The sequence below is a fragment of the Streptomyces sp. B6B3 genome (genome assembly GCF_039871525.1).
GTDB lineage: Bacteria > Actinomycetota > Actinomycetes > Streptomycetales > Streptomycetaceae > Streptomyces.
Window position 1 is genome coordinate 1 of sequence record NZ_JBDPLU010000040.1, and the last position, 41273, is coordinate 41273.

Sequence of the window (41273 nt, forward strand, 5' to 3'; positions counted from 1 at the left end):
CCAGGTCCCCAGCATCAGCGTCCAGACCGCCGTCATGATCCTCGCGCTCCTCCCCGTCGCCATCCTCTCCCCCTTCGTCCAACGCCACTTCAAGAAGGGCATGCTCATCGGCGCCATCAAGGGCTGACCCGGCCCGACCCACCCCAGCCGTTCCGAGAATCCGAGGAGGAGACGAGTCCGATGGCCGGCCTGAACGACGCGACGCGTGGGCGACTGCTCTTCGGCGGCGACTACAACCCCGAGCAGTGGCCGCCGGAGGTGTGGCAGGAGGACGTCCGGCTGATGCGGGACGCCGGCGTCACCCTCGCCACCGTCGGCGTGTTCTCCTGGGCGACCCTGGAACCCAGCCCGGGCGCACGTGACTTCGGCTGGCTCGACGACGTGCTGGGCCGGCTGGACGAGGCCGGCATCGGGGTCTGCCTCGCCACCCCCACCGCCTCGCCGCCGCCCTGGCTCGGCGCCCGGCATCCCGAGACCCTGCCGCGCGACGAGCACGGCACGGTCGTCTGGTACGGCTCGCGCAACCAGTTCTGCGCCTCCTCGCCGGTCTACCGGGAACACGCCGCCCGGATCACCGAGGACCTCGCGCGCCGCTACGGCCGCCACCCGGCGCTGCGCCTGTGGCACGTCAACAACGAGTACGGCACCGCCTGCTACTGCGACGAGACGGCCCGGCACTTCCGCTCCTGGCTGCGCGACCGCTACGGCACCCTGCAGGCGCTCAACGAGGCGTGGGGCACGGCGTTCTGGAGCCAGCGCTACGGCACCTGGGACGAGATCATCCCGCCCCGCCGGGCCCAGTACCTGATCAACCCCACCCAGGTGCTGGACTTCCGCCGCTTCACCAGCGACGCGCTCCTGGAGTGCTTCGTCGCCGAACGGGACATCGTCGCCGCGCACAGCCCCGACGTGCCGGTCACCACCAACTTCATGCCGCTCTTCGCCGGCCAGGACGGCTGGCGCTGGGCCGCCGAGGAGGACGTCGTCTCCGTCGACCTCTACCCCGACCCGGCCGCCGCCCACGACGACGCGACCGGCCCCGCCCACGGCGCGCTGGTGCAGGACCTCACCCGTTCGCAGGCCGGCGGCCCGTGGATGCTGATGGAGCAGGCCGCCTCCGCCGTGAACTGGCGCCCGGTGAACCGGCCCAAGCCCGAGGGCCTGATGCGGCAGTGGTCGCTCCAGGCGGTGGCGCGCGGCGCCGACGCCATCTGCTTCTTCCAGTGGCGGCAGTCCCGGCAGGGCAGCGAGAAGTTCCACTCCGCGATGCTGCCGCACGCCGGTGAGCACTCCCGCACCTTCGACCAGGTGCGGGCCCTCGGCGAGGAACTCGCCGGCCTGACCGACGTCGTCGGCACCACCGTGACCGCCTCCGTCGCCGTGCTGCACGAATGGTCCGCCTGGTGGGCCAGCGGCCAACCGGGCCGCCCGTCCGCCGCGCTGGACTATCCGGCGGTCCTCGCCACCTGGCACCAGGCGCTGTGGGAGCAGAACCTCACCACCGACTTCGCCCATCCCGAGGCCGACCTGACCGGCTACCGGCTCGTCGTCGTCCCCCAGCTGTACCTGCTGTCCGACGCCGCCCTGGACAACCTGACCCGGTACGTGCGCGGCGGCGGCACCCTCGTCTGCGGCTTCTTCACCGGGGTCGCCGACGTGGACGACCGGATCCGCGAGGGCGGCGTGGACGAGCGGCTGCGGCGGCTGCTGGGCATCGCCCGGGTGCACGAGTGGTGGCCGCTGGCCGAGGAGGAGCGGGTCGGCCTCTCCGACGGCTCGCACGGCACCGTGTGGAGCGAGGACCTCGAACTCGCCGACGCCGCAGACGACTCCGAGGACGCCGGCCGGGCGGAGGTCATCGCCGCCTACGCCACCGGACCGCTGGCCGGCCGCCCCGCCGTCACCCGGGCCACGGCAGCCGGCGACGTCGGCGCCGCCTGGTACGTCTCCACGCTTCCGGAACGCCCGGCGCTGCGCGCGCTCCTCGCCGAGGCCGCCCGGACCGCCGGCGCCACCCCCGTGCTGCCCGACGCGCCCGCCGGCTGCGAGGCGGTGCGCCGCGGCGAACTGCTGTTCCTCCTCAACCACCTCCCTGAGCAGATCACCGTCCCCCTGCAAGACCCCCACACCGATCTGCTCTCCGGCCAGGCCCACCCGACCGAGGTCACCCTCGGCCGGCACGGCGTGGCCGTTCTCACCCCCACACCGAAAGGGAGCCGCGCATGAAACGGCGTAGGCGCACCATCACACTGATCCTCGCTCCGGTGATCGCCCTGCTGACGGCCGTCGGCTACACGGCGAGCACGGCCCAGGCCGCGGTCTGGGAGTCCTGCGACCAGTGGGGCAACTGGACGTCGCCCGAGGGCTACATCGTCTACAACAACATCTGGGGCTCCGGGGCGGGCTCCCAGTGCATCTCCGCCGAGTCCGGCCAGGAGTTCACCGTCAGCGCCGACCACCCGAACACCGGCGGCATCAAGTCCTACCCGAACTCCAAGTACATCGTCGGCCAGCCGATCAACGCCATCGACTCGTTCACCACGAGCTACGACGTGACGGTCCCGCAGTCGGGCGCGTACAACACCGCGTACGACATCTGGGACGAGAACTACGACCACGAGATCATGCTCTGGCTGAACTGGTACGGCCCGGTCGGCCCGCTCGGCTCGCAGGTGGGCACGGCGGAACTGGGCGGCCACACCTGGGACATCTACAACGGCAGCAACGGCGCCAACAACGTCTACTCCTTCCTGCGCCAGGGCAACTCCTCGCAGGGCGAGATCGACGTGGTGCCGGTCCTCGACTACATCGTCGACCAGGGGTGGATGAGCGAGTCCACGGTCATCGGTGACTCCCAGCTCGGCTTCGAGATCACCTCCTCGGCGGGCGGACTGGACTTCACCGTGAACAACTACGCTGTGAGCGCCAACTGAGATGAATGAATCCGCCCGGCGGCGGCAACCTCCTGCCAGTGGGCGGCGACCCTAGACGTGTGGCTCCGGCGAAGGCGAGCGCCGGAGCCACACTCATCCTTGCCGGATGCTTCACACGGAGGCCCGGTTGTGGGCCCCACAACCGGGCCTCCGGCTCGGCGCTGGCCGCCGGCGAGACCGCAGGGCGGTCATGGCCGGACCTCCCCGGTGCCCGGGACACCCCGACGCCGCGGGCGCGCGCTCCTCGGCTGCCCTACCGGCGCTGACCACGAACACCCGCCCCGCTGGCGCCGTCAGACGGGGTACGGCCCCCGGGGTCCGGAAACGCCCACACAGCAACCCGCCCCGCCGGCACGGCCGGGCTGGGTATGGCCCTCCGGGGTCCGGGAACGCTCGCGGTCACCCGTCAGCCCTGGCCCGCTGGTGTAGCGGGGCGAGGTGTGGCCCTCCGGGGTCCGGGGACGCTCGCGCTCGCGGTCACCCGTCAGCCCTGGCCCGCTGGTGTAGCGGGGCGAGGTGTGGCCCTCCGGGGTCCGGGAACGCTCGCGCTCGCGGTCACCCGTCAGCCCTGGCCCGCTGGTGTAGCCGGGCGAGGTGTGGCCCTCCGGGGTCCGGGAACGCTCGCGGGCACCCGTCAACCCGCCCCGCCGGCACGGCCGGGCGGGGTACGGCCCTCCGGGTCCGGGGGCGGAGCCCCCTGGGCTGGGGAACGGCCGCATTCGTGGGTGGACGCCAGCCCTCGCCCTCCCGGGGCTCCGTGGGGCGAAAGCCCCAGGCAGCGGCGGCGTGGGCGAGCTCCGCGCAGCGGGACCGCAGCGGGACCTCAGCCCGCCACCGGCAGCGACGCCCCGTCCCGCAGGAAGAGCGGAATCCGCTCCAACGGCGCGTCCACGGTGACCGTGGACCCGCCCTCGTACGACGCGCCCGTCCAGGCGTCGGCCCACCGCGCGCCCGCCGGCAGGTACACCTCGCGCCGCCGCGCCCCCGCCTCCAGCACGGGCGCCACCAGCAGGTCGGGCCCCAGCAGGTACGCGTCCGCGACGTCCCACGCCCGCGCGTCCCCGGGGAACTCCAGGAAGAGCGGCCGCATCGGCGGCAGCCCTTCGTCCCGCGCCGCCCGCATCTGCGCCAGCAGATAGGGCCGCAGCCGCTCCCGCAGCCGCAGGTAGACCGCCAGGATGGGCTCCGCGTCCGGACCGTAGGACCACACCTCGTTGGGCCCGCCGGTCATCGCGGGCCCGAGCGGCATGCCCGGGTCGCGGAAGCCGTGCAGCCGCATCAGCGGCGACAGCGCGCCGAACTGGAACCACCGCACCAGCACCTCGCGGTACGCCGGGTCGTCCGGATCGCCGCCGTGGAAGCCGCCGATGTCCGTGTGCCACCACGGGATGCCGGACAGCGCGACGTTCAGTCCCGCCGCGATCTGCCGGCGCAGCGTGGCGAAGTCGGTGCCGATGTCGCCCGACCAGACCGCGGCGCCGTAGCGCTGGCTGCCGGCCCACGCCGAGCGGTTGAGGGTGATCACCTCGTCCTCGCCGCGGCCCGCGGCCCGCAGGCCCTCGTAGAACGTCCGCGCGTTCTCCCGCGGGTAGAGGTTGCCCACCTCCAGGCCGGGGCCGGCGTGGTAGCGCAGGTTCGCCGGGAAGCCGGGCTTCAGCTCCGGTTCGCAGGCGTCCAGCCAGTACTCCGAGATGCCGTACGGGTCGAGGTAGTTCTCCTGGATCCGGGAGAAGACGAAGTCCCGGGCGTCGGGGTTGGTGGCGTCGTAGAACGCCACCTGCACCGTCTCGGCGACCTCCTTGTCCGGCCAGTCGGCGTGCGCCATCGGGCCGTACTCGGTGCCGATGAAGTAGCCGCGCTGCTCCATCACCGGGTGGTTCTCGCTGAGCGGCGAGACCGACGGCCACACCGAGACCATCAGCCGGATGCCGAGCTCGTCGAGCTCCCGCACCATGGCGGCCGGGTCGGGCCACTCCGCCGGGTCGAACCGCCACTCGCCGAGGTGCGTCCAGTGGAAGAAGTCGCAGACGATCACCGAGATCGGCAGGCCGCGCCGCTTGTACTCGCGGGCCACCGACAGCAGTTCCTCCTGGGTGCGGTAGCGCAGCTTGCACTGCCAGAAACCGGCCGCCCATTCCGGCAGCATCGGCGTCCGGCCGGTCGCCGCCGTGTACCGGCGCTGCGTCTGGGCGGGCGTGCCCGCGGCGATCCAGTAGTCGAGCTGCCGGGCGCTGTCGGCCACCCACCGGGTGCCGTTCTCGGCCAGCTCGACGCGCCCGACGGCCGGGTTGTTCCACAGCAGGGTGTAGCCCCGGCTGGAGGTCAGCACCGGGATGCTGACCTCGGCGTTGCGCTGCACCAGGTCGACGACCGCACCCTTCTGGTCGAACAGGCCGTGCTGGTGCTGGCCGAGTCCGTAGAGCCGCTCGCCGTGGTAGGCGGCGAACCGCTGCTCCAGGCGGTGGTAGCCGTTCCCGGTGGCGGTGTACAGCCGCGGCCCCGGCCACCAGAAGTGCGCCCGCTCCTCGGCCAGCAGCTCGTCGCCGGTGTCGGTGCGCAGGAACCGGATCATGCCCTCGGCGTTCACCTCGGCGGTGATGGCGCCGCAGGTGAGGGTGGCCGTGCCGTCCTTGACCTTGACCGCCACCGGGCCGGCCGGCGGCGCCTCGTCGAGCAGCGCGCCGGGCAGGTCGGGCAGCAGCGGTCCGCCGAGCCGCGCCCGCACCCGGATGGCGTCCGGGCCCCACGGCTCCAGGCGCAGCGTCTCCTGTCTGCCGCGCCATTCCAGGCCGCCGGCGTGCTCGGAGAACGTCCCGATGGTGGGGGAGGACTGGGCGAGCGATACGGATTCGGTCACGTCGGTCCCCATCAGTGCGCGGTGGCGGGCGAGCGGGAGGGCGCCGGGCCGCTGCTGGCCCGGATGGTGAGGCGGGGCGGCAGCAGTTTCACGCTGGTCTCGGCGGCGGTGCGCGGGAGCCTCGCCAGGGCGGCGCCGCCCGCGCCGCCGCGCTCGACCTTGGCCATGATCAGTTCGACCGCGCGCCGGCCCATCTCCTGGGCCGGGATCGCGACCGAGGTGACCGCCACCGACTGCTGGGTGGCGACCTGCTCCGGGCAGATCGCGACCACCGACATGTCCTCGGGCACGGCCCGGCCCTGCTGGCGCAGCAGCCCGAGCAGCGGGCCGATGGCGGCCTCGTTCTGCACGATGAGCCCGGTGGTGTCGGGGCGCTCGTCGACGATCCGGGCCAGGGTGCCGGCCACCGACTCGTAGGAGCCCTCGCAGGGCCGGTGCAGCAGCCGCACGCCGAGTTCGCCGGCGCGCTCCCGCACGCCGTCCAGGGTCCGCTCCGCGAAGCCGGTGTGCCGCTCGTAGACGGCGGCGGCCTCGCCGATCACGGCCACGTCGCGGTGGCCGAGGTCCGCGAGATGCTCGATGCACAGCCGCCCGGTGGCGGCGAAGTCCAGGTCCACGCAGGTCAACGCGGTGGCGTCGGTGGGCAGCCCGATCAGCACGGCGGGCCGGGGCGACTCGCGCACCAGCGGCAGCCGCTCGTCCTCCAGTTCGACGTCCATGAGGATCATGGCGTCGGCCAGCCCGCTGCCGACCACCCGGCGTACCGCCTCCGGGCCCTCCTGGCCGGTGAGCAGCAGCACGTCGTGGTGGCGCTCGCGGGCGGTGGTGGCCACGGCGATGGCGATCTCCATCATTACCGGGACGTACATGTCGGTGCGCAGTGGCATCATCAGCGCGATGATGTTGGACCTGCTGCTGGCCAGGGCGCGGGCGCCGGCGTTCGGGTGGTAGCCGAGCTCCCTGATGCTGCGCTCGACGCGCTCCCTGGTCTGGCTGGAGATGGTCCGCTTGCCGCTCAGCACGTAACTCACCGTGCTGGCTGAGACGCCGGCGTGTCGGGCGACCTCGGCGAGGGTGACCATGTGCTCTCCCAGAGGGCCGTGGACGGTGTGGGGTGAAGCGCTTCGATGCCGCTCTCGCATGGTGGCGGCAAAGTACCGTTGGGGTAACCGGGATGACCTTAGACCGCACTCTCCCGGGGTGTCCATAGGTATGTCGAAGCGCTTCAACAACGGGGCGTGCTCGGCGCGCGCGAACCGGTACGCGTCGCTCATCATCGGGTATACGGATCAGTAGAACCCATGAGTAGGCGAGGTGAGTGTCGATGACCACCGAATCCGCCGAATCCACCGGCCGGACCGCCGCGGGCGGACACGCCTCCGAGGCCGAGGCCCGCCGCGTCGCCGAGGCAGCCAGGGAACAGCACTGGACCAAGCCCAGCTTCGCCAGGGAGCTCTTCCTCGGGCGGCTGCGCCTGAACCTGATCCACCCGCGTCCCCGGCCCGACGAGGAGCGCGCCCTGGCCGGCGAGGAGTTCCTCGCCAGGCTCCGCGAGTTCTGCCGCACCGACGTCGACGGCGCGCGCATCGAGCGCGAGGCCAGGATCCCCGACGAGACCGTCAGCGGACTGCGCGCGCTCGGCGCGTTCGGCATGAAGATCGACGCGGCCTACGGCGGCCTCGGCCTGAGCCACGTCCACTACAACCGGGCGCTGGCCATGGTCGGTTCGGTCAGCCCGGCGCTGAGCGCGCTGCTCTCGGCCCACCAGTCGATCGGCGTGCCGCAGCCGTTGAAGCTCTTCGGCACCGAGGAGCAGCGGCGGGAGTTCCTGCCGCGCTGCGCCCGCGGCGCGATCTCGGCCTTCCTGCTCACCGAGCCCGACGTCGGCTCCGATCCGGCGCGGCTGGCCGCCACCGCGGTCCCGGACGGCGACGACCACTACCTGCTGGACGGCGTCAAGCTGTGGACCACCAACGGCGTGGTCGCCGAACTGCTCGTCGTCATGGCGCAGGTGCCGCGGCGCGGCATCACCGCGTTCGTCGTCGAGGCCGACTCACCGGGCATCACCGTCGAACACCGCAACGGCTTCATGGGCCTGCGCGGCATCGAGAACGGCGTCACCCGCTTCCACCGGGTCCGGGTGCCGGCGGCCAACCGCATCGGCGCGGAGGGCGCGGGCCTGAAGATCGCGCTGACCACGCTCAACACCGGCCGGCTGTCGCTGCCCGCGCTCTGCGTCGGCGCCGGCAAGTGGTGCCTGAAGATCGCCAGGGAGTGGAGCGAGGCCCGCGTCCAGTGGGGCCGGCCGATCGCGAAGCACGAGGCGGTCGGCGCCCGGATCTCGTTTATCGCCGCCACCACCTTCGCCCTGGAGGCGGTGCTGGAGCTCTCCGGCGAGCTGGCCGACGCCGACCGGCACGACATCCGCATCGAGGCGGCGCTGGCCAAGCTGTACGGCAGCGAGATGGCCTGCCGGATGGCCGACGAGCTCGTGCAGATCCGAGGCGGCCGCGGATTCGAGACCGCCGAGTCGCTCGCCGCCCGCGGCGAGCGCGGCGTGCCGGCCGAACAGGTGCTCCGGGACCTGCGGATCAACCGGATCTTCGAGGGCTCCTCGGAGATCATGCGGCTGCTCATCGCGCGGGAGGCGGTCGACGCCCACCTGAAGGTGGCCGGCGACCTCGTCGCCCGCGACGCCACCCTCTCCGACAAGCGCCGGGCGGCCGTCGCGGCCACCGCCTTCTACGCCCGCTGGCTGCCCCGGCTGACCACCGGGCGTGGCCAGCTCCCGCTGTCCTACGGCGACTTCCACGTGCCGGGGCCGCATCCGGACCTGGCGCACCACCTGCGCTTCGTCGAGCGCACCGCCCGGAAGCTGGCCCGTTCCACGTTCTACGCCATGGCCCGCTGGCAGGGGCGCCTGGAGACCAGACAGGGCTTCCTGGGCCGGATCGTGGACATCGGCGCCGAACTGTTCGCCATGACCGCGGCCTGCGTGCACGCCGAACGCCTCCGCCGGGCCGGCGAGTCGGGGCGCGAGGCGTACGAGCTCGCGGACGCGTTCTGCCAGCAGGCCAGAATCCGGATCACCGACCTCTTCCATCATCTGTGGCACAACACCGACGACACCGACCGGGCCGTGGTGCGGCAGGTGCTGGCCGGCAAGTACGACTGGCTGGAGTCCGGCGTGCTCGACCCGTCCACCCCGGGCCCGTGGATCGCCGAGACCCCGCCCGGCCCCTCCGAGCGCCCCAACCTGCACCGCCCGATTCCCTGACCCCCGTTTCGTCTCTCGCGTCCCGGCGGCCTCCGTCCCCGGGCCGACCGCCACTCCTGTGGGGGACGAGGCCGGCGGCACCGACCGCCGGGGGAGGGGGGAGAATGGGGGGATGACGGAGCGCCCCACCCTGCTTGCCGATCCGCGTCTGCGCCCCTCCCAGGCGGGGAGACCGGCGGGAACACCGCCACAGGACGGGCCCCGGGAGGTGGTGATCCTCGGCTCGACGGGCTCGATCGGCACCCAGGCCGTCGACGTGGTGCTCCGCAACCCCGGCCGGTTCCGCGTCACCGGGCTGTCCGCCGGCGGCGAGCGGCTCGGGCTGCTGGCCGGACAGGCGCACCGGCTGCAGGTGCGGGCGGTGGCCGTCGCCCGGGAGGACAAGGCCACCGAGCTGCGCGAGGCGCTGCGGGCCCAGTACGGCGTGCGCGAGCCGATACCGGAGATCCTGGCCGGTCCGGACGCCGCCACCCACCTCGCCGGCAGCGAGTGCCACACGGTGCTCAACGGCATCACCGGGTCCATCGGCCTGGCCCCCACCCTCGCCGCGCTGCGGGCCGGACGGGTGCTGGCGCTGGCCAACAAGGAGTCGCTGATCGTCGGCGGGCCGCTGGTCACGGAGCTGGCCGGGCCCGGGCGGATCGTGCCGGTGGACTCCGAGCACTCGGCCCTCTTCCAGGCCCTGCTCGGCGGCCGCCACGACGAGGTCGAGAGGCTCGTGGTGACCGCGAGCGGCGGCCCGTTCCGGGGCCGGAGCCGGGCCGCGCTGGCCGACGTCACCCCCGCCGAGGCACTCGCCCACCCCACCTGGGACATGGGCCCGATGGTCACGATCAACTCCGCGACCCTGGTCAACAAGGGTCTGGAGGTCATCGAGGCGCACCTGCTGTTCGGCATACCGTTCGACCGCATCGACGTCGTCGTGCACCCGCAGTCCTACGTGCACTCCATGGTCCAGTTCTCCGACGGCTCGACGATCGCCCAGGCCAGCCCGCCGGACATGCGGATGCCCATCGCGCTCGGCCTCGGCTGGCCGGACCGGGTGCCGGGCGCGGCCCCGGCGTGCGACTGGACCCGGGCGCACACCTGGGAGTTCCTGCCGCTGGACACGGATGCCTTCCCCTCGGTGCCGCTCGCCCGCCGGGTGGGTAGCCTCGGCGGTACCGCGCCCGCGGTGTTCAACGCGGCCAACGAGGAGTGCGTGCACGCCTTCCTCGCCGGGCTGCTGCCGTTCACCGGGATCGTGGACACCGTCGCCAGGGTCGTCGAGGAACAGAGCATCGCCGGATCCGGAACCTCCCTGACCCTCCCGGACGTCCTCGAAGCGGAGACCCGGGCGCGGGCACGCGCCCGCCAGCTGGCCGGAACCGCCGGCCGGATCACGACGGAGGCGCACACCGCATGACCGGCCTGATGTTCCTCATCGGCATACTCGTCTTCGTCTTCGGGTTGCTGTTCTCCATCGCCTGGCACGAGCTCGGCCACTACTCCACGGCCCGGATGTTCGGCGTCCGGGTGCCCCAGTTCATGGTCGGCTTCGGGCCGACGATCTGGTCGCGGCACGGCAAGGAGACCGAGGTCGGGATCAAGGCCGTGCCGTTCGGCGGCTACATCCGGATGATCGGCATGTTCCCGCCCGGCGACGACGGCGCCGTCCGCAAGCGGTCCACCTCGCCGTTCCGCGGCATGATCGAGGACGCGCGGGCCGCCGCCTTCGAGGAGCTCAAGCCCGGGGACGAGAAGCGGCTGTTCTACACCCGCAAGCCGTGGAAGCGGGTCATCGTCATGTTCGCGGGCCCCGGGATGAACCTGATCCTCGCGGTCGGCATCTTCCTCGGCGTGCTGATGGGCTTCGGCATCAACACCCAGACCACCACCGTGGCCTCGGTGTCCGAATGCGTGATCCCGCAGAGCGAGGGCAGCAGGGACTGCCGGGCCGGCGACGAGCCCGCCCCGGCCAACGCGGCGGGGCTGCGCGCCGGCGACATCATCGTGGCCTTCGACGGCGAGCCCATCGACGAGTGGAGCACCCTCCAGCAGCGCATCAGGGAGACGACCGGCGAGGCGACGATCACCGTCGAACGGGACGGGCAGACCGTGGACCTGCACGCCAGCCTCATCCCGAACCAGGTCGCCAAGACCGACGGCGACGGCGGCTACGTCGAGGGCGAGTACGTCACCGCCGGCTTCCTCGGCTTCTCACCGGCCAGCGGCATCGTGAAGCAGGACTTCGGCCAGGCGGTCGAGCGGATGGGCGACATCATGTCCGACGGCGTCCAGGCGCTGATCGACATCCCGTCCGAGATCCCGGGCCTGTGGAACGCCGCCACGGGGAACGGCGAGCGCGAGCCGGACTCCCCGATGGGCGTCGTCGGGGCCGCCCGGGTCGGCGGCGAGATCTTCACCCTCGACATCCCGGCCAGCCAGCAGATCGCGACCGCGCTGTTCCTGGTCGCGGGCTTCAACCTGTCGCTCTTCCTGTTCAACATGCTGCCGCTGCTCCCGCTGGACGGCGGCCACATCGCGGGCGCGCTCTGGGAGTCGATGCGCCGCGGCGTCGCCCGGGTGCTCAGGCGCCCGGACCCGGGACCGTTCGACGTGGCCAAGCTGATGCCGGTCGCCTACGTGGTGGCCGCCGTGTTCGTCTGCTTCACGCTGCTGGTGCTGGCCGCCGACATCGTCAACCCGGTGTCGTTGACCGGATAGTTGACCGGACTGTACCGCCCGGGTGGGCGGGGCGGCCCTCAGGTGCCGTAGGCTCGACCACGAGGGGCCCGTCGCACCGGCGGCCCGGACCGCCATCCGCACCCTGGGGTTGCACGCATCCATGACCGCCATCTCGCTGGGAATGCCCTCCGTACCGATGAAGCTGGCCGAGCGTCGGACCAGCCGGCAGATCCAGGTCGGATCCGTCGCCGTGGGCGGTGACGCGCCGGTCTCGGTGCAGTCCATGACGACGACCCGCACCAGCGACGTCGGCGCCACGCTGCAGCAGATCGCCGAGCTGACCGCGTCCGGCTGCCAGATCGTGCGGGTGGCCTGCCCCACCCAGGATGACGCCGACGCGCTCGCCGTGATCGCCCGCAAGTCGCAGATCCCGGTGATCGCCGACATCCACTTCCAGCCGCGGTACGTCTTCGCGGCCATCGACGCCGGCTGCGCCGCGGTGCGGGTGAACCCGGGGAACATCAAGGAGTTCGACGACAAGGTCAGGGAGATCGCCAGGGCCGCCTCGGCCGCCCGGGTGCCGATCCGCATCGGCGTCAACGCCGGCTCGCTGGACAAGCGGCTGCTCGCCAAGTACGGCAAGGCCACCCCCGAGGCGCTGGTGGAGTCCGCGCTGTGGGAGTGCTCGCTCTTCGAGGAGCACGACTTCCGCGACATCAAGATCTCCGTCAAGCACAACGACCCGGTGGTCATGGTCAACGCGTACCGGCAGCTCGCCGAGCGCTGCGACTACCCGCTGCACCTCGGCGTCACCGAGGCCGGACCCGCCTTCCAGGGCACCATCAAGTCGGCCGTCGCGTTCGGCGCGCTGCTCAGCGAGGGCATCGGCGACACCATTCGCGTCTCGCTGTCCGCCCCGCCGGTCGAGGAGATCAAGGTCGGCATCCAGATCCTGGAGTCCCTCGGCCTGCGCGAGCGCTCCCTGGAGATCGTCTCCTGCCCGTCCTGCGGCCGCGCCCAGGTGGACGTCTACACCCTCGCCGAGGAGGTCACCGCGGGGCTGACCGGCATGGAGGTGCCGCTCCGGGTGGCCGTCATGGGCTGCGTGGTCAACGGCCCCGGCGAGGCCAGGGAGGCCGACCTCGGCGTCGCCTCGGGCAACGGCAAGGGGCAGATCTTCGTCAAGGGCGAGGTCATCAAGGTCGTGCCCGAGTCGAAGATCGTGGAGACCCTGATCGACGAGGCGATGCGGCTCGCGGAGGAGATGGAGCGGGACGGCGCCGCCTCCGGCACCCCCGAGGTCTCGGTCACCGGCTGACCAGCGCCGTCGACCGTCGGCGAGGCCGGCCGGGAATCCCCCCGGCCGGCGGACCCGCGGGGTACAGTGCGGGCACCGCACCGCCGCGCCCCGCGCACCCCCGCAGCTCCCGACTCTGCACCGCCCGACTCCGCCCCGTTCCGTCCCTTCCCGCAGACACCCACCAAGGCCCGTCCCCGTGCTGACCACACCCACCTTCCGGGTCCTCACCCCGGCCGAACTGCGCGACGCGCTGTCCGTGCTCGACCAGGACCCGGTGGCCAACGCGTTCGTCACCGCCCGGGTGCTCGACTCCGGCCTGGAGGCCCCGCAGCTGGGCGGCGAGATGTGGGGCTGGTACCCGGCCGGGCGGCTGGCGTCGCTGTGCTACTCCGGGTCCAACCTGGTGCCCGTCCGCGCCAGCCCGGCCGCCCTGCGCGCCTTCGCCCGGCGCGCGCTGCGGGACGGGCGACGCTGCTCCTCGCTGGTCGGCCCCGCCGACCAGGCGGCGACGCTGTGGTCCCATCTGGAGCCGCGCTGGGGCCCGGCCCGCGAGCTGCGCGCCCGCCAGCCGCTGATGGTCGCCGACACCGTCCCGGCCCACGTCACGCCCGATCCCCTGGTGCGGCCGATGCGCAAGGACGAGATGGACCTGGTGCTGCCGGCCGCGGTGGCGATGTTCCACGAGGAGGTCGGCTTCTCGCCGCTGGACGCCGAGGACGGCGGCCTGATCTACCAGGCGCGGGTCGCCGAGACCGTCGGCAACGGCCGCTGCTTCGCCCGGGTGGAGGGCGGTCGCGTCGTCTTCAAGGCCGAGATCGGCGCCGTCACCCCGCACACCTGCCAGCTGCAGGGCGTCTGGACGGCCCCCGACCGGCGCGGGCAGGGCCTGGCCACCGCCGGTCTGGCCACCGTGCTGCGGCACGCGCTCGGACCCGCCGGCGCCCCGGTGGTCAGCCTCTACGTGAACGATTTCAACGCACCCGCGTTGACCGTCTACCGCCGCCTGGGCTTCACCGAGGTCGGCACCCTGATGAGCGTGCTCTTCTGAGCCGGCCGTCCCGGCCGTCCCGGCCGTCCCGGGCGCGCCGTGCGCGCGGGCGTCACCGGCGCGCCGCGGCGAGGGTGCGGGGCGCCCGAGCCGGCCTCGACGCGACTTCCCCGGCCAGGCGCGTTAGCCTCCCGCACATGACACCTTCTGCCGGGGAGGCCGCCCCGGGCGCCCAGGACATCGCCATCGGACCACTCGACCTGGCGGCCTGGGTGGACGAGGCGCTGGCCGTGCAGGCGCAGGCGTTCGGCCTGAGCCAGGACGAGATCGGCGTGCGCCGTCACATCGTGCTGCGCCACCTCGCCAACCCCGACGCCCGCGCCCTCGGCGCCACCGTCGGCACGGGACGGCTGGTCGGCTTCGTCTACGGCATGCCGAACGACCGCGCCCAGTGGTGGTCCTCGGTCGTCGAGCCGTACCTGCGCCGCGAGGGCAACGACGCCTGGCTCGACGACTCCTTCACCATCACCGAGCTGCACGTGCTGCCCGCCTACCAGGGACAGGGCATAGGCCGCCGGCTGATCACCATGCTCACCGACTCCGTCGCCGAGCCGCGGTCGATACTGTCCGCCATCGACACCGAGAGCCGGGCCCGGGCGCTCTACCGCAAGCTGGGCTACCAGGACCTGGCCCGCCGCGTGCTCTTCCCCTCCGCGCCCTGCCCCTACGCCGTGATGGGCGCGCCCCTCCCGCTCCGTCGCTAGGTCCTTGCCGGCCGGGCCCCGATCGCCCGCCGCGACGCCGGCGGATGGGGCACCTCCCGGGCCCCTGGAGCCTGGGGAGACCTCGCGCGTCGCCGGGCGCGCCGAGATGCTCCCCCAGGTCCCCGAGGAACTGGGGGGAGCTGCGGGCTCATCCGACGCGATGTCGCGGTCACGCCCCAGGTGACTTACCGGCCGGCCGGGCCCTGGTCGTCCACGGCGCCAGCGGGTGGTGCCCCCGTCATGCGTACGAGGGCGACCCTCCGCCCTGCGATGCGCCGCATCATGAGGGAGCCGCGGGCTGATCCGACGCGACCTCGCGGACATGCCCTGGGCGTGTTGCCGGCCGGCCGGACCCCGCTGCCCACGGCGCCGGCGCGCGCGGTCGCCGCGTCGTCCGCCAAGCCGGAACCGGCCTTCGGGTCCCACGGGCCGTGGATGCCCGGGGGCGCCGCTCCGTCCGCGATCGCCCGCACCGTGGAACCACGGGGTCCCGGAGCCGGAGGCGCACCGCTCAGAGCCAGCTGGCGAACTCCCACAGCAGCTCGGCCTCCGACCGGCGGCCCGCGTCCGCCGCCCGCGCCCCGGAGGCCACGGCCCGGAACAGCGTCCAGCCGCGGAGCCGCTCCTGTTCCACCTCTATCGCGTCGGCCAGCCGGGTCAGCCGTCGCCGGGTCACCGCCGCCGCCCCGGCCGAGGCCACCAGATCGTGCAGCCGGTCGCGGACGAGCCTGGCCAGGTCGTAGGCGCGCTCGCCCACCACCGGCTCGGGGCCCACCGCCAGCCACGGCGCCCGCTCCGGATCGCCGGCCAGCACCGCGCCCTGCCGGAAGTCGCCGTGCAGCAGCAGCCGTTCCGCACCGGCCGCCGACCCGTCCGCGAGCAGCGCCTCCCTGGCCTCCAGCGCCGCCTCGACCAGCGGCGTCACCTCCGGCGGGGCGGCCGAGCGCAGCAGGGCCGCCTGCCCGGCGGTCCGCTCCGCCACCGAGGGGAACGGATGCCCGGGCCCCGGGTCCACCCAGAGCCGGCGCGCCGTCTCCAGCGACTCCAGGAACGCCTTGGCCTCGGGCAGCGAGCGCAACGAGGTGCGGCCGTGCAGCCGCTCCAGCAGCAGCGCCCCCGCGTCGGGTGCGCAGCGCAGCGACCGCACCGCCCCGAAACCGTCCCAGCGTCGCAGCGCCGCGTCCTCCAGCGTCGCCTCCGCGCCCGGGACCGGCGCGCACAGCTTCAGCGCGGCCGGTTCGCCGTCCGCCGTCCGGACCAGCACGGTCATGCTGGTCCGGCCGCCGGGCTCGACCACCCGCTCCGGGGTCAGCTCCCAGCGCCGCGTGATCTCGTCGACCAGGTCCGGCAGCGCCGCCAGCCAGTCGCCCGCGTCCGCCGCCCGCGCTCCGACCAGCCGCTGCGGGGGCGCCGTCCGCGGCGTCGACACCGGGCTCACCGGTCCCCTCCCGAGTCGGCGTACTCCGGGAGACCGGGGAACGGCACGCCGTCGCCGCCCCAACGCACCGCCCGCACCGCCGCCTCGCGCAGCGCGGAGGCGGCCGAACGCCGCTCCTCGCCCGCGGTGGCCGCCACCAGGTCGGCGTAGGCGCCGGCCAGCCGCGACTCCAGGCGGGCGGCCAGCCGCAGCGCCGTGGCGCCGTCGGCGACCGGAAAGGGCAGTTGGTAGGCGACCGCCGCGGCCACCGGGGCCGCGCCGAGCTGGCGAACCGTGCGCTCCAGGGCGTCACGCCGCGCGCGGTGCGCGGCGTGCGCCTCGCTGGCCCGGCCCGCGTGCTTCTCGTCGACCAGGCTGCCGACCACGCCGTAGCCGTAGACGGCCGCGTGCTCGGCGGCCAGCGCGGCCTGGGTCGCCTCCAGGGACGCCGGCGGCTCCTCCGTCAGCGGACGGGACCCGCGCGCCCGACCGGCACGGTCCGGGCGACTCGTCGTGTGGGTGAGGCTCATGCGGTCACCTTGTTCAGCAGGTACGCCTGGACCGAACCGGCGGCGGCCAGCGAGGCCAGCAGCCGGGCCAGTTCGGGCGTCGTGTCGGCCAGCGCCTGGTGCCGCCGCTCGGCCGTGCGGCGTTCGGCCTCGACCAGCGCGGCCACCGCCCCGGCCGGATCCCCGGGCACCTCGAACGCGACGGCGGCGGACTCCGGCTTCTCGTCACCCGCCCCCAGCGCGGTCTGGTGGGCGACGACCACCTCGCGGAACGGCGCCAGCGGCTCCTGAAGCGCCGGATGCGCCCGCACGGTCGCGTCGTAGCGGGCGAGCAACTCGACACCGTCCCTGGCCGTCCGGCGGCGCAGCCCGTCGGCCTCGGCCTCGGCTTCGGCCGCCGCCCGTTTCTCCGCGGCGGACTCGCCGCCGTCCGAGCAGCCGGTCAGCACTCCGGTCAGGCCGAGCGCGGTGCCGCCGATCAGCAGGACGCGCCGGGGCAGAGGGCCGGGCACGGTGGACGCGTCGCAGGAGACGCCAGGGGGCATCGCTTTCCCGCACTTCCCGTCGCGGATGGACCGTTGGGCAGGCGGTGACGACTTGTCGGGTCGTTGGCCGTCCCGATGAGATCACCGCATGGTGAGCGTACCCGCGCGCAGAGCGCATCCTGGCGCCACCCCACCCACCGGCGCGCCCAGGGCGCACACACGGCGTACTGGGGGCGCTCGCTCGCCCCGGTCGGCGTACGCCGCCGTAGGCGATAGGGTGTCGAACGAGACCTCAGGAGATCATCACCGCGCGATCCCGCCCGAACACCGTCCCGCGATGATCTGACAACAGCACACGCGGCCGAGGAGTCACCCGGATGAGCACCACCCAGATCGACAGGCTGCGGGAGCTGCTGGAGCCGCTGACCGGGAAGCGCGGGATGGATCTCGAGGAGATCGCCATCACCCCCGCCGGCCGTCGGCGGGTGCTGCGCGTGGTGGTGGACGCCGACCAGGGCGTGGGCCTGGACGCCTGCGCCGAGCTGAGCAGGGTGGTCTCCGCGGCGCTGGACGAGACCGACCTGATGGGCGGCACCCCGTACGTGCTCGAGGTCTCCTCGCCCGGCGCGGAGCGTCCGCTCACCCAGCCGCGGCACTACCGCCGGGCGGCCGGCCGCCTGGTCAGGGCCCAGCTGCACCAGGGTGGCGAGCTGACCGCCAGGATCGTCGCCGCCGACGACACGGGTGTCGATCTGGAGGTGCCGGGGGAGAAGGGACGCAAGCCCACGGCTCGCCGCGTCGAGTACGACGAGATCGCCAGGGCCCGGGTCGAGGTCGAGTTCAACCGCAAGGACCCGAAGACCGGCGGCGTCGACCGGGACGCGACCCACCGAAGCCAGGAGGAGGCGTAGCCGTGGACATCGACATGAGCGCCCTGCGCGGGCTTGTCAGGGAGAAGGAGATCTCCTTCGACCTGCTGGTCGAGGCGATCGAGGCGGCCCTCCTCATCGCGTACCACCGGACCGAGGGCAGCCGCCGCACCGCCCGGGTGGTGCTGGACCGGCAGACCGGGCACGTGACGGTCTGGGCCAAGGAGGACCCGGAGGACGTGGCCGACCTGTCCGAGGACGGCGAGGAGGCCGAGCCCGCCGAGCCCGTCGAGCTCCGGGAGTTCGACGACACCCCGGACGGCTTCGGCCGGATCGCCGCCACCACCGCCAAGCAGGTCATCCTCCAGCGGCTGCGGGACGCCGAGGAGGACATCACCTTCGGCGAGTACGCGGGGCGGGAGGGCGACGTCGTCACGGGCGTGGTGCAGCAGGGCCGCGACCCGCGCAGCGTGCTGGTGGACATCGGCCGCCTGGAGGCCATCCTGCCGCCGCAGGAGCAGGTGCCGGGCGAGGAGTACACGCACGGCGCCCGGCTGCGGTCCTACGTGGTCCGGGTGGTGAAGGGCGCCCGCGGGCCCTCGGTGACCCTCTCGCGTACCCATCCGAACCTCGTCAGGAAGCTCTTCGAGCTGGAGGTTCCGGAGATCGCGGACGGCTCCGTGGAGATCGCGGCCATCGCCCGGGAGGCCGGGCACCGCACCAAGATCGCGGTCCGCTCGCTGCGCCCCGGGCTGAACGCGAAGGGCGCCTGCATCGGTCCGATGGGCGGCCGGGTGCGCAGCGTCATGGCCGAGCTGCACGGCGAGAAGATCGACATCGTGGACTGGTCGGACGATCCGGCCGAGCTCGTCGGCAACGCCCTCTCGCCGGCCCGGGTCAACAAGGTGGAGGTCGTCGACGCCGCCGCCCGGTCAGCCCGGGTGACCGTGCCGGACTACCAGCTGTCGTTGGCCATCGGCAAGGAGGGGCAGAACGCCCGGCTCGCCGCCCGGCTCACCGGCTGGCGCATCGACATCCGGTCGGACACCGAGCCCGAGCCGGACGCCGCCGGCGGCTGACCGCGGGCGGCACGGGCGGCACCGCCCCGGCCGCCAGGGCCCGGGGTGACGACCGGGAATGTGGCCGCCCGGCACGCCGTTGTGCCTGGTGGCGCGGTGACCACCGGGGCGCCGCGGTCGCCTGGACACCGGCACCGCCCCCGGCCGGAGCGCGGGGGATACGGGGAGGTAGAATCGATGGTGTCTGGTCGGACGCGCGCGCGGCCCTGCCCTGAACGCACATGCGTCGGATGCCGGCAGCGCTCGGCGCGGGATGGTTTGCTGCGTGTGGCACTGACCGGGGACCGTTGTGTCCCCGATCTACGCGGTACGCTGCCCGGTCGGGGTGCGTATGTGCACCCCACGCCGGCCTGTCTCGAGCTGGCGGTTCGCCGTCGGGCGTTTCCCCGGGCCTTTCGGGCCGAGGGGCCGCTCGACACCGGCGAGCTGCGGCGCGTGGTCGGCCAGGCGGCACCGTAAGACGAGCCGTGTGGAAGGTCCGCACGGTCAGGTACCTCGCGAGTCGGAAGTAGGTCGAGATTGCGATGAGCACTCGATGAGTACGCGATGAGTACGCCCGTGAAGTAGCGAAGGTCCGGCGGACGACCGACCCCGGACCGTATAAGGAGCGAAGTGGCTAAGGTCCGGGTATACGAGCTCGCCAAGGAGCTTGGGGTGGAGAGCAAGGTCGTGATGGCCAAGCTCCAAGAACTTGGTGAATTCGTCCGTTCGGCGTCCTCGACCATCGAGGCGCCCGTAGTACGCAAACTGACCGACGCGTTCGGCAACGGTGGCGGCAGGAAGCCCGCCAGGCCCGGTGCGGCGAGGCCCGCCGCGCCCAGGCCGGGTGCCGAGACGCCCAAGCCGGCCGCGCCCAGGCCGGGCGGCGCCGCGCCTCGACCGGGGGCTCCCCGGCCGGCCGGCCCGAAGCCCGGCGCCAAGCCGCGCCCCGCGGCCCCCGAGTTCACCCAGCCGACCGGCGACACCGCGCCGCCGAAGCCCGCTGGTCCGCGCCCCGGTGGCACCCCGGCCGCGCCGCGGCCCGGTGGCGCCCCCAGCGCCGCGGGTGGCCCCGGCGCCCCGGGCGCCCCCAGCAGGTCCGGCCCGAAGCCCAGCGGCGGCGGCCCCAAGCCGAGTGGCGGCAAGCCCGGCGGTGGCGGCCCCAAGCCGGGCGGCCGTCCGGCCGGACCGCGACCGGGTAACAATCCCTTCACGACGAGTGGCTCCACCGGCATGGCGCGCCCGCAGCAGGCGCCTCGGCCGGGCCCCGCGCCCCGCCCCGGCGGTCAGCCGGGCGGGCCGAGGCCGGGCGGTCAGGACCGCCCGGGACCCCGCCCGCAGGCGCCGGGTGGCGGCCGCGCCACCCCGGGCAACATGCCGCGCCCGCAGGGCCCCGGCGCTGGCGGCCCGCGTCCGGGCCCCGGCGGTAACCGCCCGAACCCGGGCATGATGCCGCAGCGTCCGTCGGCCGGCGGTCGTCCCGGCGGCGGCCCTGGTGGCCGCGGTGGCGGTCCGGGCGGTCCGCGTCCCGGCGGCGGCGGCGCCGGCGGTGGCTTCGGCGGCCGCGGTGGCGGCGGTGGCGGTCGTCCCGGCGGTGGCTTCGGCGGTGGCGCCGGTGGCCGTCCCGGCACCGGCACCGGCACCCGGCCGGGTGGCGGCGGTGGCGGCGGTGGCCGTCCCGGCTTCGGCGGCGGCCCGGCGGGTCGCGGCGGCGGTCGCGGCGGCACCCAGGGCGCCTTCGGCCGACCCGGTGGGCCGGCGCGACGCGGCCGGAAGTCGAAGCGGCAGCGCCGCCAGGAGTACGAGGCCATGCAGGCGCCGTCGATCGGCGGCGTGATGCTGCCGCGCGGCAAGGGCGAGACCATCCGGCTCTCCCGCGGCGCCTCGCTCACCGACTTCGCGGAGAAGATCAACGCCAACCCGGCGTCGCTGGTCCAGGTGATGTTCAACCTGGGCGAGATGGTCACCGCGACCCAGTCGGTCTCCGACGAGACGCTGCACCTGCTCGGCGACGAGATGAACTACACCGTCCAGATCGTCAGCCCGGAGGAGGAGGACCGCGAGCTGCTCGAGTCCTTCGACATCGAGTTCGGCGAGGACGAGGGCGGCGAGGAAGCGCTCATCGCCCGGCCGCCGGTGGTCACCGTGATGGGCCACGTCGACCACGGTAAGACCCGGCTGCTGGACGCGATCCGCAAGACCAACGTGATCGAGGGTGAGGCCGGCGGCATCACCCAGCACATCGGCGCGTACCAGGTCTCGATCGACGTCAACGACGAGGAGCGTCGGATCACGTTCATCGACACCCCGGGTCACGAGGCGTTCACCGCCATGCGTGCCCGCGGTGCGAAGTCCACCGACATCGCGATCCTCGTGGTGGCGGCGAACGACGGCGTGATGCCGCAGACCATCGAGGCGCTGAACCACGCCAAGGCGGCGGACGTGCCGATCGTGGTCGCGGTGAACAAGATCGACGTCGAGGGCGCCGACCCGGCCAAGGTGCGCGGCCAGCTCACCGAGTACGGGCTCATCGCCGAGGAGTACGGCGGCGACACGATGTTCGTCGACATCTCCGCCCGCCAGGGCACGAACATCGAGAACCTGCTGGAGGCCGTGGTGCTCACCGCGGACGCCGCGCTCGACCTGCGCGCCAACCCCCGGCAGGACGCCCAGGGCATCGCGATCGAGGCGCACCTCGACCGCGGCCGCGGCGCCGTGGCCACCGTGCTGGTGCAGCGCGGCACGCTCCGGGTCGGCGACACGATGGTGGTGGGCGACGCCCACGGCCGCGTGCGGGCCATGCTCGACGACTCCGGGCGGAACGTCTCCGAGGCGGGACCCTCCATGCCGGTCCTGGTCCAGGGCCTGACCAACGTGCCGGGCGCCGGCGACAACTTCCTGGTGGTCGGCGAGGACCGCACCGCCCGGCAGATCGCCGAGAAGCGGGCCGCCCGCGAGCGGAACGCCGCGTTCGCCAAGCGCACCCGCCGGGTCTCCATGGAGGACCTGGACAAGATGCTCAAGGCGGGCGAGGTCCAGCAGCTCAACCTCATCATCAAGGGCGACGCCTCCGGTTCGGTCGAGGCCCTGGAGTCCGCGCTGCTGCAGCTGGAGGTCGGCGACGGCGTCGAGCTGCGCGTCCTGCACCGGGGCGTCGGCGCGGTCACCGAGACCGACATCGACCTGGCGGCCGGCTCCGACGCCATCGTCCTCGGCTTCAACGTGCGCGCCGAGGGGCGCGCCACGCAGGCCGCCGAGCGCGAGGGCGTGGACGTCCGGTACTACTCGGTCATCTACCAGGCGATCGAGGAGATCGAGGCCGCGCTGAAGGGCCTGCTGAAGCCCGAGTTCGAGGAGGTCGAGCTGGGCACCGCGGAGATCCGTGAGGTCTTCCGCTCCTCCAAGCTGGGCAACATCGCGGGTGTCCTCATCCGCTCCGGCGAGGTCAGGCGGAACACCAAGGCGCGCCTGGTGCGCGACGGCAAGGTGGTCGCGGAGAACCTCACCATCGAGGGCCTGCGGCGCTTCAAGGACGATGTCACCGAGATTCGTGAGGGTTTCGAGGGCGGTATCAACCTCGGCAACTACAACGACATCAAGATCGACGACGTCATCGCCACCTACGAGATGCGGGAGAAGCCGCGCGTCTGACGCGACGCCACGGGGCCTGTCCGGTCGGTGAAAACCCGCCGGACAGGCCCCGTCGCTCCCACTACGATCAGCGGCATGTATACCGGGACTCTGTCCATTGACCTGCTGCTCGGGGAGGTGCACTCGCTCAAGCAGAAGCGCTCCGTGGTGCGGCCCATCGTGGCCGAGCTGCAACGCCGGTTCGGCGTCAGCGTCGCCGAGGTGGGCGACCAGAACCTCCACCGCCGCGCCCGGATCGGCCTGGCGGTGGTCTCGGGGGACACCGGTCACGTCATCGACGTCCTCGACCGGTGCGAGCGTCTGGTGGCCGGCCGCCCCGAGGTGGAGCTGCTGTCCGTGGGCCGCCGCGTCTACGGCGCCCACGACGACGATCACGACGAGACGGTCGTGATCACCAGGAACGACGAGGAGACGTGACCAGTGGCCGACAATGCGCGGGCCAAGAGGCTGGCGGACCTCATCCGCGAGGTGGTGGCCGAGAAGCTGCACCGGGGAATCAAGGACCCGCGGCTCGGGACCCGGGTGACGATCACCGACACCCGGGTCACCGGTGACCTGCGGGAGGCGACGGTCTTCTACACGGTGTACGGCGACGAGTCGGACCGCGAGGAGGTGGCGGCGGGCCTGCGCAGCGCGCGCGGCGTCCTGCGGTCCGCGGTGGGCGCGGCGACGGGCGTGAAGCACACGCCCAGCCTGGAGTTCGTCCCGGACGCGCTGCCGGAGAACGCCCGCACCCTTGAGCACCTGTTCGACCAGGCGCGGGAGCGCGACGAGCGGCTCAGGCAGGAGTCGGCCGGCGCGCAGTACGCCGCCGGCGCCGATCCCTACACCCCGCGCGGTGAGAGCCCCGAGGCCGACGCGGCCGACGGGACCGACGCGGACTCCGGCGACGCGGCCGGCGGCGAGCCGGGGGACCGTTCCGAGCCATGAGTCCACGCCCCCCGGGATCCGGCGCCGCCCCCGACGGGCTGGTCGTGGTGGACAAGCCCGCCGGGTTCACCTCGCACGACGTGGTCGCCGTGATGCGCGGCATCGCCCGCACCCGCCGGGTCGGGCACGCCGGGACCCTCGACCCGATGGCCACCGGCGTGCTCGTCCTCGGCGTCGGCCGGGCCACCCGGCTGCTCGGTCATCTGGCGCTGACCGAGAAGCGGTACGACACCACCATCCGGCTCGGCCAGACCACCGTGACCGACGACGCCGAGGGCGAGGTGACCGCCGGCGCCGGCGCGGCCGGCGTGGACCCGGCCGCCCTCGACGCCGCGGTGGCGGGTCTGACCGGCGACCTGATGCAGGTGCCGTCCAGCGTCAGCGCCGTCAAGATCGACGGCAAACGGGCCTACCGGCGGGTCCGCCAGGGCGAGGAGGTGTCCCTGCCGCCCCGACCCGTCACCGTCTCGGAGTTCAGCGTGCACGAGGTGGTGGAGCGCGTCGCGGCCGACGGCACGCCGGTCACCGACCTCGCCGCGACCGTGGTCTGCTCCTCCGGCACCTACGTCCGGGCCCTGGCCCGCGACCTGGGCGCCGCGCTCGGCACCGGCGGCCATCTGACCGCACTGCGCCGCACCCGGGTCGGCCCGTACACGCTCGACGCCGCCCGCACGCTGGACGCGCTCCGGGAGGGAGAGCTCGGCGTGCTGCCACTCGGGCAGGCCGCCGCCGCGGCCTTCCCGCGCTGGGACGTGGACGCCCGGCAGGCGGAGCTGCTGGGCAACGGCGCCCGCATCGCCACCCCGCCGCTGCCCCCCGGGCCGGTGGCGGTCTTCGGCCCCGGCGACCGTTTCGTGGCGCTCGTCGAGTCCCGCGACGACCAGTCCAGGAGCCTGGCGGTCTTCGCCTGATTCCCCGTCCGCCAGGGCTCGGGCGGCCCACGGGCGCCCCCGCCCGGCCGGAGCCGGGCGACCGGTGCGCGGCGTGCGCCCGGTACCGTGGCTCTGCGGGTCCACACGCGGACCAGACACGATTCCGTAAGGAGCGAGAACGGTGCAGCGCTGGCGAGGTTTGGCCGACATCCCCGGCGACTGGGGACGCAGCGTCGTCACCATCGGCTCGTACGACGGCGTGCACCGCGGCCACCAGTTGATCATCGGGCGGGCCGTGGCCCGCGCCCGCGAGCTCGACATCCCGTCGGTGGTCGTCACCTTCGACCCGCACCCCGCGGAGATCGTCCGACCCGGCACCCACCCGGCGCTGCTCGCCCCCCATCCGCGGCGCGCGGAACTGCTGGCCGCACTGGGCGTGGACGCGGTCCTGGTGCTGCCGTTCACCATCGACTTCTCGCAGCTGTCGCCGGCCGAGTTCGTGGTCAAGGTGCTGGTCGAGAAGCTGCGCGCGCGGACGGTCGTCGAGGGGCCCAACTTCCGCTTCGGGCACCGCGCCACGGGGAACGTCGGCACGCTGGCCGAGCTCGGCGAGACGTACGGCTTCGAGGTGCTGGTGGTGGACCTGGTCGAGCGCGGCGCGGCCGGTCAGGGCGAGCCGTTCTCCTCCACGCTGGCCAGGCGGCTGGTCGCGGAGGGTGACATGGTGGGCGCCGCCGAGGTGCTCGGCCGGCCGCACCGGGTCGAGGGCACGGTGGTGCGCGGCGCCCAGCGCGGCCGGGTGCTCGGCATCCCGACGGCCAACCTGGAGACCGTCCCGCATTCGGCCGTCCCGGCGGACGGGGTGTACGCGGGCTGGTTGCTCGCCGACGGCGAGCGGATGCCGGCGGCGATCTCGATCGGCATGAACCCGCACTTCCACGGCACCCACCGGTCGGTCGAGGCGCACGCGCTGGACCGCACCGACCTGGAGCTCTACGGGCAGTGGGTGGCCGTGGACTTCCACTCCTACCTGCGCGGCCAGGAGTCCTTCGACACGCTGGACGAGCTGATGGAGCGGATCGGCGACGACCTGCGCCGGGCCCGCGAGGTCACCCGGGAGGACTGAGCGGCGGGGAGGGGCCTCCCCGCCGTCTCGTCCCTACGGCTGCTGGGGCGGCTGCTGCGGCCAGCCGCCCGGCTGCTGCGGATACGGGTAGCCGGGCTGCGGTGCCGGCGGCTGCTGGGCACCGGGCTGTTGCGGTGCCGGCTGCTGCTGGGGCGCCTGCTGCGGGTAGCCGTACCCCTGCTGCGGGTCCGGCTGCGGATATCCGTACTGCGGCTGCTGGCCCGGGTGCGGCTGCTGCTGGCCGGGCAGCGGAGGCGCCATCTGCGGCGGCATGCCGCCGTCCGGCATCCACAGCCCCTGCTCCTGCTGGGCGCGGGCGAAGTCCTCCGCGATCAACGCCGCCAGGTCGAAGTACGACTGACGGGTCTTCGGCCGCAGCAGGTTCAGGTCCAGCTCGGCGCCGGCCGACAGGTGCTCGTCGAAGGGGGCCACCACCACGCCGCGGCAGCGGTTCTGGAAGTGCGCCACGATGTCGTCGACCTTCACCAGCCGGCCGGTCTCGCGCACCCCGGAGATCACCGTGATGCTGCGCCGCACCAGCTCGCCGTAGCCGTGCGCGGAGAGCCAGTCCAGCGTGGTGCTGGCGCTGCTCGCGCCGTCCACGGACGGCGTGGACACGATGATCAGCTGGTCCGCGAGGTCGAGCACCCCACGCATCGCGCTGTACAGCAGGCCGGTGCCCGAGTCGGTGAGGATGATCGGGTACTGCTTGCCGAGCACCTCGATGACGCGCCGGTAGTCCTCGTCGTTGAAGGCCGTGGACACCGCCGGGTCGACGTCGTTGGCCAGGATCTCCAGGCCCGAGGGTGCCTGCGAGGTGAACCGCCTGAGGTCCATATAGCTGTGCAGGTACGGGATCGCGCCGACCAGGTCGCGAATGGTCGCGCCGGTCTCCCGGCGCACCCGGCGGCCGAGCGTGCCGGCGTCCGGGTTGGCGTCGATCGCGATGACCTTGTCCTGCCGCTCGCTGGCGAGCGTCGCGCCCAGCGCCGTGGTCGTCGTGGTCTTGCCGACGCCGCCCTTCAGGCTGATCACGGCGATCTTGTAGCAGGACAGCACGGGCGTCCGGATGACGGCCAGCTTGCGCTGGCGCTCCTCCTCCGCCGCCTTGCCGCCGAAGCGGAACCGCGAGGCGGGCTTGCTCGCCGGCTGCGAGCGCGGCTTCTGCCGCCGCTCCTGCAGCAGCCGCTCCGAGGACAGCTCCACGGAGGCGGTGTAGCCCAGCGCGCCCGGCTGCATCTGCGGCGCGTACTGCTGCGGGTCCGGCCAGGACGCGCCGGCCCGCGGGTCCGGCGGCTGTTGCGCCGGCTGACCCGGCTGCCCGTGCGCGCCCGGCTGTACGGGCTGCGCCGGCTGGCCGGGCTGCGGCGCGGCGGGCGGCGGGGCGACCGGCTGCCCCGCCGGCGGGCCCGCCTGCTGCGGGGGCTGCGGCGCGGCGGCGGACGGCCCGGCCGCCAGCTGCGGCGGCTCGGGGACGGCGGGCAGCGCCGGCTGGCTGGACTGCGGCTGCTGCGGGAACTGCTGGGGGGCCGGCGGCGCCGGCTGGGCCGGATGCGGCACGTGCTGCTGCGGCGCGGCCGGTCGGGGCTCGGGGTGTGGGTAGGCGTACCCGGGCCCGGGCTGCTGCGGCTGCGCCTGGTGCGGCACGGCGGGCTGCGGCTGCGGAGCGCCGGGGAACGGCTGCTGCGCCGGCCCCGCGCCCGGCTGCGGGCTCTGGTGTGGGCCCTGGTGCGGAACGCTCTGCTGGCCCTGCGGCGGCGCGCCGGGGTGCGGAGGCGGTGCCTGCGGCGGCACCGTCATTCCGCCGGAGGTGCCGTGCGGCCCGGCGGTCGCGGGCGGCGCCGGGAACGGCGCGGGCCCGGGGGAGCCGCCCAGGCCGCCGGGGCCCGGGGGCGGCGGCGCGTCCTGGGGAACGGCGTCGTGCGGAACGGCGTCCTGCGGCTCCGGCTCGGCGGGAACCGCGTCCCGCGGCTCGTCGGTGGGTTGGCCGGCGAGCCAGGCCGGCCGCTGGGCCGGCGCCGGGTTCGGCTCGGCGGGCGCCGCGCCGACCGGGTAGCCGTCGTGCGGCCGGCTGCCGGGCACCGCGGGCCAGCCCGGCTGCTGGTCGGCCGGGGGGTTCGCCGGCTGCGGTCCTGGCACCGCCGGCCAGCCGGGCTGCTGGTCGACCACGCCTGCCGCGGGATCGGCCGGCTGCGCGCTGGGCACCGCGGGCCAGCCGGACTGGCCCCCGTCCGCCACGCTCGCGTCCGGGCCCGTCGCGGGGACGGGCTCGTCCGCCGGCGGGTGGTCCTCGCCGGCTGCCTGGTCGGGGGGCGGCGCGTCCACGGCGTCCCGCGGCTCGGCATCCGGGCCGGGATCCCCGCCAGGCACCGCGTCCTGGGGCGTCGCGGCGGAATCGGCCGGGTCGGCGTCGTCGGGCGCGTCGTGCGTGGCCGACGGCTGGTCGGCGGGCGGCTCGGCGGCCGCGTCCTGCGGCTCGGCGTCCGGGCCCGCCACGGTGCCGGCCGCGTCGGTGGTGTCCGGGACGGGGTCCGCGGGCGGCGTTTCCTGGGGCGTCGCGGCGGTGCCGGTCGGGTCGTCGGCTGCATCGGCTGCGCCGTGCGTGGCCGGTGGCTGGTCGGCGGGCGGCTCGTCCGTCGCGTCGTTCGCCGGCTGGGCCTCCGCGACGCCGGGCGGCGCCGCGGGGGCGGACGCCGGGATCCCGGGCCAGCCCGGCTGTGGCGGCAGCGACGGCGCGCCGCTGGTGGCCGGGCCCTGCGCCTCGCCCGCGGCGTGCACCTGGTCCGGCGTGCGGACGGGAGCCGGCGGTGGCTCGGGCGCGTCGGAGTGCCCGTTCCCGCCGGGAGGCGCCGACGGTTGCTGTTCCGGCACGGTGCCCTCCCCGGGCCCCGACGGCCCGGCGTCCTCGCCCTGCGCGGGCACGGAGAACCGCAGCGTCATGCCACCCGAACCGGCCGCGTCGCCGCCGGCCCGCGCCGTGAAGATCGCGGTCGGGTCCGTACCGGCCCCGGGCAGCACCGGGTCCGGCGCGGCGTCCCGGGGCTCGTCGTCGGCCGGGCGCGCGTCGTCGCGCTGGGCGTCCCGCGCCCCGGCCGCCTCCGGCGCGGAGAAGAAGAAGCCGGGCGGGGTGGGCGGCGGCCCCGGGTGCGTGCCGCCCCTGGGCCCCGGCGGCGCCGCCGGCGCGTCCGGGGGCCCCGAGAGCTGGAAGTCGGGGGGCAGCGGCGGCAGCCCGCCGGGCAGCCCGGACGGCGGGCGCGGCGGCATGGGCGTCCGGTGCGCGGGCGGTGTCTGGGGTGCCGAGGGTCCCTCGGCGATCGCCCGGCGCACCGCGGCGGCCGAGATCTGCATGGTCGCGCCGCTGGACATCTCGTCCGGCGCGGCGTCGCTCGGTTCGGCACCCTCCACGGCCTGTCCTGGCGCGTCAGGCGCCGGCGGCGGCGGTGTGGGTGCCGACGCCGGGACCCCGGGGCCGACCGGCGCGCCTCCGGACTCCTCGCCGGTGTACCAGGCGGGCTGCGAGTAGTCGGCGGTGAACTGCTCGGACTCTCCCCGCTCCTCCTCGCGGAGCCCGTCATCGGGTCGCTCGGCACCGGAGATCTCTCCCGCGGTGCGGACTCCGTCCCGGTCGCTGTTCACGACGCCTCCCGCTACTGGTCTTGCTGGCTGATCCGCACGTCATGGGGCCCTACGCGGATGACGGGCCGGATCCCCCGAGCGGTTCCCTGTGAAACGGGTTCAGGCACCTGCCGCCGGCAGTCCAGCCGCACCCACCCTCACCCTAATCGCCACGGCGGGAACAACCCCACCCCTCCCACCGGGCGGAGGGCGGCCGGCTCCGCGAAACTCCATCAAAAAGGACATATGTCGGCGGATGGACCGCCGGGAAATCCCCGCGCGTTCGCCGGCGGCAGCTGCCATCATGCCGCGCATGACCCACCCGTGGACCCCCGACGAGCTCGCCCACGCGGGACCCGAGCACCTCGACCCCGCGTTCGTCGCCGCCTTCGACCGCAAACAGGGCTTCCCCGACCCCGCGGACGACATCGCGGCGCTCCGCGAGCACGGCCTGGCCGCGGACGCCACCGTCGTCGACATCGGCGCCGGCACCGGCCAGTTCGCCCTCGCCGCCGCGCCGGTCTTCGGCCGGGTGGTCGCGGTGGACGTCTCCTCGGCGATGCTCGCCGCGCTGCGCGCCCGGGCCGGCGAGGCCGGCCTCGCCAACCTCGCCTGCGTGCAGGCCGGGTTCCTCAGCTACGCACATTCGGGGCCGGCCGCCGACGCGGTGCACACCCGGCACGCGCTGCACCAACTGCCGGACTTCTGGAAGACCATCGCCCTGCGTCGCATCGCCGACCTGCTGCGTCCCGGCGGCGTGCTGCGGCTGCGCGACCTGATCTACGACTTCCAGCCCGCCGACGCCGAGTCGGTCTTCGCCGACTGGATCGGGAACGCCGCCACGGACCCCACCCGCGGCTACACCGCCGAGGACTACACCACGCATATCCGAACCGAGCACAGCACCTACCGGTGGCTGCTCGAACCCATGCTGGCCGCCGCCGGATTCGACATCATGGACGTCGAGTTCGCCGGCCGTCTCTTCGGCGCCTACACCTGCGTCAGGAGGTGACCCCGCGCGCCGACCGCACACGGGGCCACCGCCCGAGGCTCATTCGATGTCGAACTCGCCGTCCCGTGCCCCGAGCACGAACGCCTCCCACTCGGCCGCGGTGAAGCGCAGCACCGTGTCGGGATCCTTGGAGTTGCGCATGCCCACGGCGCCGCCCGGCAGATAGGCGATCTCCACCTTCTCGTCCTCGGGACCGTCGGGCGCGCTGAGCCACTCCGCCCCGGAGATGTCCATGGAGTAGAGCTCGTTCTTCTCGCGCTCCTTGCGCGCCGCGATCTCTTCAGGCGTCTCGGTCGTGGCCATCAGCTGAAGCTCCCCTCGTTCACTTCATCTACGAACGCCCGCCACGCGGCCGCCCGGGGAGTGATCGTAACGCAGCACACCGTCACGAACCCCGGTCGTGACGGACCGAACTGGCCGGAATGTGCCGGGCCGGCAGCCGGCCGAAGGCGGCGGGGCCGGAGGAGACGGGGAAGCGCGGAGCGCCGGACGAGGCGCGTCGGTGCGGCTAGAAGGTCCGGAGCCACCAGTCCGCGCCGAGCACCAGCACGAACCCCGTCACCAGCACCGCCATGCCGAGCCGGGTGCGCCCCCGCCGGCTCATCTCGATGACGGAGCCGGAGAGCACGAAGGCCGCTCCGTACAGCCCGAGGGACTGCAGGGACGAGCCGTCGCCGAGCTGGACGACGAGCACGACCGCCATCGCGACCATCGCCGCCGCCGCGATTCCCATCCGCAGGCGCCTGGCCTGCCGTGGCGTGAGCCCTTCCCGAGTCGAAGTCACGACAGGAGCATAAGCGTTCGGGCGACGACCCGACCGGTGGAACGGTCCCGGAGCCGGCACGGTGAGCGCGCCGTCACGGGCCGGTTGTACTCCTGTCGCCGTCCTGCGGTAACCTGCTAAGCGGCCGTTTGCGTACGCGCCCCCGGAGCCGTCTGTCGAGCTCTGGAGGAAGCGCTCAGCGGACCTCGCCTCCCGAGTTCAGGAAGCTCCCCCGCGGATCAGACCGGGGGCACTCGGTGGCTAGCCATCATCCACCAAGGAGTACGTGTGTCGTCGCTCGATGCCGCAACGAAGCAGAAGATCATCGCCGAGTTCGCCACCCAGGAGGGCGACACCGGCTCCCCCGAGGTGCAGGTCGCGCTGCTGTCCCGCCGCATCTCGGACCTGACCGAGCACCTGAAGACCCACAAGCACGACCACCACTCCCGCCGGGGTCTGCTGCTCCTGGTCGGCCAGCGCCGCCGGCTGCTGCAGTACCTGGCGCGCAAGGACATCCAGCGCTTCCGCGCCCTGGTGGAGCGCCTGGGTATCCGGCGCGGCGCGGCGGGAGCCAGGTAGCACGCGAATGAGGGAGCGGCCCGGTCAGCGGGCCGCTCCTTCGGCATACCCGTCGGAAGTGGGGATGCCGGGCCAGTCGACGCATCCCTTTGTAGGCTGGTCCCACAGGACAGAACAGAATCGACACACCGCGTGAGGCGGGGCGTCTTCCTACCGTTGCCGGTCCTCGGTAGTGGCCCCCGGGCGGCGCCCGGGTGCTTCGATCGATGACCGGCCCGTACGGAGGTGCTCCACCTCAGCGTCCCGCCGCAGCCCGGACGGGACACAGAAGAGGAGTATCAGAAGGTGGAGAACGAAACCCACTACGCCGAGGCCGTCATCGACAACGGCGCCTTCGGCACCCGCACCATCCGCTTCGAGACGGGGCGGCTGGCCAGGCAGGCCGCCGGCTCCGCCGTGGCGTACCTGGACGACGACACCATGGTGCTGTCGGCGACCACCGCCTCGAAGTCACCGAAGGACCAGCTCGACTTCTTCCCGCTCACCGTCGACGTCGAGGAGCGGATGTACGCCGCCGGGAAGATCCCCGGCTCCTTCTTCCGGCGTGAGGGCCGTCCCTCGGAGGACGCCGTCCTCACCTGCCGCCTGATCGACCGGCCGCTGCGCCCGTCGTTCACCAAGGGCCTGCGGAACGAGATCCAGATCGTCGAGACGATCATGGCGCTGAACCCCGACCACCTCTACGACGTGGTCGCGATCAACGCCGCCTCCTGCTCCACGCAGCTCGCGGGCCTGCCGTTCTCCGGCCCGATCGGCGGCACCCGGGTGGCGCTGATCCGCGGTCAGTGGGTGGCCTTCCCCACCCACACCGAGCTGGAGGACGCGGTCTTCGACATGGTCGTGGCCGGCCGGGTGCTGCCCGACGGCGACGTGGCGATCATGATGGTCGAGGCCGAGGCCACCGAGCGCACGGTCGAGCTGGTCAAGGGCGGTGCCACCGCCCCCACCGAGGAGGTCGTCGCCGAGGGACTGGAGGCCGCGAAGCCCTTCATCAAGGTGCTCTGCAGGGCCCAGTCCGACCTGGCGGCCAAGGCCGCCAAGCCGACCGGCGAGTTCCCGGTCTTCCTGGACTACCAGGAGGACGTGCTGCAGGCGCTGACCGCCGCCGTCCGCGACGAGCTGGCCCAGGCCCTGACCATCGCCGGCAAGCAGGAGCGCGAGGCCGAGCTGGACCGGGTCAAGACGGTGGCCGCCGACAAGCTGCTGCCGCAGTTCGAGGGTCGTGAGAAGGAGATCTCCGCGGCCTACCGTTCGCTGACCAAGCAGCTGGTGCGCGAGCGCGTGATCCGCGACAAGGTCCGCATCGACGGCCGCGGCGTCACCGACATCCGCACCCTGGCCGCCGAGGTCGAGGCGATTCCGCGGGTGCACGGCTCGGCCCTCTTCGAGCGCGGCGAGACCCAGATCCTGGGCGTCACCACGCTGAACATGCTCCGGATGGAGCAGCAGCTGGACACCCTCTCGCCGGTGACCCGCAAGCGGTACATGCACAACTACAACTTCCCGCCCTACTCCACCGGCGAGACCGGCCGCGTCGGCTCCCCCAAGCGCCGCGAGATCGGCCACGGCGCGCTGGCCGAGCGGGCGCTGATCCCGGTGCTGCCCGCCCGCGAGGAGTTCCCCTACGCCATCCGGCAGGTCTCCGAGGCGCTCAGCTCCAACGGCTCCACCTCCATGGGCTCGGTCTGCGCCTCCACCATGTCGCTGCTGAACGCCGGTGTGCCGCTGCGCGCCCCGGTCGCCGGCATCGCCATGGGCCTGATCTCGCAGGAGATCGAGGGGGAGACGCACTACGTCACCCTGACCGACATCCTCGGCGCCGAGGACGCCTTCGGCGACATGGACTTCAAGGTCGCCGGCACTCGCCAGTTCGTGACCGCGCTGCAACTGGACACGAAGCTGGACGGCATCCCCGCCTCCGTGCTCGCCGCCGCGCTGAAGCAGGCGCGCGACGCCCGGCTGCACATCCTGGACGTGATGAACGAGGCGATCGACGTTCCGGACGAGATGTCCCCGAACGCGCCGCGGATCATCACCGTGAAGATCCCGGTCGACAAGATCGGCGAGGTCATCGGCCCCAAGGGCAAGATGATCAACCAGATCCAGGAGGACACCGGCGCCGACATCACGATCGAGGACGACGGCACCATCTACATCGGCGCCGCCGACGGCCCCTCCGCCGAGGCCGCCCGCACCACCATCAACGGCATCGCGAACCCGACGATGCCCGAGGTGGGCGAGCGGTACCTGGGCACCGTGGTGAAGACGACCACCTTCGGCGCCTTCGTGTCGCTGCTGCCGGGCAAGGACGGCCTGCTGCACATCTCGCAGATCCGCAAGCTGGCCGGCGGCAAGCGCGTGGAGAACGTCGAGGACGTGCTCGGGGTCGGCCAGAAGGTCCAGGTGGAGATCGCCGAGATCGACCAGCGCGGCAAGCTGTCGCTGATCCCGGTCCTGGACGAGGACGCCGAGGCCGCGGACGCCGGGAAGGACGCCGCCGAGAAGTGACGCGTACGCACCGTACGCCGGCCCGCCACGCCAGCACCACGGCGTGGCGGGCCGCGCCCCGTAACCGCCATCGCGCGGCGACCGCCACCCTGCGCCAGGGGGAGAACGGCGCGGGCACCGTCCGCAAGACCGTGCTGCCCGGCGGGCTGCGCGTGGTCACCGAGACCGTGCCCACGGTCAGGTCGGTCTCGTTCGGTATCTGGGCCCGCGTCGGGTCCCGCGACGAGACCCCCTCGCTCAACGGCGCGACCCACTACCTCGAACACCTGCTCTTCAAGGGCACGAAACGGCGCACCGCGCTGGACATCTCCTCGGCCCTGGACGCCGTGGGCGGCGAGATGAACGCCTTCACCACGAAGGAGTTCACCTGTTACTACGCCCGGGTGCTCGACGCCGACCTGCCGCTGGCGATCGACGTCGTCAGCGACATGCTCACGGGCTCGCTGATCGCCGCCGAGGAGGTGGACGCCGAACGCGGCGTCATCCTCGAGGAGATCGCGATGACCGACGACGACCCGAGCGACGGCGTCCACGACCTGTTCGCGGCCACGCTGTTCGGCGACAACCCGCTCGGCCGCCCGGTGCTGGGCACGACGGAGACGGTGAACGGGCTCACCCGCGACCGGATCGCCCGCTTCTATCGGCGGCACTACGACCCGACCCGGCTCGTCGTCACCGCGGCCGGGCGCCTGGACCACGACGACGTGGTGCGGCGGGTCGCCGATGCCTTCGCGGGGTCGCTGGGCGACGCCGAGGCGCAGCCCATGGGCCCGCGCGCCGGCCGGCGGGAGATCAGGACCGCCGGGCGGGTCGAGGTGCTCAGGCGCCGCACCGAGCAGGCCCACGTCGTGCTCGGCATGCCCGGGGTCTCCCGGCACGACGACCGGCGCTGGGCGCTCGCCGTGCTCTCCACGGCGCTGGGCGGCGGCATGAGCTCCCGCCTCTTCCAGGAGGTCAGGGAGAAGCGCGGCCTGGCGTACAACGTGTACACGTACACCTCCGGCTACGCCGACTGCGGCGTCTTCGGGGTCTACGCCGGCTGCCGGCCCGCCCAGCTCGACGACGTGCTGAAGATCTGCCGCGGCCAGCTCGACGAGGTCGCCCGGCACGGGCTGAGCGACGAGGAGACGCGCCGCGCGGTCGGGCAGCTCGCCGGCTCCACGGTGCTGGGCCTGGAGGACACCGGATCGCTGATGCACCGGCTCGGCAAGAGCGAGCTGTGCTGGGGCGAGCAGCTCTCGGTCGACGACCTGTTGGACCGGATCGCCGCCGTCACCCCCGACGACGTTCGCCGGGTCGCCGCGGAGGTGCTCGGGCGGCGGCCCACGCTGTCCGTCATCGGGCCGCTGAACGACCGGCACACCGCCCGGCTGGCCGAGGCCGTCACCTGACCGGACGCCGGGTCCCGGACCGGGCCTGAGCGGTCGGAGCAGTCGGAGCAGGAGAGCAGAGAGGGACGAGAGCGCGATGAACAAGCAGCGCGTGGCCGTGATCGGCGCCCGCGGCCGGATGGGCGCCGAGGCGGTCCGTGCCGTGGAGGGCGCCGACGACCTGGAGCTGGTCGCCGCGCTCGGCCGCGGGGACCAGCTGGGCACGCTGACCGACGCGGGCGCCGAGGTCGCGGTCGAGCTCACGCATCCCGACTCGGTGATGGCCAACCTGGAGTTCTGCGTCCGGAACGGCGTGCACGCCGTCGTGGGCACCACCGGTTGGACCGACGAACGCCTCGCCACGCTCCGCGGCTGGTTGGCGGACTCGCCGGGGACCGGCGTGCTGATCGCGCCGAACTTCGGCATCGGCGCCGTGCTCACCATGCACTTCGCGCGGCAGGCGGCCCGTTTCTTCGAGTCCGTGGAGATCGTCGAGCTGCACCATCCGGGCAAGGCCGACGCGCCCAGCGGCACGGCCGTCCGGACGGCTCAGCTCGTCGGCGAGGCGCGGCGGGCGGCGGGCCGCGAGACCCAGCCGGACGCCACGAGCACGGCGCTGGACGGCGCCCGCGGCGCCGAGGTGGCGGGGGTGCCGGTGCACGCCGTGCGGCTGCGCGGCCTGGTCGCCCACCAGGAGGTGCTCTTCGGGGACGAGGGCGAGGTCTTCACCCTCCGCCACGACGCGCTGAGCCGGTCCTCGTTCATGCCCGGGATCCTGCTCGCCGTGCGGCGCGTGCCCTCCCTGCCCGGGCTGACCTTCGGCCTCGAAAACGTGATGGACCTGGCGCCGTAGCCGCCCCGGGGGCGCGCGGCGGGCCGGATCAGCCCTCCGCGCGGCCGATCTGGCCGGTGACGCCCTCGGCCGCCCAGGCCTCCAGCACGTCGGCCGCCCGGTCGAACGCCTCGGGCCGGGTGAGGAAGTCCGCGCTGTGGTCGGTCAGCAGCGTGCGCAGCGGCTCACCCCTGCGCCGCTCTATGGCCAGTGCCTGGCCCTGGACGCTGCGCGGCAGCCCGAGCCACTTCACCGGCTGCTGTACCGTCCGCACCCGGGCGATCTCCCGCCACCGCAGGGTGCGGGTGGTCAGCAGCCCGACCCTGCGCACCCCGCGCGAGCTGACCCATATCCCCATCCGCAGCAGGCGCAGCGCGAAGGCGATCGCCAACATGCCGGCGGTGACCGTGGCGGTCGCCGCGGTCGGGCCGCCGGCCAGGGCGATGATCATGGCCGAGATCAGCAGATAGGCGGCGATCAGCAGGGTCAGCGCCGCGAAGGCGACGCGCCACGGTCCGAGCCGGTACGGGCGGCGCCAGAAGTCCTGGTCCGAACGCGGCGGCATCTCGTCCCGGGGACGGGCGCCGGCGTCCTGTTCGGCCGTGAGAAAGTGCAGGGGCACGGCAACTCCTCGTTCGTCTCACATCCGGCACGGTGCGGTGAACGAGGTGAGGCTATCGCGCTCAGCGATCCTCGACGGCCTCCGGGCCCTCAGGAGGCCGCTGCTGTTCCGTGTCGAGCGCGGGCCCCGCCAGCAGCAGCGCCCCCACCAGTCCCGACACCACCACCAGGGCGAGCAGTGTCATGCCCAGCAACCGACCGAAGGACGCCCGCTGCCGTGCGGGCGGTGTCACGTTGCTGAGAAAACCGTCGTCCCGCCCCTGCCCCTGCCACGCCATGTCGTGCCTCCTCCCCCGATCAGACCAATACGAAAGTATGAACTAAATAATACGACTCAAGGTTCCCGGTCCCTTTTGCTCCCAGCGAACGGATCCGCCGCACCGGCTCGTAGGGTGGTCGCCGTGACCGAATCAGCCACCTTCCGCAGCGACGTGACCGTCGAGTTGATCAAGCACAGCGCCTCGGACACCGACGTGCTGTGGGCGGCCCGGGTCTCCACCGCTGGCGAGCAGTCCCTGGAGGAGGCCGGCAAGGATCCCGAGCGGTCGAAGGGCCTGATCAACTTCCTGATGCGCGACCGGCACGGCAGCCCGTTCGAGCACAACTCGATGACCTTCTTCGTCAGCGCGCCGATCTTCGCCTTCCGCGAGTTCCACCGGCACCGCGTCGGCTGGTCGTACAACGAGGAGAGCGGGCGGTACCGGGAGCTCCAGCCGGTCTTCTACGTGCCGGGCGAGGGGCGTCCCCTGGTGCAGCGCGGCCGCCCCGGCAAGTACGAGTTCGTCGCGGGCTCACCGGAGCAGCACACCGTCGTCTCCAAGGTGCTGGAGGAGACCTACGCCCAGTCGTACGCGGCCTACCAGGAGATGCTCGAGGCGGGAGTGGCGCGCGAGGTGGCCAGGGCCGCGCTGCCCGTCGGCCTGTTCTCCTCGATGTACGCCACGTGCAACGCCCGCTCGCTCATGCATTTCCTCGGTCTGCGCACCCAGCACGAGCAGGCCAGGGTGCCCACTTTTCCGCAGCGGGAGATCGCGATGATCGGCGAGCGGATGGAGGAGGAGTGGGCCCGCCTGATGCCGCTGACCCACGCCGCGTTCAACGCCAACGGGCGTGTCGCGCCCTAGCTCCGGGGCCGCGGGGCCCGTGTGCAGACCCTAGCGAAGTGTCCGTATTGCACCATTTCGAGAAAGTCATCTAAGGTGAACGAACGGACCCGGCGCCGTCTGAACCCCCGAGCAGGCGGCGCCGGGATCCACATGTCGACCGCCCCGATGGGCCACCTGACGCTGAGCGGCGAGTAGCGTGGAACCTATGGCTCCGACCTCCACACCGCAGACCCCGTTCGGGCGCATGCTGACCGCCATGGTGACTCCGTTCACGGCGGACGGTGCGCTCGACGTCGACGGCGCGCAGCGACTCGCCGCTCATCTCGTGGACGCCGGCAACGACGGTCTGATCGTCAACGGCACCACGGGGGAGTCTCCGACCACCAGCGACGAGGAGAAAACGGAGCTGGTGCGCGCGGTGGTGGAGGCGGTCGGCGACCGAGCCCACGTGGTGGCCGGCGTGGGCACCAACGACACCCGGCACAGCATCGGCCTGGCGCGCGCGGCCGAGCGGGCGGGCGCACACGGTCTGCTCACGGTCACGCCGTACTACAACAAGCCGCCGCAGGAAGGCCTCTTCCAGCACTTCACCGCCATCGCCGACGCCACGGGCCTGCCGGTGATGATCTACGACATCCCGGGCCGCAGCGGCGTCCCGATCAACACCGAGACCATGGTGCGCCTCGGCGAGCACCCCCGGATCGTCGCCAACAAGGACGCGAAGGGGGACCTGGGCCGGGCCAGCTGGGCCATCGCCACCACCGGGCTCGCCTGGTACTCCGGCGACGACATGCTCAACCTCCCGCTGCTCTCCGTCGGCGCCGTCGGCTTCGTCTCCGTCGTCGGGCACGTGGTGACCCCCGAGCTCCGCTCGTTGCTCGACGCCTACGGCAGCGGCGACGTCGCCAAGGCCATCGAGATCCACCAGAAGCTGCTGCCGGTCTTCACCGGCATGTTCCGCACCCAGGGCGTGATCACCTCGAAGGCGGCCCTCGGCTTCCGGGGACTTCCCGGCGGCCCGCTGCGGCTACCCCTCGTCGGTCTCACCCCCGAGGAGACCGACCAGCTCAGGCGCGACCTGACGGCCGGCGGGGTACACGTGTGACCGCGCGCCTGGGCCCACCGATGTCACCGGAGCGCACGCGTTGCCGTGTCCGAAGGTGCTAACTGAATACCTCACCACAGCACACAGTCACGCGCGCCATGTGTCCCCGCACGGACATGTGGCGCGCGTGGTCAGGAGAGTCTCTTGAGTCATCCCCATCCTGAACTCGGCCCGCCGCCGAGGCTCCCTCAGGGCGGCCTACGCGTTACCCCGCTCGGCGGCCTGGGCGAGATCGGCCGCAACATGACCGTCTTCGAGTACGACGGGCGACTGCTCGTCGTGGACTGCGGTGTGCTCTTTCCTGAACAGGAGCAGCCCGGAATCGATCTGATCCTGCCGGACTTCAGCGTCATCCGGGATCGCCTCGACGACATCGACGGCATCGTGCTCACCCACGGGCACGAGGATCACATCGGCGGCGTCCCCTACCTGTTGCGGGAGAAGCCGGACATCCCGTTGATCGGCTCCAGGCTGACACTGGCCCTGCTGGAGGCCAAGCTCCAGGAGCACCGCATCCGCCCCTTCACCCTGGAGGTGCGGGAGGGCCACCGGGAACAGGTCGGCCCGTTCGACTGCGAGTTCGTCTCGGTCAACCACTCCATCCCCGACGCGCTGGCCGTCGCCATCCGCACCCCGGCCGGAATGGTGGTGCACACCGGCGACTTCAAGATGGACCAGTTGCCGCTGGACGGCCGCCTCACCGACCTGCGCACCTTCGCCCGCCTCGGCGAGGAGGGCATCGACCTGCTGCTCAGCGACTCCACGAACGCCGAGGTGCCGGGCTTCGTGGCACCCGAGCGGGAGATCTCGGGCGTGCTGCGTCAGGTGTTCGCGCGCGCCGAGAAGCGCATCATCGTGGCGAGCTTCGCCAGCCACGTGCACCGCATCCAGCAGATCGTGGACGCCGCGCACGAACACGGTCGCAAGATCGCCTTCGTGGGCCGTTCCATGGTCCGCAACATGGGCATCGCCCGGGACCTCGGCTACCTCAGGGTGCCGGCGGGCCTGGTGATCGAGCTGAAGACCCTCGACGACCTGCCGGACCGGGAGGTCGTGCTGGTCTGCACCGGCTCCCAGGGCGAGCCCATGGCCGCGCTGTCCCGAATGGCCAACCGCGACCACCAGATCCGCATCGTGGAGGGCGACACGGTCATCCTGGCCTCCTCGCTGATCCCCGGCAACGAGAACGCGGTCTACCGGGTCATCAACGGACTGACCCGGTGGGGCGCCAACGTGGTGCACAAGGGCAACGCGCGGGTCCACGTGTCCGGTCACGCCTCGGCGGGGGAGCTGTTGTACTTCTACAACATCTGCCAGCCGCGGAACCTCATGCCGGTGCACGGCGAGTGGCGCCATCTGCGGGCCAACGCCGAGCTCGGCGCGCTCACCGGGGTGCCGGCCGACCACATCGTCATCGCGGAGGACGGCGTGGTCGTCGACCTGGTGGACGGCAAGGCGAAGATCGTCGGAAAGGTCCACGCGGGCTACGTGTTCGTGGACGGCCTGTCGGTCGGCGACGTCACCGAGTCCAGCCTCAAGGACCGCCGGATCCTCGGCGACGAGGGCTTCATCTCGGTCTTCGTGGTGGTGGACAGCAGCACGGGGAAGATCGTCAGCGGGCCCAGCATCCACTCCCGCGGCTCGGGCATCGAGGACTCGGACTTCGCCGCCGTCATCCCGAAGATCGACGAGGTGCTGGCCAGGTCGGCCCAGGACGGCGTCGTCGAGGCCCACCAGCTCCAGCAGTTGGTGCGGCGGACGGTGGGCAAGTGGGTGTCCGACACCTACCGCAGGCGTCCGATGATCATGCCCGTCGTGGTCGACGTCTGACCCTCATCTGCCGGCGGGGCGCCAGGATTTGCATCCGGGCGCCCCGCTCCAGTACGTTTACGGAGTCGGCGCGGGGGGAACCCCGAGGCGGCAACGAGGAAGCGTCCGAGTGGCGTCCGTTCCTTGAGAACTCAACAGCGTGTCATGTTGTCAATGCCAGATGATTTGACTGCCAGACAGGGCCTTGGGGTTTCCTGGGGTTTGTTTGGCGCATTCAGCGAGGATGTTC

General features: G+C 73.2%; 34 protein-coding genes and 1 pseudogene. 25 read left to right on the plus strand and 10 right to left on the minus strand.

The window, feature by feature from the left end; genetic code table 11:
- The 3 genes and pseudogenes from ABGB06_RS38175 to ABGB06_RS38185 form a co-directional block, all read left to right on the plus strand.
- Positions 1-127, plus strand: a pseudogene (locus ABGB06_RS38175) (carbohydrate ABC transporter permease); the annotation flags it as partial.
- A gap of 53 nt (positions 128-180) precedes the next feature.
- Positions 181-2226 carry a beta-galactosidase gene (locus ABGB06_RS38180; RefSeq protein ID WP_347599869.1) on the plus strand — a complete coding sequence of 682 codons (2046 nt, stop codon included), beginning with the start codon at positions 181-183 and terminating at the stop codon, positions 2224-2226.
- Positions 2223-2933: a hypothetical protein gene (locus ABGB06_RS38185; RefSeq protein WP_347599872.1), complete on the plus strand. Its 711-nt coding sequence runs from the start codon at positions 2223-2225 to the stop codon at positions 2931-2933. Before ABGB06_RS38180 ends, ABGB06_RS38185 begins: the two co-directional genes overlap by 4 nt.
- A gap of 823 nt (positions 2934-3756) precedes the next feature.
- Here ABGB06_RS38185 and ABGB06_RS38190 read toward each other — a convergent pair.
- Both ABGB06_RS38190 and ABGB06_RS38195 read right to left on the minus strand, forming a co-directional pair.
- The gene (locus ABGB06_RS38190) at positions 3757-5790 is read right to left on the minus strand and encodes a TIM-barrel domain-containing protein (protein WP_347599874.1); all 2034 of its coding nucleotides are present in this window, start codon (positions 5788-5790) and stop codon (positions 3757-3759) included.
- An 11-nt stretch (positions 5791-5801) separates the two neighbouring features.
- Entirely contained in the window at positions 5802-6872 is a 1071-nt protein-coding gene (locus tag ABGB06_RS38195; RefSeq protein WP_347599877.1) for a LacI family DNA-binding transcriptional regulator, read from the minus strand.
- A gap of 242 nt (positions 6873-7114) precedes the next feature.
- Between ABGB06_RS38195 and ABGB06_RS38200 the strand changes: the two genes are divergently transcribed.
- The 6 genes from ABGB06_RS38200 (at position 7115) to ABGB06_RS38225 (ending at position 14786) form a co-directional block, all read left to right on the plus strand.
- Positions 7115-9067, plus strand: a complete 1953-nt coding sequence (locus tag ABGB06_RS38200; protein WP_347599880.1) for an acyl-CoA dehydrogenase family protein — start codon at positions 7115-7117, stop codon at positions 9065-9067.
- Between the two features lie 112 nt (positions 9068-9179).
- Entirely contained in the window at positions 9180-10472 is a 1293-nt protein-coding gene (dxr, locus tag ABGB06_RS38205; protein WP_347599883.1) for a 1-deoxy-D-xylulose-5-phosphate reductoisomerase, read from the plus strand.
- Complete coding sequence (locus tag ABGB06_RS38210; RefSeq protein WP_347599886.1) at positions 10469-11773, plus strand: site-2 protease family protein; 1305 nt, start codon at positions 10469-10471, stop codon at positions 11771-11773. Before dxr ends, ABGB06_RS38210 begins: the two co-directional genes overlap by 4 nt.
- Positions 11774-11894: 121 nt before the next feature.
- Positions 11895-13052 carry a flavodoxin-dependent (E)-4-hydroxy-3-methylbut-2-enyl-diphosphate synthase gene (ispG, locus tag ABGB06_RS38215; protein WP_347599889.1) on the plus strand — a complete coding sequence of 386 codons (1158 nt, stop codon included), beginning with the start codon at positions 11895-11897 and terminating at the stop codon, positions 13050-13052.
- 178 nt (positions 13053-13230) lie between these two features.
- Entirely contained in the window at positions 13231-14082 is an 852-nt protein-coding gene (locus ABGB06_RS38220) for a GNAT family N-acetyltransferase (RefSeq protein ID WP_347599892.1), read from the plus strand.
- Positions 14083-14219: 137 nt separating this feature from the next.
- The gene (locus ABGB06_RS38225; RefSeq protein WP_347599895.1) at positions 14220-14786 is read left to right on the plus strand and encodes a GNAT family N-acetyltransferase; all 567 of its coding nucleotides are present in this window, start codon (positions 14220-14222) and stop codon (positions 14784-14786) included.
- 511 nt (positions 14787-15297) lie between these two features.
- Here the strand turns inward: ABGB06_RS38225 and ABGB06_RS38230 are convergent.
- The 3 genes from ABGB06_RS38230 to ABGB06_RS38240 are packed head-to-tail and all read right to left on the minus strand — an operon-like array spanning position 15298 to position 17257.
- Positions 15298-16224 carry an aminoglycoside phosphotransferase family protein gene (locus tag ABGB06_RS38230; protein ID WP_347599898.1) on the minus strand — a complete coding sequence of 309 codons (927 nt, stop codon included), beginning with the start codon at positions 16222-16224 and terminating at the stop codon, positions 15298-15300.
- Positions 16221-16733, minus strand: a complete 513-nt coding sequence (locus ABGB06_RS38235) for a ferritin-like domain-containing protein (protein WP_347599901.1) — start codon at positions 16731-16733, stop codon at positions 16221-16223. The genes ABGB06_RS38230 and ABGB06_RS38235 overlap by 4 nt, the downstream gene beginning before the upstream one ends.
- Positions 16730-17257: a hypothetical protein gene (locus tag ABGB06_RS38240; protein WP_347599904.1), complete on the minus strand. Its 528-nt coding sequence runs from the start codon at positions 17255-17257 to the stop codon at positions 16730-16732. Before ABGB06_RS38240 ends, ABGB06_RS38235 begins: the two co-directional genes overlap by 4 nt.
- A gap of 317 nt (positions 17258-17574) precedes the next feature.
- On the opposite strand from ABGB06_RS38240, the gene rimP reads away from it, so the two are divergent.
- From rimP to ABGB06_RS38280, 8 genes are all read left to right on the plus strand, one after another.
- Positions 17575-18108: a ribosome maturation factor RimP gene (gene rimP / locus ABGB06_RS38245; RefSeq protein ID WP_347599907.1), complete on the plus strand. Its 534-nt coding sequence runs from the start codon at positions 17575-17577 to the stop codon at positions 18106-18108.
- A 2-nt stretch (positions 18109-18110) separates the two neighbouring features.
- Entirely contained in the window at positions 18111-19145 is a 1035-nt protein-coding gene (gene nusA, locus ABGB06_RS38250) for a transcription termination factor NusA (protein ID WP_347599910.1), read from the plus strand.
- Between the two features lie 180 nt (positions 19146-19325).
- Positions 19326-19604 (plus strand): YlxR family protein, encoded by a 279-nt coding sequence (locus ABGB06_RS38255; RefSeq protein ID WP_347599962.1) that lies wholly within the window; start codon positions 19326-19328, stop codon positions 19602-19604.
- A 153-nt stretch (positions 19605-19757) separates the two neighbouring features.
- Positions 19758-22775 (plus strand): translation initiation factor IF-2, encoded by a 3018-nt coding sequence (gene infB / locus ABGB06_RS38260; protein WP_347599913.1) that lies wholly within the window; start codon positions 19758-19760, stop codon positions 22773-22775.
- 75 nt (positions 22776-22850) lie between these two features.
- The gene (locus ABGB06_RS38265; protein WP_347599915.1) at positions 22851-23192 is read left to right on the plus strand and encodes a DUF503 domain-containing protein; all 342 of its coding nucleotides are present in this window, start codon (positions 22851-22853) and stop codon (positions 23190-23192) included.
- Positions 23193-23195: 3 nt separating this feature from the next.
- The gene (gene rbfA / locus ABGB06_RS38270) at positions 23196-23705 is read left to right on the plus strand and encodes a 30S ribosome-binding factor RbfA (RefSeq protein WP_347599918.1); all 510 of its coding nucleotides are present in this window, start codon (positions 23196-23198) and stop codon (positions 23703-23705) included.
- Positions 23702-24616 (plus strand): tRNA pseudouridine(55) synthase TruB, encoded by a 915-nt coding sequence (truB, locus tag ABGB06_RS38275; RefSeq protein WP_347599921.1) that lies wholly within the window; start codon positions 23702-23704, stop codon positions 24614-24616. Before rbfA ends, truB begins: the two co-directional genes overlap by 4 nt.
- 142 nt (positions 24617-24758) lie before the next feature.
- A complete protein-coding gene (locus ABGB06_RS38280; RefSeq protein ID WP_347599924.1) occupies positions 24759-25703 on the plus strand; it encodes a bifunctional riboflavin kinase/FAD synthetase in 945 nt (314 codons plus the stop codon).
- Positions 25704-25736: 33 nt separating this feature from the next.
- Here ABGB06_RS38280 and ABGB06_RS38285 read toward each other — a convergent pair whose 3' ends face one another.
- Positions 25737-29339, minus strand: coding sequence for an SCO5717 family growth-regulating ATPase (locus ABGB06_RS38285; RefSeq protein WP_347599927.1), 3603 nt, complete (start codon positions 29337-29339; stop codon positions 25737-25739).
- Between the two features lie 292 nt (positions 29340-29631).
- Here ABGB06_RS38285 and ABGB06_RS38290 point away from each other — a divergent pair, with 292 nt between their 5' ends.
- Entirely contained in the window at positions 29632-30330 is a 699-nt protein-coding gene (locus tag ABGB06_RS38290; RefSeq protein ID WP_347599930.1) for a class I SAM-dependent methyltransferase, read from the plus strand.
- Between the two features lie 39 nt (positions 30331-30369).
- Here ABGB06_RS38290 and ABGB06_RS38295 read toward each other — a convergent pair whose 3' ends face one another.
- On the minus strand, positions 30370-30633 hold the full coding sequence (locus tag ABGB06_RS38295) for a DUF397 domain-containing protein (protein ID WP_347599933.1): 264 nt from the start codon (positions 30631-30633) through the stop codon (positions 30370-30372).
- A gap of 205 nt (positions 30634-30838) precedes the next feature.
- Positions 30839-31114: a hypothetical protein gene (locus ABGB06_RS38300; RefSeq protein WP_347599936.1), complete on the minus strand. Its 276-nt coding sequence runs from the start codon at positions 31112-31114 to the stop codon at positions 30839-30841.
- A 267-nt stretch (positions 31115-31381) separates the two neighbouring features.
- On the opposite strand from ABGB06_RS38300, the gene rpsO reads away from it, so the two are divergent.
- The 4 genes from rpsO (at position 31382) to dapB (ending at position 36403) form a co-directional block, all read left to right on the plus strand.
- Entirely contained in the window at positions 31382-31672 is a 291-nt protein-coding gene (rpsO, locus tag ABGB06_RS38305; protein WP_311633300.1) for a 30S ribosomal protein S15, read from the plus strand.
- A 285-nt stretch (positions 31673-31957) separates the two neighbouring features.
- Positions 31958-34180, plus strand: coding sequence for a polyribonucleotide nucleotidyltransferase (locus ABGB06_RS38310; protein ID WP_347599939.1), 2223 nt, complete (start codon positions 31958-31960; stop codon positions 34178-34180).
- Positions 34177-35571 (plus strand): pitrilysin family protein, encoded by a 1395-nt coding sequence (locus ABGB06_RS38315; RefSeq protein ID WP_347599942.1) that lies wholly within the window; start codon positions 34177-34179, stop codon positions 35569-35571. The genes ABGB06_RS38310 and ABGB06_RS38315 overlap by 4 nt, the downstream gene beginning before the upstream one ends.
- 76 nt (positions 35572-35647) lie before the next feature.
- Positions 35648-36403, plus strand: coding sequence for a 4-hydroxy-tetrahydrodipicolinate reductase (dapB, locus tag ABGB06_RS38320; protein ID WP_347599944.1), 756 nt, complete (start codon positions 35648-35650; stop codon positions 36401-36403).
- A gap of 28 nt (positions 36404-36431) precedes the next feature.
- On the opposite strand, the gene ABGB06_RS38325 is transcribed toward dapB, so the two are convergent.
- Together ABGB06_RS38325 and ABGB06_RS38330 are read right to left on the minus strand one after the other, a co-directional pair.
- A complete protein-coding gene (locus tag ABGB06_RS38325) occupies positions 36432-37004 on the minus strand; it encodes a hypothetical protein (protein WP_347599947.1) in 573 nt (190 codons plus the stop codon).
- A gap of 61 nt (positions 37005-37065) precedes the next feature.
- Positions 37066-37281 (minus strand): hypothetical protein, encoded by a 216-nt coding sequence (locus ABGB06_RS38330; protein WP_347599950.1) that lies wholly within the window; start codon positions 37279-37281, stop codon positions 37066-37068.
- A 123-nt stretch (positions 37282-37404) separates the two neighbouring features.
- Between ABGB06_RS38330 and thyX the strand changes: the two genes are divergently transcribed.
- The 3 genes from thyX (at position 37405) to ABGB06_RS38345 (ending at position 41044) form a co-directional block, all read left to right on the plus strand.
- Positions 37405-38127 (plus strand): FAD-dependent thymidylate synthase, encoded by a 723-nt coding sequence (gene thyX / locus ABGB06_RS38335; protein WP_347599953.1) that lies wholly within the window; start codon positions 37405-37407, stop codon positions 38125-38127.
- Positions 38128-38314: 187 nt separating this feature from the next.
- Positions 38315-39214 carry a 4-hydroxy-tetrahydrodipicolinate synthase gene (gene dapA / locus ABGB06_RS38340; protein WP_347599956.1) on the plus strand — a complete coding sequence of 300 codons (900 nt, stop codon included), beginning with the start codon at positions 38315-38317 and terminating at the stop codon, positions 39212-39214.
- A 144-nt stretch (positions 39215-39358) separates the two neighbouring features.
- Positions 39359-41044, plus strand: coding sequence for a ribonuclease J (locus ABGB06_RS38345; protein ID WP_347599959.1), 1686 nt, complete (start codon positions 39359-39361; stop codon positions 41042-41044).
- Positions 41045-41273 lie beyond the last annotated feature (229 nt).

Coding starts and splice junctions, on each gene's coding strand:
- ABGB06_RS38180 (WP_347599869.1), top strand. CDS start 181: ATGGCCGGCCTGAACGACGCGACGCGTGGGCGACTGCTCTTCGGCGGC.
- ABGB06_RS38185 (WP_347599872.1), top strand. CDS start 2,223: ATGAAACGGCGTAGGCGCACCATCACACTGATCCTCGCTCCGGTGATC.
- ABGB06_RS38195 (WP_347599877.1), bottom strand. CDS start 6,872: ATGGTCACCCTCGCCGAGGTCGCCCGACACGCCGGCGTCTCAGCCAGC.
- ABGB06_RS38200 (WP_347599880.1), top strand. CDS start 7,115: ATGACCACCGAATCCGCCGAATCCACCGGCCGGACCGCCGCGGGCGGA.
- dxr (WP_347599883.1), top strand. CDS start 9,180: ATGACGGAGCGCCCCACCCTGCTTGCCGATCCGCGTCTGCGCCCCTCC.
- ABGB06_RS38210 (WP_347599886.1), top strand. CDS start 10,469: ATGACCGGCCTGATGTTCCTCATCGGCATACTCGTCTTCGTCTTCGGG.
- ispG (WP_347599889.1), top strand. CDS start 11,895: ATGACCGCCATCTCGCTGGGAATGCCCTCCGTACCGATGAAGCTGGCC.
- ABGB06_RS38225 (WP_347599895.1), top strand. CDS start 14,220: ATGACACCTTCTGCCGGGGAGGCCGCCCCGGGCGCCCAGGACATCGCC.
- ABGB06_RS38235 (WP_347599901.1), bottom strand. CDS start 16,733: ATGAGCCTCACCCACACGACGAGTCGCCCGGACCGTGCCGGTCGGGCG.
- ABGB06_RS38240 (WP_347599904.1), bottom strand. CDS start 17,257: ATGCCCCCTGGCGTCTCCTGCGACGCGTCCACCGTGCCCGGCCCTCTG.
- rimP (WP_347599907.1), top strand. CDS start 17,575: ATGAGCACCACCCAGATCGACAGGCTGCGGGAGCTGCTGGAGCCGCTG.
- ABGB06_RS38265 (WP_347599915.1), top strand. CDS start 22,851: ATGTATACCGGGACTCTGTCCATTGACCTGCTGCTCGGGGAGGTGCAC.
- truB (WP_347599921.1), top strand. CDS start 23,702: ATGAGTCCACGCCCCCCGGGATCCGGCGCCGCCCCCGACGGGCTGGTC.
- ABGB06_RS38290 (WP_347599930.1), top strand. CDS start 29,632: ATGACCCACCCGTGGACCCCCGACGAGCTCGCCCACGCGGGACCCGAG.
- ABGB06_RS38295 (WP_347599933.1), bottom strand. CDS start 30,633: ATGGCCACGACCGAGACGCCTGAAGAGATCGCGGCGCGCAAGGAGCGC.
- dapB (WP_347599944.1), top strand. CDS start 35,648: ATGAACAAGCAGCGCGTGGCCGTGATCGGCGCCCGCGGCCGGATGGGC.
- ABGB06_RS38330 (WP_347599950.1), bottom strand. CDS start 37,281: ATGGCGTGGCAGGGGCAGGGGCGGGACGACGGTTTTCTCAGCAACGTG.
- dapA (WP_347599956.1), top strand. CDS start 38,315: ATGGCTCCGACCTCCACACCGCAGACCCCGTTCGGGCGCATGCTGACC.